A 56461-nucleotide genomic window follows, 5' to 3' on the forward strand; every position below is an offset into this window, starting at 1 on the left:
TAAACCTCCTAAACCCCCTAAACCCCCTAAACCCCTTAATCTCTTACTCTTTTCTTACACCCTTCTTATCCCCTTGTAACCCTCCCTTTACCCGCTTCTAACGCCGGGGACGCAGCTTGCAGGAAAATGATGCATATGACGCAGATCCTGCTTCCTACCGACCTTACGGTCCGCTCGCTATGGCCGGTTCACCAGATCGCCCGCAACGAAGCGGGCCCCGCACCGGTGATCCAGCTCGTGCACCTGCTGGAGCCGCCCACCGGCATCGGCGACCTGCTCTCAGCCCGCCGCAACAAGCCCTGGGAGGCCGTGCCGCCGGCCTTTACCGAAGCACTCGAGCTGCTCCGCACGCGCTACGAAGGCCGCATCGCCGGGCTGCACTTCCGCTTCCTCTACGGCTCCACCGGGCGCTACCTCCGCCGCTTCGTCGAAGGCGCCGGGATCGACGCCGTTTATGCGCTGGGGGATTACCGTTATGAGCGCCCCCTGCCCGCCTCGCTTCCCTTTGAAGACCTGTTGCCGAAATGCGGCGTACCGGTGCATTATGTGTCGCTCCGCGAGGGCGCGCTGGCCGACTACCAGATCCTTTCTTCCCTGCTTTACACGCCCGAAGGGCAGGCACCCGCAACGATGGCCAGCACCCGTTAAACAGAATCCTATGCTGTTAAAAGAAAACATCCCGGTGGGCTATATCATCGGCAAGATCCGCAAGGAGCTGCTGGCCGTAACGCTGTATGCGGCGGTGGTGGCCGCGGTGCACGAGTACGTGGGCTGGGCCCGCGTGGAGCTGCCGCTGGCCGTGCCCATGATCATGGGTACCATCATCTCCATGCTGCTCGCCTTCCGCTCCAACCAGGCCTACGACCGCTGGTGGGAGGCGCGCACGGTATGGGGCTCCATCGTCAACGACAGCCGCACGCTGGCCCGCCAGGTGAACACGTTGAGCAAGGAGGTGTACCAGGGCGACGAGTTCTTCTTTTTCAAGCAGCGCTTCATCAAGCGCCAGATCGCCTGGTGCTGCAGCCTGAGCCGCAGCCTACGCCAGCAGCCTGCTGCCGAAGGGCTCGAGCGCTACCTGGTAAAGCGCGACCTCGAGCACATCGGGCAGTTCACTAACGTGCCGATGGCCTTGCTGGAGCTTCATGGCCACGACCTGCAGCAGGCCCTCGACAACGGCTGGATCAATACCTTTCAGCAGGTGGAGGTCGACCGCACGCTCACGCGCCTCTGCGATGCGATGGGGCGCTGCGAGCGCATCAAGAACACGGTGTTCCCGGCTACGTACAGCCTCTACATCCATTTCTCGCTCGTGTTCTTTTTTACGCTGTTGCCCTTTTCACTGATTGATGTGTTCGGCACGCTGCTGTTCATCCCCGCCATGGTGGCCATTGCTACCGCGTTCTTCCTGGTGGAGAAGATGGCCATTCACCTGCAGGATCCTTTCGAGAGCAAGCCCACCGACACGCCCATGACGGCCATCTGCGCCACCATCGAGCGCGACCTGCGGCAGGTGATCAACGAAAGCTATCCCACGGAGCTGGTTCCGCAGAAGAAGAAGCACTTCTATATCCTCTAGTTTGCATGCATAACCGACCCCCGGCAAACGAGAACGGACGCAGCGATGCGTCCGTTCGATTTTTGTGCAGTAGCAGGAAAACCGCGCAAGCGTGGTCGGCGGGGCTTACGCCCTTTCATACGGCGGCACGACGCTAATTTTTTGGTGGGAAAGATCTTGTTATCCTGAGCTTGTCGAAGGACGTTGCGTCGTCGCGCCGTTGCGTCGTAGCGTGAAAAAAGGCCGCTTGCGGCCTTTCACTAAGAGGCAATGCGGTGCGTTCTTTACGACACAACTACGAATGCCTCCGGGTATTGCTGCTCGGCCTGGCTGCGCACCTTCTGGTACACGCGGTAGGAAGCTGTTTCGAAGAGAATCCCGAACAGCGCCAACAGGCAGAAGAGGACCGGTGCATAGTTGTCGTGCCAGCCAAACAGGACCGACTGGTACACGAAGGCCGTTCCGGAGAAGTGCGCCGGGCTCACGCCAAGCAGCAGGAGCTTTTTCTTCGGGGTCGTTCGACGCCTGTAGAAATACAGGTTGCTGATGCCCGCTGCCAGGTAGGCCACCACGAGCCCGATCATGAGCCAAGCCATCGGCACCCATTGCGTCAGCTGCCAGCAGGCGGCGCAGAGCGCAAACACGAAGGTGATCTTCGGCCAGCTGAAGAACGCACGGATCTCGCTCCACCACATCCGGCGCGCCGCCTTGTGGAGCCGCTCTGATTTCTCCTGCACCACCTTGGCAAACCCGAAGATGCCGAAGCGCTTGTACACGCGGTCGAGCGCGGCTTCGAAGGGGAGCGCCGGGTCTTTGGCCCATTCCTCCTCGATGCTGCTGGCAAGGTGGTCTACGAGCTCCACCTGCAGGTCGTACCAATGCACGAATTTCTTTTCGGTAAAGCGGAAGAGCTCCGCGATCTGTGCCTGTGTCAGTTCCATGAGATTGCGGTTTAGGTCAGCCGATGCCCGGCTTCAGGTTGAGAAGGGATTGCATCTGCCCGATAAAGGCCTGCAGCTCGGCCACCTTGTTGGCGACTTCCTTTTTCCCCGACGGGGTGAGGCTGTAGTACTTGCGCGGGCGGTTGCCGCTGGCCTCCACCGTTACGGTAAGCAGCCCTTCGGCCTCGAGCTTATGCAGCGCCGGGTAGAGCGCGCCCTCCGTAAGCTGGAGCGTGCCGGAGCTCGCCTCCTTCACCTTGCGGGTGATCTCGTAGCCATACATGCGGCCCTCCTCCTGGAGCAACTTCAGGATGATGGTCGTAAGTGAGCCTTTGAAGAGCTGGGCATTCGGCTTCATGACGCGAATATATACCTAAGAAACCGATGCATCTAACTCCTGGGTAAAAATTTTTGCCTCAGCTACAGGGCAGCAGCACGAAGAAAGTCGCGCCGGCACCGGGTTCCGACTGCGCCCAGATAGCGCCCTGGTGGTTGGTCACCACCTTTTTGCACAACGCTAGCCCGATACCCGTGCCGCTGTATTCGTTGCGGGCATGCAGCCGCTGGAAGATGTGAAAGATCTGCGCGGCGTATTGCGGCTCAAAGCCAATGCCGTTGTCGCGCACCGTGAGCACGCAATAGCTGCGCCCGGGATCGACATAGGCATGCCCGGCGAGCTCGTCGTCGGTAGCGTCGCGCGCGGAGACGTGCACCTCCGGCACCCGGCCCGGGTGGGTGAACTTCAGCGCATTGGTGAGCAGGTTGAAGAACAGCTGGTGCATCTGCACGGGCACTGCCGGAATGGTGGGCAGGTGGTCTACGGTGATGCGGGCGCCCTTTTCCTGTACGAGTACCTCGAGGTCGACGAGCGCGTGCCGCACGATCGTATCAAGGTCGGTGGGCTCGAAGTGATCCTGGCGGTTCAGCTGGGTAAAATGGAGCAGCTCCTTGAGCAGCGTCGTCATGCGCAGCGCCGTGTTGCTTACTTTCTCGGCATGCCGCCGCGCAACCGGTGTGAGCTGCTCTTTTTCCTGCAGCAGCAGTTCCGAGAAGAGCCGGATCTTGCGCAGCGGTTCCTGGAGGTCATGGCTCGTGATGTACACGAACTGCTCGAGCTCGCTGTTGCTTTTTTGCAGCTCGAAGGTACGCTCGTTGGCAAGGCGCTCGAGCTCCTCGGCAAAGGCCTTGTGCTCGTGGATGTCGGTATTGGTGCCCACCCACATCAGCACTTGTCCGCCGGCGTCTTTGCGGGGCACACCGCGCGCGAGGTGCCAGCGGTACTGCCCGTCGTGGCGGCGGATCCGCTGCTCGAACTCGAAGTCAGTGCCTTCGTCGATCGCTTTTTGCCATACGTGGCGGTTGGCGGCTGCGTCGTCGGGATGGATGCACTGCAGCCAGCCCCAGCCCCGCAGCGCTTCTCCGCGGAGGCCCGTGTACTGCACCCAGTGCTGGTTGAAGAAATCCAGCTCGCCGGCGGCATCGGCGGTCCAGAGCTTCTGGGGGATCGCTTCGGCCATGAACCGGAAAAGGGCTTCTCTTTCCATCAGGTCGGCCTCACGGCGCTTTTTTTCGGTGATGTCGTTCGCCAGCAGCAGGTGTTGCGCGCGTCCCTCGTTGTTGCGGACCGCGGAAAGCTGGAGCTCGAGGCAACGTTCGCCAACGAGGAGCGTCCGGGTGTCGGGGCCGCTGCGGAGCGTGCGCACCGACACGCCGGGGATCAGGTCCTTCAGGTGCCAGGAAGCGGTCTCCTGCACATCGAAGAGCGCGCGTCCCTTGCGGTTGATCGACAGTACGCGGTCCTCGTCGTCGAGGAGCAGCGCGCCGATGGGGGCGCTCTCGAGAAAGTTGCCGAAATCGTCGATGCGCAGCGCGGCGGCGGTAAGCGCGGTGGCTGCGGGCGGCACCTTATTGATGCGGCTGAAGTGGCGGCGTTGCCGGGTGCGCAGCGCAGCATTGCGTAGCACCGTAGCGGGGTCGAAGTGTGCGTTCCAGGCAATGCAGAGCACGTTCTTGCCCACGAACGGAGCGAACTGGAGCTCGGTGCGTACGCGTTGGTAGTTGGCGGGATGCGCCAGCAGCACGATCGAAAGGTAGCGGTCGGCGGCGGCGGCTTCCTGTACGAGGCGCACCGGGTGCCCGGTGTCGGGACCAATGAGCAGCACGTCGGCCGGAGCGAGCTGCGGGCCGAGGTCGCCGGGCGTCGCGGCTTCCAGTATAAATACAGGCTCTGCGAGCTGGGCTCCGAGCGCTCCCTCCCCGTTGCCGAAGCCGGTGGTCAGGATATGAAAAGCGGTTTGGGTGCCGGTCATGGTCAATCGGAAAGAATGGGCTGGTCGAGCAGGGCGCGGCCGAGCCAGGTATACAGAAGATCGGTAGTGGGTGCCATCACGTGCGCCGCACGGGCGTCGCGGAGCAGCTGGCCGAGGCGGCCGTGCTCGCGGTAGCCGATGCCGCCCGCCAGCGTCATGGCCTCGTTGGCCACGTCCACGGCGCAGTGCGCCACTTCAGCCTTGGCCGCCAGGATCGCAGTGAGCGCGTCGGCGGAGCCGCTGTCGCCGAGGCGGGCAGCGTGATAGATAAGCTGGCGGGTCCGCTCCACGTTGGCCCAGAGCCCGCCGAGGCGGTGCTGCAGCAGCGACACCTGCGCGAGCTGCGTGCCGTTGTGGGCATAGGTGCGGCGCGCGAGGGTTTCGCGCGCCTCCTGCAGGGCCGCCTCGGCGATGCCGAGGTAGGTGCCGGCCATGGCCATCAGGAAGTAGGGCGCCACTACGTTGAAGACATACCAAAGCTGGTCGCCCTTTTCGCCCAGGATGTGGCGGGCGCCTACCTGGATGTCGCGCAGCTCCACCGAGCGGGAGGAGTTGCCGCGCATGCCGAGCCCGTTCCAGGGCTCGCCCCAGCGGATACCGGGTGCCTGCGCGTCGATCACGACGCAGGAGAACTGGTCAGGACCCGCGTCTTCGCTTGCGCCGATCGTCGACACCACGTAGGAGTCGGCATGCCCGCCGTTGGTGACGAAGGTCTTGGCGCCGTTCACGACGAAGTCATCGGCCGACCGGGGGAGGAGGATCGTTTGCGGAAAATAGAAGTGGGCTCCGGTGCCGGGCTCGCTGAGGGCGAGCGTGGTGATATGGCTCCCCTGGGCGATGGGCTCGAGGTACTGTGCCGCCTGCCAGCCCGTGGCTTTGGCGGCGATAACGGCCGTGCCCACGCAGTGCATCCCGAAGCAGAGCCCGGCGGAGGAGTAGGCTTTGCCGAGCTCCTCGGAGATGCGCACGAGGGCAAACAGTCCGCCGCCGAGTCCGCCGTAGGCGGCCGGCACCATGAGTCCGGTGAGCTTGCTTTCCTTCAGCGCGGCCATCGTGCGCACCACCCAGGTCGCGTTCCGGTCGGCTTCGGTGCCTTCTTCGCGGGCCACCTCGCGGGCGATCGTTGTGGCGATCCCGATCCATTTTTCCAGGTCATTCATAGGCGTAAGTTGAGCGCAGCGGCGCAAAGCATTCAAAAATGATACGAGGGTAGGATGCGCCTCAGGCGGCCTTCCGGCAAAGCGCGGCCATTTCTTCCGCGATCCGTACCAGCGCCGTAAAGTCGTCGGGCTTTACCCGGTAGGCATGTGCTCCCTCACGCAGGCACTCTTCTATGTAAAGCGGGTTGCCGGAAGTGCTGAGGATCACTTTGGGGATATCGGCGAAACGGGCTTCATGAAGCTTCCGGATGACCTGTGCCCCATTGAGCTCAGGCATATTGTAGTCGAGCAGGATCACGCAGGGAAGGCCAGAGGCACTTGCGGCGAGCAGGTAGTCGAGCGCCTGCCGGCCATCGGGTACGATGCAGAGCCGGAGACCCGGATCGGCTTGCGCGAAAGCGACGGCGATCAGCTCCTGGTCGTCTGGGTCGTCTTCGGCGATAAGTATCGTATGGGTACAGGGCTGCATGGCTCCGGTAAAGATACGCCCCGGATCATTCCCTTCCGAAGCCGTTTTCGGCGCCAGGACAAGCCCGGCAATGAGGGCGCATCAACTCTAGCACGGCATCAGGTATACCGTATTCCTACGGGAGAGCATAGGTGGTGTGCGGGGCGCAGGAGCCGTCTTTTTGCACACCTGTGGATAAAATCGATTCCTGCTCCCGGGTGATTGTGGCACAGGAAGTACGGCTACGGGCCGCCACAGGCTGAGTCGGGGAATACACAGCTTCCCTGCCGCTCACCCTAAGTCCCTGCGTTCGTTTCAATTGGACCCGATTTTGTTTCGATAGGATGAAAGGAGCCGGCAGGTACGCATCCATACCTGCCGTATAGCATGGAGCACCGGGTATCGAGTCCGGTCTTTGATGCCCCTACACGCCAACGTTTCTTCCCGCGCCGATCGGACAAAGCAACGCACCGCTGCGACGGCCCCGGGCCGCCCAGCTCAGTTTTTTCATTTAAAGCAAGGAGTGATCATGATACGTGAAGCAGCTATTCAGATCTGGGGCGGCATGGAATGCACCATCAACCGCGTCGGCAACCAATACTTCGATCAATCGGAATACGCGGGCCATTACGAGCGCGGTGCTGCAGACATCGACCTGATTCATTCGCTGGGCATCCGCACCCTGCGCTACCCGGTGCTCTGGGAGCGGCAGCAGCCGCAGCGCGGCGGCACGCTTTCGTTTGGGGTCGCCCGGCAATGCCTTGGGCGGATGCAGGAGCTCGGCATCGAGCCCATCGTGGGCCTCGTGCACCACGGCAGCGGCCCTGCCTGGGTCAACTTCTTCGACGGCTCCTTCGAGGAGGGGCTGGCGCCATACGCCCGGCAGGTGGCCGAAGCTTTCCCCTGGGTAAATCACTACACCCCTGTGAACGAGCCGCTCACGACCGCGCGCTTCTGCGGCCTCTATGGCCACTGGTATCCGCATGGGCGCGACGAGCGCACCTTCTTTCGCGTGCTGCTGAGCGAATGCAAGGCCACCGTACTGGCCATGCGCGCCATCCGCGAAGTAAACCCCGCCGCAAAGCTGGTGCAGACCGAAGACCTCGGCAAATGCCACAGCACTCCCTTGCTTGCCTACCAGGCCGAAATGGAGAACGAGCGCCGCTGGCTTTCCTACGAGCTCCTGTGCGGCAAGCTGACGAAGGACAAGCTGTACTACAACATCATCCTCCGCAGCGGTATCCCCGAGACCGAGCTGCAGTGGTTCCTCGACAATCCCTGTACCCCCGATATTGCCGGCTTCAATTACTACCTGACCTCGGAGCGCTTTCTCGACGAAGATTGCGACAAGTATCCGCGTGAATATCATGGCGGCAACGGCCATCACCGCTATGCCGATATCCATACCGTGCACGTGCCGATGCAGGGGCGTGCCTGCGGGCCGTCCCAGCTGCTGAAAGAGGCCTGGGAGCGGCTCCGGCTGCCCCTCGCCATCACGGAGTGTCACCTGCACAGCACCCGCGAAGACCAGATCCGCTGGTTTCATTCGATGTGGGAAACGGTGCAGCAGGTGCGAAGCGAAGGTGTAGATATACGGGCCATCACTGCCTGGGGCATCTTCGGGCTGTTTGGATGGAACAAGCTCGTGACCGAGCCCTGGGGCACCTACGAGCCCGGCGTGTTCAACCTCAGCAGCGGCACCCCGCGCCCCACGGCCCTCGCGCACCTGCTGCGCAGCCTGACCAGCCAAGCCGCCTGCGACCACCCGGTGCTGGCCGGTGAAGGCTGGTGGGAACGCCACGACCGCCTCCTGTATGGCGCCCGCAAGGTGGTGCGCATGCGCCGCCGCACGCAGCGCTCCTGCCGCCCGCTGCTGGTGCTCGGCAAGACCGGTACGCTGGGCAGCGCCTTCGGGAAGCTTTGTGCTGCCCGCCACATCCACTGCATCCTCCTGGGTCGCGAAGACATCGACCTTACGCAACCCGGCCCGATCGGGAAGGTGCTCGACGAGCTGAATCCCTGGGCCGTGGTGAACGCCGCGGGCTATGTGAACGTGGACGGCGCAGAGTCGGATGAGGAACGGTGCCTGCAGGTGAACGCCGAAGGGCCGGCCCTCCTGGCCGCGGCTTGCGCAGAGCGCGGCATCCGCTTCCTGTCGTATTCCTCGGATCTCGTGTTCGACGGGCGCAAGCGCACACCTTATACCGAGGCCGACACCGTGCGCCCGCTCAACGCATACGGGCGAAGCAAGGCCCTGTCGGAGGAGCGGATCCTCGCGGCCGACCCGGCAGCGCTGGTGCTGCGCACGAGCTCCTTCTTCGGCCCCTGGGATGCGTACAACTTCGTGCACGCTACCCTGCGTGATCTCGAGGCCGGCAAGCTGGTGCAGGCTGCGTCGGACGTCGTGGTATCGCCTACCTACGTGCCCGACCTCGTACACACCTCGCTCGACCTGTTGCTCGACCATGACAGCGGCATCTACCACGTTACCAACGACGGGCAGGTGTCCTGGGCCGACCTCGCAAGGCAGGTAGCGCTGCTCGCCGGTTACGACGAGGCGCTGGTGGAGGGCGTTCGTGTGAATACCCTGCACCTGCCTGCGCGGAGGCCGCTTTTCAGCGCACTCCAAAGCAGCCGGGGCCTCGCCCTGCCTTCGTGGACCGATGCGCTGGAACGCTGCCTCGAGGCCATGGGTCTGCCTTACCAATCGTCGAAGATTGCCGTATAAACGGCAAGTCATTTCTGGTTAATGGTCACCCTGTAGAGGCGTGAAGCGTGAGGCGTGAGCAGAGACTTCACTGCAGTAGTGGATGTTCTTATGACGCCTGGCGCCTGACGTCTTACGATGGAAATCAGGAATCGATTCAGTGACGCCACTACTTTAGCGTAACGTTTGCTTGGTGCCGGTCCTACCCCCTGGGCGGTACCTTTTTTAGCGTTTGCCCAACAGTGCCGACTTCATAGCGCCCTGGTCCGTTGCTACATTTGAAGCCACCCTTAATCATTGGCACATGCGCTTACTTGCATTCCTTTCAGGACTACTGTTTTTCGTTCTGGCGGGCCACGCCCAATCCACCGACTACCCCTATCCTGTGCGTTACGTAACTGTTTCCGGGAGCGGAGCGCCCCTGCGCATGGCCTATATGGACGTGCAGCCGGAGGGCAAAAGCAATGGCCGTTGTGTACTGCTGCTCCACGGCAAGAATTTCAACGGGGTTTATTGGGAAGGGCCGGCGGCCTTCCTGCGTGGGCAGGGCTTCCGCGTGATCGTGCCCGACCAGGTTGGGTGGGGGCTGTCGGACAAGCCGGTGGCGCACTACAGCTTTCATGGCCTTGCTGACAACACGCGCCGCCTGCTCGATACGCTCGGCGTGGGGCAGGTGATCGTGCTCGGGCACTCGATGGGCGGCATGCTGGCGACGCGCTTCGCGCTGATGTACCCGGACCGGGTGGAGCGCCTCATCCTCGAGAATCCCATCGGCCTGGAAGACTACCGCACCTTCGTTCCCTATGTGCCGTTTGAGCGGCAGCTGGCACAGGAGCTGAAGGCTGATTACGCTTCGGTCCGGAAATACCAGCAAACCTATTACCCGAACTGGAAGCCGGAATATGAGCGCTACGTGGCCGCGCAATGGCAGGCGTTGCAATTACCTGACTTTCGTACCGCTTCCTATGCGAGTGCGCTAGCCTCGGCGATGATCTATGAGCAGCCGGTGTACTATGAGCTTCATCGGGTGCAGGCACCGACGCTGTTGGTGATCGGGCAGGAGGACCGCACCATCGTGGGCAAGGCCTTGCTCGATCCGGCAACGGCGGCGCGGCACGGGCAGTATCCAAAGCTCGGGCGCTGGCTGCAGGGGCAGATCAAAGGATCGAGGCTCGTTGAATTGGTGGGCGTCGGACACATCCCGCACATTCAGGCATCGGAGACCTTCCGAAATACAGTGCTCGACTTCCTGCAACAATGAAGCACAACCGTAAAACATGGGTTGCGCGCCACCTTGCGGGGCACAGAGTTTGAAGCGGTGCCGTTATGAAAGGCAATACGGAAGGCCGCGCCGGCGGGCGCAGGGATGGATTCGTTCAGGTGCGCGGCGCGCGCGAGCACAACCTCAAGAATATCTCGGTCGACATTCCGCGCAATGCGCTGGTGGTGTTTACCGGCGTGTCGGGCTCCGGTAAGTCCTCGCTCGCCTTCGGCACCCTGTACGCGGAGGCACAGCGCCGCTACCTCGAGTCGGTGTCGCCGTATGCGCGGCGCCTATTTCACCAGATGCCCGTGCCGGTGGTGGACGAGGTAGAAGGCCTCCCGCCCGCGGTTGCCCTGCAGCAGCAACGGGGCGCGCCCACTACACGCTCGTCGGTAGGCTCGGTGACGACGCTCTCCAACCTGCTGCGGATGCTTTATTCGCGCGCCGGCGACTACCCGAAGGGACAGGCCCTGCTGTATGCCGAATCCTTCTCGCCCAACACGCCCGAGGGCGCTTGCCCCGAATGCCATGGCCTCGGTCGTATTTATACGGCCACCGAAGCGTCGATGGTACCCGACCCCTCGCTGTCGATCCGGGAGCGCGCCATCGCCGCCTGGCCACCCGCCTGGCATGGACAGAACCTGCGCGACATCCTGACCACCATGGGCTACGATGTGGACACGCCCTGGAAGGATCTCCCGCGCAAGGACCGCGACTGGATCCTGTTTACCGATGAAACGCCAACGGTGCCCGTGTATGCCGGCTTCACGCATGCCGAGATCCAGCGGGCCCTGAAGCGAAAGGAGCCGCCGAGCTATATGGGCACCTTCTCCGGCGCGCGCCGCTACGTGCTCCAAACCTTCGCCACCACGCAAAGCGCGCTCATGAAAAAGCGTGTGTCGCAATACATGATCTCGAGCGAGTGCCCCACCTGCGGCGGGCGACGCCTGCGGCCGGAGTCGCTATCGGTGACGTTTGCCGGTCACAACATCGCCGACCTGTCGCGGCTCCCGCTGAAGCGGCTCCAGGAGATCTTTGCCCCTTACGCCGACGGCTCGGCGCCCGCTATCGCCCGCCTCGCAAAAGACCACCAGGAGAAAGCCATGGTGGCACAACGGATCGCCGAAGACCTCGTTGCCCGCCTCTCGGTACTGCTCGACCTCGGCCTCGGCTACCTTTCGCTGGAGCGGAGCACGCCCACGCTCTCGCCGGGCGAGCTGCAGCGCCTGCGCCTGGCCACGCAGGTGCGCTCCAACCTGTTCGGGGTGGTGTATGTGCTCGACGAGCCTTCTGCCGGACTGCACCCTGCCGATACCGAGGCACTACTGCGCGCGCTCGACCGCCTGAAGGCTTCGGGCAACAGCATCTTCGTGGTGGAGCACGAGCTCGAGGTGATCCGCCATGCCGACTGGATCGTGGACGTGGGGCCCGGCGCCGGCGAGAAGGGGGGCGCCATCCTGTACAGCGGTGAGCCCGGCGGGCTGCGCTCCGTGAAGGCGTCGCGCACCGCGCACTACCTGTTCGAAGAAGCGCCTTTCCCGGAGACGGACTACCGTAGTCCTACGGGATGGCTGAAGCTGCGCGGCATCACCCGTAATAATCTCGACAAACTTGACGTGGATATTCCACTCGGAGTGATGACCAGCGTGACGGGTATTTCCGGCTCCGGCAAATCGAGCCTCGTAAGCCAGGTGCTCGTGGAGCTCGTGGCGGAAAGTCTCGGTCATGAAGTGGCGCCCGAGGAGGAGGAGGGCGACCCGCTGCAGCGCGAGGCCGCGGCTCCCGTGGGCGGGCACATCGTGGCCGGCATGGAAGGCATCCGCCGCCTCGTGCGCGTAGACCAGAAGCCGATCGGCCGGACGCCGCGCTCCAACCTCGCCACCTATACCGGGCTCTTCGATCATGTGCGCAAGCTCTTTGCCGCTACCAAGACCGCGAAGGCCCGCCGGTACGATGCCGGCCGCTTTTCGTTCAACGTGGGCAAGGGGCGCTGCGCCAATTGCGAGGGCGAAGGCTTCGTGATGGTGGAGCTCCTCTTCCTGCCCAGCGTGTATGCGCCCTGCCCCGTGTGCAGCGGTACGCGCTACAACGAAAAGACGCTCGAGATCACCTATAAGGACAAGAACATCGCCGACGTGCTCGGTATGACCGTGGACGAGGCCTATGCCTTCTTCGAGGAGGAGGACGCCGTATGCCGCTCGCTGAAGGTGCTGCACGAGGTGGGCCTCGGCTACCTGCGGCTCGGGCAGCCGGCAACGGAGCTCTCGGGCGGCGAGGCGCAGCGCATCAAGCTGGCTACGGAGCTGCAGCGCGTCGGTAAGGGCAATACCCTTTATATTCTCGATGAGCCTACCACGGGCCTGCATCCTTCCGACGTCGAGAAGCTGATGGCGCAGCTCGAGCGCCTCGTGGATGCGGGCAATACGGTGATCGTGGTGGAGCACGACATGGACGTGGTGGCGGGCTCCGACTGGATCATCGATATCGGGCCCGGGGCGGGCGAAGAAGGGGGGCGGATCGTGGCACAGGGCACGCCGCGCGAAGTGGCCAAAGCGAAGGGGAGCCGCACGGCTCCGTACCTGGCCCAGCGCCTTCGCGGCAGTGCCTTTAAATAGACGGCGGGTTCTCAGGCGCAGCGCGTCACGAGGTGTCCGGCTACGCGGCTCATGAAGGTATAGTCGTCCGGCTTCGTAATGAACTCAACGCCGCGGCTGTTGAAGTGTACGCGGTCGTCGGGCTTCTCGCTCGACGAATACATGACCACGGTGATGCCGGAGAAGCGCTTGTCGGCGCGGATCCGCTCGAAGGTCTGGCTGCCGTCGAGGTAGGGCATATTCATGTCGAGGATGATGAGGCAGGGAAGCGCGGCGCCGGTAGCGGAGGCGGAGTCGAGGTAGCGGAGCGCCTCGACGCCATTGGTGGCGAGCACCACGTTCACGCCGGGTTCGGCCTGCAGCAGCAGCTCCATGAGCAGCTCGCGGTCATCGGCATCGTCATCGACGTACATGATGGTCTTATGCTTCGGTTCCATGGTGTTTCTCCGGTAAAGGGTTTGGTGAGGCGATGATGGTATCGCTGGTTACGGCTATGGGCAGGAGGATCGTGACCGTGGTGCCTTCGTTCACCGCGCTTTCGATGCTGATGCTGCCCTGGTGGTTCTCGATCACCTTGCGGCACAGCGAGAGCCCGACGCCGCGCCCGCTCTGCGGATGCAGCCGCTTGAAGAGCGCGAAGGCCTGGTCGGTGTATTCGGGCGCAAAGCCGACGCCTTCGTCGTGCACGCGCAGCTTCAGGAACTCCATGTATTGATAGCGGTCTTTCAGGTTGCGGTAGCGGTTCTGCGTCACCGTATTTACGGTAATGTGCACGCGGGCTTCCTGCGGGTCTTTGCGGAAACGCAGGGCATTCGACAGCAACTCGGAAAACAACAGGTGCATCTGCTTCCAGTCGGCCTGCAGCACCGGCAGGTCTTCGAGGGTCACCGACAGCCGCACGTCCGGGTATTGGGGCGCCAGTTCCTGCTGCACCACCAGGAGCAGTTTGCCGAGGTCGACCCGGACGAAGTGATTGCGCGCATCGGTGAGCCACACGTATTGCTGGAGGCCCGATACCACCGTGCGGAGGTCGCCGGAGATGCGCATCAGTTTATCGACTACGGGTAGTGTGCCCTGGGCGCTTTCGCGCAGCATGTTCAGGAACACCGAAAGCTTGCGCAGCGGCTCCTGCAGGTCGTGCGTTACCACGCGGTTGAACTGGCGGAGCTCTTCGTTCTGCATCTCCACGAGCCCGATCTGCTCGTCGAGCTGCGCGGCATGCGTGCGCAGTTCTTCCTGGGTGCGCTGGAGCTCGGTGTTTTCGCGGAGCGCCGTTTCGGCGGCCTTCTTCGCGGCAATGAGCTCGTCTTCGAATTTCTTGCGGTGGTACAGGGCGATCCCGACGTAGCAGTAGCGGATCCTGCCCCCGTCGTCCTGCCGCTCCACGTTGACCAGCACGGGAAGCTCCGTGCCGTCGGTACCTTTCAGGGTGATGTAGATCTCTTCGGCATGGTGCTGCATGCGGAGCAGCGGAAAGAAGTGCGTCTGGAAAAAGATCCGCGTGGCCAGCGTGAAGAGGATGTCGACCTTCCTGCCCACGAGCGCCTCCCGCTCGTACTGCAGCTTACGGGCGAGCGTGTCGTTCACATCGAGCAACAGGCCGTCCTCGTCGCAGCAGAAATACAGGCAGGGCGCCCTGTCGAGGTAGGCGTCCATCAGGCGGCGGTGGTTAAGTAGTCCTCAATGAGGGCGATCGTTTCTTCCGGCTCGCTCATATGGGGGCAGTGGCCGGTGGCCTTCATCACGCGCACGGTGCTCCAGGGCAGGTGCGTGGCCAGGTAGTCGCCTACCTCCAGCGGTGCGATGATGTCGTCGGAGCATTGCAGCACGAGTGCCGGCACCCGGTTCTTCTGGAGGTCGCGGCGGTTGTCGGAAAAGAAGGTGGTCTCTGCAAACTGGCGGGCGATCACCGGGTCGGTGGAGCAGAACGAGTCGGCCAGCTCCTGCCCGAGCTGCGGGCGGTCGGGGTGGCCCATGATGTTCGGGGCGAGGAAGTTGGCCCAGCCGATGTAGTTCTTCTCCATCGTGTCGAGCAGGCCTTCGATATCGGCACGCTCGAAGCCGCCTTTGTAGCTTCCGTCGTTGATATAGCAGGGAGAGGGGCCCACCATGATGAGGTGGGAGAACCAGCCGGGCTCTTCGTTGGCTGCCAGCAGGCCCACCATGGCCGACACGGAATGGCCTACGAACACCACGTCGCGCAGCCCGAGCTCGGTACAGATGTCGAGTACATCCTGCGCATAGCCATGCAGCGAGGCGTAGCGCTCCTGGTTATAGGCCGAGCGATCCGACTTACCGGAGCCCACGTAATCGAACAGGACGATCTTATAATCTTTTTCGAAGGCGGGGGTGATGTAGCGCCACATGTTCTGGTCGCAACCAAAGCCGTGTGCGAAAAGCATCGGCTGCGTTCCATTTCCAAAAACGCGAACGTTGTTGCGGGCGGCAATTGTTTGACTCATGGTAGGGTGAACTTCCAGTGAAATTAAACAAAATTGTGCCACAGCGCTATTAGAATTGGAGGCCGGATTTTAACCCGGAAGCGCTGAAACGGCCGACCGCTCGCCGTCGGCCATAGCCTCCGGCGCGGCGCGAGGGGGCGCCGGCCCCGCACTCCGCGCGGGCACGGCTTGCTGATCAGCTTGCTCGATCAATCAAGCCGTCTCCGGGTTGTTTGCAGGTGGTGCTTGCCGGTCGGGGAGGAAAATGCGGAAGGTGGCGCCTTCGCCGGGCCGGCCCTCCGCCTCGATGCGGCCCCCGTGGTTCTCCACCACACGCCGTACGATCGAAAGCCCGATGCCGGTGCCGGAGTAGCCCTCGTGCCGCTTGAGGCGATGGAACAGCTGGAACATCTGGCCGGCGTCCTTTTGCTCGAACCCGATGCCGTTGTCGCTGATCGTGATCAAGTGACAGTCGCCGGGAAGTGGCAGGCCGGCCTCGGTGCACGGGAGACGCCCGGCGCTGATGCGGATGACCGGGGGTATGCCAGGGCGGGTGTACTTGAGCGAATTGGCGAGCAGGTTCTGCAGCAGCTGCTGCAGCTGGCGGCGGTTGCCCTGCAGTTGTGGCAGCGGGGTGGCCAACAGTTCGGCGCGGCTTTCTTCGATGGCCAGTGCCAGGTCTTCCCGCACGTCCTGGAGCAGCTCGTTGAGGTCTACGTGCTCCCGCAGCCCTTCGCCGGGGCGCGCCTGCGAGTAGGCGAGCAGGTCGTCTACGAGCTGACCCATGCGTTGTGCGGCCAGTTCCATGCGGGTGAAATAACCGGTCTCTTTTTCGCTCATCCGGCTGTCGAGCGTCTCCCGCAGGCGGTTGGCGAAGGTGCGTACCTTGCGGATCGGCTCCTTCAGGTCGTGGGAAGCGGCGTGCGCGAATTCCTCGAGCTGCGCATTGGATTGCTCGAGGGCCTTCGACTGCTCGAGCAGCTCCAGCTGGCTGCGCTTCTGCTCGGTGATGTCGCGGATGAAGGCGATAAAGGCCACCTCGCCTTCGAAGCTGGTTTCGGCGATGGTGAGTGCCACATGAAACTCCTGACCTCCCTTTTTCAGCGCGGTGATCTCGATGGTGGTGCCCATTACATGGGGCTCACCGGTGGCCAGGTAGCGATCCATGCCCCGCTGGTGGGCTTCGCGGTAGCGCTCCGGAACGATGCTGTCGTTGAGCGAGCGGTGCAACACCTCGGCGGCGGTCCAGCCGAACACGTCCACGGCCTTCTGGTTCCAGTACAGCACCGTGCTTTTCCGGTCGATGATGACGATCGCGTCGGGCGCGCCCTCGAGGATGCGGGTGAGGTCGCCCTCGCGGCGCCGCAGCTCGCTGTTGAGCCGGCGCAGCTCCGCTTCCTGTTCCAGCCGGGCGGTCATATCCCGAAAGATGCCGGTGGTATAGAGCACGTTTCCCGCTTCGCGCCTGACCGAGATGGCGCCTTCCACGGTTATGGACCTGCCGCTGCGGGTACGCATCCGGAAGCTGTGGCTCCTGGGTGCGCGCCCGCCCTCGATGACGAGTTGCCGGTAGCTGCGGTACGCGTCCAGGTCGTCGGGATGAACAAAGGTGAAGATCAGATGCCCGACAATCTCCTCCAGGTGGTACCCGAGGGTATTGCTCCAGGCCCGGTTGGCATAGAGGATCGTGCCGTCCGTGCGCACAATGTGGATCAGGTCGTGGGCGTTTTCGAAAATGCCCCGGAGCCATTCGTCTTCGTATGGTAGCGGCGTTATCTGGGCCATGGGTGTTGTGCAAGATACACCCGGGAAGCCCTGATAAATTAAACAGTAAGGTCTTTTCATGCTTCCGGCGTACTTTGTCGCATGTCCTCCGATGTGCGGATCTCCAAATTCCTGAGCCTCGTGCTGCGCCACGACCCGGCCCGTATCGGCATCACCCTGGATGCTGGCGGCTGGACGCCCGTGGACGAGCTCCTCCGGTGCCTGACCGCCGCCGGCATGCCCCTCACCCGCGCCTCGCTCGACGCGCTGGTGGCCACCAACCCGAAGCAGCGCTTTGCCTATAACGACGACCGCACCTGCATCCGCGCATCCCAGGGGCATTCCGTGCCGGTGGCCCTCGGTTACGAGCCGCTGCCCCCGCCGGAGGTGCTGTACCATGGCACCGCCAACCGCTTCCTGGAAGCGATTCTCCGCGAGGGACTGAACCCCGGTGCCCGGCACGGCGTGCACCTGAGCGCCGACGTCGCCACCGCGCGCAGCGTGGGCGGCCGGCACGGAACGCCGGTGGTGCTGGAAGTGGCCGCCGCAGCCATGGCTGCCGATGGATTCTCCTTCACCCGTTCCGAGAACGGCGTGTGGATCACGGATGCCGTACCTCCGCAATACCTGAAGGTGATTTGACCTGAGCAATTGTTTAACTCAAATGCCCTTCGGAAGCTTTAAAGGGGCGGCCGCAAGCGGCCTTAGCACGCGACGGCGCAACGGCGCGACGGCGCGACGAAGAAAAGCAACATTTTTTTCTCTCTCGTTGTGCCGTTGTGCCGTCATGTCGTCGTGCAAAGGGGCGGAAGCCCCGCTGACCGTGCTTGCACGGACAACTAAGCGAGTGTCCAAAAATCGAACAGCCGCTCACAGCTTTTGGAGCGCCTTGCGCATCCGCCACTCGTGGTACCTGCGGTAAATAAGCAGGGCAAGGTAGGAGGAGACGATGCCGATCATCATGCCGGCGGTGACGTCGGTGAGAAAGTGCTGTGCGAGGTAGATGCGCGAGAAGCCAACGGCCAGTGCCACGAAGGGCATCGCGATCACCCAGATGCGCTGGCGCAGCAGCGCGGCCAGCAGCAGCGCGCAGGTAAAGGCCGTGCTGGTATGCCCCGACGGGAAGCTGTACTTCCTATGAAGCTCCACGCCTTCTACCTTGTGAATCGCGATTTGCTTGGCTTCGAGGCTGAAGGGGCGCAGCTCTTCGGGGTAGATCCAGTTCTTCATGCCTTGCGAAAACAGCGTACACAGCAGGATGCCCGCGATGATGGCCACGAGGTAGTCGCGCCGGAAAAAATAGGTGAGCAGGAGGATCGGGATGTAGATGAGGCCGTCGCCGAGGTAGGTGACGTAAGGCATCAGGCGGTCGAGGGCAGGGGTGTTGAGCCCGTTGAGCAGCACGAACGATTGTTCCTTGCCGTAAGCGAGCAGCAGGCCCACGGCCGCCAGCACCAGCAGAAAGGTTACCGCCACGGCCAGCCGGTATTGCTGGTAAAGGCTAGGGGTGGAGCGCATGGCCGCGAAGGTATAGAACAGTTGAACAGGGAACAAGGAAGGCTGAAATGGGCTATTGGTCTATTGGTTTATTGGTAATGGGTCGTTCAATGCAGTTGCTTTCATTATGGGTTAGCGCATCTGCGTCGTAGCTACTGATCGTACATATGACCGTTGAAAAAAAAGAAGGGTTTGTCGTCATTAAGCTATCCGCGCCAATCGTATCAAATCGGTCTTATCTGCGTTTCTTCTCTTCCTTGCCATTCCGGCGGCTAATGCCCCAAAAAAAAGTGGGAGATCTTCCTTCGCCGTTCCCTGTTCCTTATTCCCTGTTCATTTGTTTCACTTCGATTTTCCCCTCCTTCAATATTCGTTATTACTTGTTCTTCCGTTCCTTTTAGGGTCAATCTTCTTCCTTCGATATTCCTTATTCCTTGTTCATTATTCGCTATTCAAAACGAAGAAAGGGACCAGAAATGGTCCCTTTGTCCTCGTGTATGCAACTGAAAAAACGGTGATTACTGCTGTTGCTGCTGCTGGAGCAGCTGGTCGTAGGCAGCGTTGGAATTCGTGCTCTGTAAGGTGGTCGGGTCTACCTTGGTAGCGGTGAAGAACTGCACCTTGGCTTTCGTCTTCGACTTGCTCTTCTTCGACTCTACTTTCACCTTCACCTCGGCGGTCTGGGCGCTGGCGATTGCATTCGGATCGGCGGCCACGGCTACGGGGAAGATGGCGGTCGGGTCGGCGGCGCTATAGGCGCCGAGGGCGATGTTGAGGGTGTTGGTCTCGGGAGCGAAGTAAAGCGTGCCCTCGGGAATGGCCTTACCGCTGGCCGACTTCTGCGACACGATGCGGTAGGTGGCCGGGCGCTTCACCAGGTAGGCCTTGAAGGTGCCCTGGGGCATGCCGGAGATCCAGATGGTGCCCTTGCTGGTGGAGTCGAGCGTTACCGTAACGGGGTCGGAAGCGGCGCCGGAAGTGCTGTTCAGCTGGTAAGTGCCAACGGCCGGGAAGATCTTGTGCATCGTCAGGGCTTCGGGCATCGGCTGCAGCTTATACTTCGCAGCGATCGAGTCGACGGTGCTGGCGCCGCGGGGCAGGGCAGGAGCCTGGGCGGTGGCGGTAGCGGACACTTGTGCGGAGGCTGCAGGTGCGGCAACGGCGGCCTGAGCGGCTGCGGAATCGGAGGCGGGCGCCGGTACTACGGGTTCCTGGGCGCTGGCGAAGTTGAAGGCGAGAACGGCTGCGGTTAAAAAAAAGGTGCTTTTCATTGGTTAGCGGTGTTTAAGTGTGTTTGGAAAGGGTGTTTGACCCCCATTTACGGAAAACCATGCCAAAATGTTAAGAGTTTGGTGGTTGACGTTTGTGATTTCAGGTTGCAGGAGCGCGCAGCGCCGGCTGTTGCCCGCTGTGTAAACGAGTGTTAAACCAACGCGCCCACTTCAAACTTCAGGCGACAATCTTCGAACGGCTTCCGGTTCTCCCGTATCTTCGCTTACTAAAATTTTTGGTAAATCCAATGAAGAAGGCCGGAACGACGCCGGTGCCGGAACCCGAGCTGATCGAGGTGTTCGGTGCCAAGGAGCACAACCTGAAAAATATCGACATCGCCATCCCGAAGAACCAGCTCGTGGTCATCACCGGCATTTCGGGGTCGGGCAAGTCCTCGCTCGCCTTCGACACCATCTACTCCGAGGGACAGCGCCGCTACATGGAGACCTTCGGCGCCTATGCCCGCCAGTTCATTGGCGAGATGGAGCGCCCCGACGTCGACAAGATCACGGGCCTCTCCCCGGTGATCTCCATCGAGCAGAAAACGACCAACAAGAACCCGCGCTCCACGGTAGGCACCGTTACGGAGATCTACGACTTCCTGCGCCTGCTCTATGCCCGCGCGGGCGAGGCGTATTCCTACAACACCGGCAAGAAGATGGTGAAGTGGAGCGAGGACGAGATCGTCAACAACATCTTTTCGAAATACGGCGGCGCAAAGATCACGCTGCTTGCCCCGCTCGTGCGCGGCCGCAAGGGCCACTACCGCGAGCTCTTTGAGGAGATGCGCAAGAAAGGCTTCCTGAAGGTCCGCGTCGACGGCGAGATCATGGACATCGCGCCCAAGATGCAGCTCGATCGCTACAAGATCCACGACATTGAGCTCGTGGTCGACCGCCTCAAGGTGGAGCAAGACCTGCGCACCCGCATCTCGCAAAGCGTGCAGCAAACCCTCAAGCTCGGTAAGGACCTCATGTTCCTTGCTTGGGAGACCCCCTCCGGCTCCCCCAGGGGGGGAGGGAAGGCTCCGAAGGAAGGGGTCGTTACCTATAGCCGCCAGCTGATGTGCCCCGATACCGGCATCTCTTACGAGGAGCCCTCGCCCAACTCGTTTTCCTTCAACTCGCCCTACGGCGCCTGCCCCGTGTGCAAGGGCCTCGGCCAGGTGTATACGGTGAGCCTCGAAGCGGTGATGCCCGATCCTTCCCTCAGCATCAACGAGGGCGGTATCGCGCCCCTTGGCGGCGAGCGCGAGGCCTATGCCTTCCGACAGGTGCAGACGCTCGCGCGTAAAAACAAGATCTCGCTCGACAAGCCCGTAAAGGAGCTGCCCGAAAAATCGCTCAACCTCCTGCTCTATGGCAAGGCCGAGGCCGACGTGGCCGAGGAGTTGCAGTTCAACGACGAGGCCATCTCCGAGAACGTGTACGACGGCGACTACGAGGGCGTGGTGAACCAGGTAAAGCGCTGGTTCGCAACCTCCACATCCGAGGCCATCCAGCGCTGGGCCGAGGGCTTCATGGAGCTCACCACTTGCGGCACCTGCGCGGGCACCCGTCTCAAAAAGGAAAGCCTCTGGTTCAAGGTCGATGAAAAGAACATCTCCGAGCTGAGCGAGGTCGACCTCGTGGCCCTCATGACCTGGTTCACCGGTATCGAGGAGCGCCTTTCGGGCCAGCAGCGGGTCATCGCCTCCGAGCTGGTGAAGGAGATCCGCGAGCGCCTGCAGTTCCTCCTCGACGTAGGCCTGACCTACCTCACGCTCAACCGCGCCACCCGCACGCTCTCCGGCGGCGAATCGCAGCGGATCCGCCTCGCCACCCAGATCGGCTCGCAGCTCCAGGGCATCACCTATATCCTTGATGAGCCCTCCATCGGGCTGCACCAGCGCGACAACCACCGCCTCATCACCGCCCTGCAGAACCTCCGCGACATCGGCAACTCGGTGCTCGTGGTGGAGCACGACAAAGACATCATGCTCGCCGCCGACCACCTCATCGACGTAGGCCCTAAGGCCGGCTACCACGGCGGCCGCATCATGGCGCAGGGCACGCCCCAAGAAGTGCTGGCGGCCGACACGCTCACCGCGCAGTTCCTTAACGGCAAGCGCGGCATCGAGGTGCCGAAGGAGCGCCGCAAGGGCAACGGCAAGGAGCTCGTGCTCAAAGGCGTCACCGGCCACAACCTGCACAACGTGAGCGTGACCTTCCCGCTCGGCAAGCTCATTCTCGTGACGGGCGTTTCGGGCTCTGGCAAGTCCACGCTCATCACCGATACTTTATACCCGATCCTGTCGAAGCATTGCTATAATTCGCGGATGACGCCGATGCCGCACAAGGCCATCGAGGGCCTCGAGCAGATCGACAAGGTGATCGAGATCGACCAGAGCCCCATCGGTCGCACCCCCCGCTCCAACCCGGCCACGTACTGCGGCTTCTTTACCGAGATCCGCCAGTTGTTTGCCTCGCTGCCCGAGGCCAAGATCCGCGGCTACAACGCGGGCCGCTTCTCGTTCAACGTCAAGAGCGGCCGCTGCGAGGTGTGCGAGGGCGGCGGCATGCGCGTGATCGAGATGAACTTCCTGCCCGACGTGTACGTACACTGCGAGAAGTGCGGCGGCAAGCGCTACAGCCGCGAAACCCTCGAGATCCGCTACAAGGGCAAGTCGATCTCCGACGTACTGAACCTGACGGTGGAAGAGGCCGTGGAGTTCTTCCAGGCGGTACCGTATTTATACCGGAAGATCAAGGTGCTGCAGGATGTGGGCCTCGGTTATATCACCCTTGGCCAAAGCGCCGTGACCCTTTCGGGCGGCGAGGCCCAGCGCGTGAAGCTGGCCACCGAGCTCGCCAAGAAAGACACCGGCAAGACCTTCTATATCCTCGACGAGCCCACCACGGGCCTGCACTTCGAAGACATCCACCACCTGCTCGAGGTCGTCAACAAGCTCGTGGACCGCGGAAATACGGTCCTTATCATCGAGCACAACCTCGACGTGGTGAAGGTGGCCGATCATATCATCGACCTTGGTCCCGAAGGGGGCTCCGGCGGCGGCAAGATCCTCTACGAGGGCACGCCTGAAGGCCTCCTGAAGGTGAAGGCAAGCCACACGGGGCGCTTCCTGAAGGAGGAACTCAAATGATCTCAGATCGGGGATCTCGGATCTGAGATCTTTACGCAACTTGTTTAAAGACTGCAGCAGTGCAGTCTTTTTTCTTTCAATGGGTGTTGAGTAGTTTTCGGAGAATTGCACCAAAACGAGATCTCAGATCCTACATCCGAGATCTGACATCGGGTGCGTTATCTTCAGCAATAAAGCGACTGCCATGGTGTACCGCGTAACGCTAGAATCGAAGAAGAACAGCCGGGTGGTACTGCTCCTCGTAGTGCTGCTCACGGTAGCGGGTATCGTGGGCCTGGCCATCATTTCCGACCTCTATTTTATCGGCTTCTTCTGGGGCGTCGCGATGCTGCTGTTCGGTACCTGGCTGCTGAAGCGAACGGCCCGTGCAACGAGCGAGTGGTCGCTCGATGAAAGGGGCCTCCTGCTTCGCTGGAACACGCAGCCCGCTTTCTTCCCGGAAGCCGACCTTGACCTGCGCTGGGATTCGGTGGCGGACCTGCGTCCGCTCTGGACCCGCCGCAACGACGCGCATACCCCGAATGCCTACGAGGGTTTTGAGCTCCATCTTGCTTCGGGGGCGGTGCACCGCTTCTATCACCCCCGCTCCGCGCCTCCCGGCGACTTTCCCGCGCTCCTCGGGGCCCTCGCTGCGAAACTCGGGATCCCAGATATGTGATCGCGGATCTGCGATCTGCCAGTCCTCGCCAAAAAGAACCTGAAATCTGAAATCCCACATCTGAAATTCGGCCCCTACATCCGGGATCACCGATCCGAGATCCGAGATCAAAAAGCCCCTCCTGAAGAAGAGGGGCGATCACATTAGGTAGACTTAGTTAGGCAAGCGAGAGCGGTGCGTTCGTAGTATTTCGGGTGTAGTAATGATACGGGAGGCGTTTTGCAGGTGCCCGGGTAAGGGAGCAGTGGAGCATTAATAAAATCTTCGGATACAAAAACAGGACAGGGTATAGGGAACGGATCAGGCTTTTAACCTAGGATTTGGATTCTATTAAGCTGGCCACTGCTGCTTACCGGGAATGCGATCAGTAGAAAGAAGGGCAACGCGCCTGGCGCATGGCCATCCTGTCGCCGGAGATGATATCGTTGAAGCGCCATCCCATCCGAAGGATGGTGGAGAAGAAGGCGTCGGTCTGCTTCGGGTTGCCGCGCTGCTCGCCCACTACGGCCACACGCGTTTGCGGGGCGCCGGGAACGAAGTTCTGGCGGAAGTGTACCTGGTTGGCCATCGCCGTTTGCTCGGGCGTCAGGTAGTTGGCAAAGAGGTTGGCGTCGATGTACTCCGTGCTTACGTCGTCGATGTAGTCGGTAAAGGTCTTGCGGTGCATCACCTCCACGCCGAAGAACAGGTTGTCGTTGACATAGTATTTCACGCCCACGCCCACGGGGATCTCGATCTGGGTGAGCTTATACTCCTTGCGGTTCGGGTATTCCTTCATGCCCTGGCCCTCAGTGCGGAGCGGCTTCAGGTCCACCCACTCGAAAGATCCGTCGGGGCGGTAGAATCTGCCCTGGGGGTTGAAGTTGAACACACCCACGCCGGCGATGCCGTAGGGGCGCACCTTGCCGAGGAGCCCGTCGTAGCGCTCGAAGAACACGGTGGGGGAGAATTCGAAGGCGAGGTATGCCTCCTTGATGTTGCTGCGGAAGTGGAGGTTGCGGTCGCGGCGGGCCTGCTCGTCGCCCTTGCCCTCGCGGATCTGGGCGTCGTCGCCTTCCACGCGGCCCATGTTGGCGGCAACCCGAACGGCGAGCCACTCCTTGATATAATACTGGGCAAAAACGCCCTTGGCCATGTTGACGAGCGGGAAGTTCACGTCCTTCACAAAACGCTTGCCCTGGCCTTTGTTGCCACCAAGATCGCCGAGAAAGAAGAGGGGACCGATGCCGGCACCTACTTCGAGGCGGCCATTAGCCATCGTAACTGATTGTGCCTGAACGGCTGGAGCGGAAAAAGAAAGAAACAGGACCAAAAAAAGCACAGTGACGCGCCCAAAGGGTACAGGTCTTCTCATAAGGAACGGTTTAGGATTTGGATATACCAGGTCGGTAGATCGAAAATATTTGTTCCTTATCTACGAGAAAAACTATTCCTAAAGATTTTCTTAAAATTAAGCACTTGTACTAATGCCGGCTAGTAGGATTACGATAGGGGGTTTCGGGTATTTACGGGCGCAGCATGTAAATGTGCGGGATTCCGTCCTCCAGGTAGGGCTCGCTCACCTGCGCAAAGCCGAACGACTCGTAAAAGGCCTTCAGGTACAACTGGGCGCCAATCCGGATGGGCCCTTCACCAAAAAGTGCGGTGCAGCTACGGATACTTTCGGCCATGAGTAGCCGCCCGGCGCCGGTGCCGCGCGCCGCCGGGTTCGTGACCACGCGCCCGATCGAGGCTTCGGTATAGATCGCCCCCGGCGGTACGAGGCGGGTGTAGGCCGCCAGCTGGCCGCCCGGTGCCGTGCCCTCGTTCATTTGCCAACCCATAAGGTGCTGGCAATCAGCATCCTTGTGGTCAGCGTCCTGGAATACGCAGTTCTGCTCCACCACGAACACCTCGTTGCGCAGCCACAGGATCTCGTACAGCTCAAAGGGAGTAAGTTCCGCAAAGGGTTTCAGGCGCCATTCGATCATAAGGCAAAGAAAGGGTTTAGGAGGTTTAGATGGTTTAGATGGTTTAGGAGGTTTAGAAAGGTTCAGAAGGGTTCAGAAGGGTTCGGGGTGGGCCAGTGATTTAAGCGGTAGTCGTCCGGAAATCAGGAGGCGACCATAGGGAGTTATAGGAAAGGGCCGTCCGAAAACGACCCCTTACTAATAAACAAATAGACCAATAGACAAATAAACTGTCTAGCGCGCCGGCACGGGCACCACCGGGAGGCTTTCATGCCCTTCGGCATCTACCGACTGAACGGCGAAGAAATAGTTGTCCTTGGAGTAGGGGAGGCGCAGCGTCGGCTCCGTCGTATAGAATTTTTTCTGCCACAGGGGCCAGTAGGTTTCCCGCACCAGTACGTAATAGCCCGCGGCGCGGCCGGTGGCGGGCGCCTTCCAGGTGAGCAGCGTGCTGTTGGAGAGGCTGCGCACTTCCACCCGCACGTCCTGCGGCGCAGCCGGTGCTGCCGCCAGGTTGGCGAGCGTGGCCAGGTTTACGGCCGTATTCTTCCGGAGGTATTCGAAGTCCATGAACTCGGCCAGGTCGCCATACACCGTGTCGCGCACCTTCCGCAGGTCCTGGTGCTGGTGGAGGAAGTTCTCGTTCATCTCGGTGAGGCGCACCGCCGCAAAGCCGTTCTGCACAAAAGGCGTATGGTCGCCGCCGCGGAGAAAGCGGTCGTTACGGTACACGAGCACTACCTCCAGGTTGTCGACGTAGCGCTCCCCCGTCTCCTTTACATAACGGGCCAGCTGACGCGGGCGGCCGTCATTCTCGAGGCCGTAGTTGCGAATGTTGCTGAAGGTGCGCCCGGTGTCGGCCACCGAGAAGGCCTCGCTGAACACCCGCAGGCGCGTATTGTCGATGATATTGGTCTCCGAGCTGTTGTTGGAGCCCATGATGTCGTTGTTGAGGAGCGCGTCGATGTTCAGCCCCTGCGCTTTCGCTTTATTGGCCATGAAGGTGGCGCCGAGCAGGCTCTGCTCTTCGCCGCTCACCGCCACGAAGATGATGGTGGCCGGGAAGGAGCGCCGGCTCAGGAGGCGGGCGCACTCCATCACGGCGGCCACGCCGGAGCCGTCGTCGTTGGCGCCGGGCGCGTCGGCCGTGCGGTTCATCACATCGGTGACGCGGCTGTCGAGGTGGCCGGTGATCACGTACACCCGGGTGTCGGCCGGATCGGTGCCCTTCAGCACGGCTACGGCGTTGCCCAGGCTGATGGGCGTGTCTACGCGGCGGCCGTCGGGGCGCAGCGTCGTGCTGTCGAGGTATACGCTCATGCGGCCACCGGAGCCGGCGGCGAAGCGACGGAACTGCTGCAACACCCACTCGCGCGCCGCGCCGATGCCGCGGCGCTTGTCGGTAGTGCTGCTAAGCGTATGGCGCGTTCCGAACGAGACGAGCGCATTTACGTAGGAGCGGAGCGTGTCGGAGGAGACGCCACGGACGAGGCCTTCGATGGCCGGGTCGCGACGCACGATCGTTTGCGCCTGGGCGCCGGTGCCGGCTGCCAGCAGGAGCAGGAAGAGGATGCGGATCAGGGTATTCATGTGCATAAGGATTAAGCCGGGCGTGAATGTACGGTGCGGCCGCCTTTTTTTCGGCCCCGGCACCGTTCGCTGCCGGCTCACCGGTGTAACCTGCGGGCCGCGGCGCGCGTCCAAGCGTTCAAACCAACTACCGATGATGCGTCTTTTTCCCCTCCTGCTCCTGTTGCTCACAGGCGGCAGCCTCCGGGCCCAGGCCCCGGCCACCGACCTGCACCGTACTGTTGCCGCGCTCGACAGCACCTTCTTTGCCGCCTATAACCGCTGCGATATCGCCACGCAGGACTCCTTTTATTCCGACCGCATCGAGTTCTTTCACGACCAGGCCGGCCTCGATACGTCGAAGGCAAGCCTGTTGGCGAAAACCCGCAAGTACATCTGCAATAAGGTGCGGCGCGAGCTGATCCCCGGGAGTATCGAGGTGTCGCCCATCCCGGGCTATGGCGCCGTGGAGCTGGGCATGCACCAGTTCCGGAACAGCGCCGAGCCCGACGCAAAGCCGCGCCCGAGCCGCTTCATGATTGTCTGGAAGCAGGAAGGCGACCGTTGGCGGATTACGAAGGTCATCAGCCTGCATGGATAAACTCAAAAGTCAAAATTCAAAAGTAAAAATGGCTTGCGGACGGATCCCTCACTACCGGGTGCAACCTGGCACTTAAAGGGTCTTTTTGACTTTTGACTTTTGAATTTCGACTTGTTGCGCAGTCATTCAGTTGAAGGCAAAGCGCCGCCTATCTTCGCAGGGCAACCATCTCCTCATGAACACATGGATTTCGCCGAAGCGTGCGGCTTATTTCATCCTTTGCATCCTCGTTGGCAGCATCATCTTTCACGTGTTCGTGCTCGCAGGCTTTATTCCGGCCGGGATTGTATGGGGCGGGCGAGCTGAAGACCTCCACCGCCTGCAGCAGCTCGAATCGGTATCCATCGCCCTCAACGCGCTGATGGCGCTGGCTGTGCTTGGCTATACCGGTACGCTGGGATTTCGCTTTCGCGCACGGGTGCTGCGTCCCTGTTTCTGGGCCATGTTTGTTCTTTTTGCGCTCAACACCGTAGGCAATCTGCTCGCGAAAAGCTCCACCGAGACCACGATCTTCACACCTATCACTGCCCTGCTGGCACTGCTCTGCCTGCGGGTGCTCCTGGGTGGCTTCGCCGAAGAAACCAAAATTCAAAATTCAAAAGTCAAAAATCCTTCCCGTGCGCACCTCAGTGCCGGCCCGGCAAATGGTGGCGTAGGACGCTTTTGAATTTTTACTTTTGAATTTTGACTTGCGTAAGCCGCCAACGACAAAATGTGCGTGAACGTGAGCGGCGACAACCTTATGTGCCGCTTCGACCCGGCGCTGGGGCCGGAAGTGGCGGAACGCCCGGGGTACCTCCCGATGCTGATGAAAGGCAAGCAACTGCGTGGCTACTGCTATGTGGAGCCGCATGGCTTCCGCTCGGCGAAGGACTTTGCCGCCTGGATGACGCTCTGTCTTGATTTCAACGCGCGGGCCAGGTCTTCGAAGAAGAAGACAAAAGCCTGATCCCGTCGCGCTTGCCCCGGCTGCCGTAGGATCGTGCTGCCTACTTTCCGCAAGGGTGGGCCTGCTCCGTTACCTTCGCCGCATGCGCCATCGATCTTCTTGTTGTTCCCTTTCGCTTTTCCTGCTGTTCCTCTTTCTGAGTCCCCGTCTTTTCGCACAGCAGCCGCTTTCCGAGGAAGGGTTTGTTTCCATCAACGGGATCGAGCACTGGGTGACCCTTTCCGGCGATCCGGCAAAGCCGGCGATTTTCTTCCTGCACGGCGGGCCCGGCAGCACCTTCAGCCCGTACGCGAAGAACGTCTACCCCGGGTGGGAGAAGGACTTCCTGCTCGTGCAATGGGACCAGCGCGGCGCCGGGCGGACATTCGGCCGCACCGCCCCGGAGGAGCTGAGTCCCGTATATCTACGTACGCATCGCCTCACCCTCGAACAGATGGCCGCCGATGGCATTGCGCTGACAGAGTACCTGCTGAAGCGGCTGGGCAAGAAAAAGCTGATCCTGTTCGGGACTTCCTGGGGGTCCGTGCTGGGTGTGACGATGGCCGCTGCCCGTCCTGATCTTTATTATGCATGGGTGGGCCACTCCCAGGTGCTGCGCCTCGACACCGACGGGGAGATTTATGAGCAACTGCTGCAGCGCGCGCAGCGCAACGGCGATACCAGCACGGTGCGCCAGCTTGCCGAGCTGGGCCGCCCTCCCTATGCGCGGGCACGAACCGTAGGCGCACTCTGGCGCATCCTCAAAAAGTATGAGCGGGCCAGCTCCGAGCCGGCGCCCGCGCATTGGTTCACGGAAGCTGCGGGCTACGCGCAACCGAAAGACCGGCAGCACCGGGAAGACGGCGACGACTACTCCTTCGTGAACCTGGTGGGCGACAGCGTGCTGGGCGTGCCCGCGATGCGCAGCGGCATCGACTTTACGAACACGCACCTGGGGATCCCGGTATATCTGATCCAGGGCGAGGAAGACATCATGACCCCGAAGGAGCGCACCCGCGCCTGGTTCGACGGGCTGCGTGCGCCTGCCAAAGAATTCATCCTGCTGCCCAGGTCGGCGCACGGCTTCAACGAGCGGGTGGTGGCCGCGCAGTACCGCGTCTTCCGGTCGATCAAGACCGAAGACTGACCCGGCACGGCGCCTGCCGTTGCTCCCCCCTTTGTCGTTTCGACGCGCTTCGCGCTCCGCCGCAGAGCGCGTACCTTAGCCCCCGCCGAAACACAGTACCCATGCGGACCATCGCGATCATTCTGCTCCTGCTACTTTCGTCCGCAGTTGTTCGGGCGCAGGAGGCCCTTACCATCAGCCGGCTCACCGGCGACTTCTACGTGTATGCCACCTATAGCACGTACCAGGGCAAGCGAATCTCCGCCAACGGCATGTACCTGCTTACTTCTGAGGGCGCGGTGTTGTTCGATACGCCCTGGGACACGACGCAGTTTCAGCCCCTGCTCGACAGCATCCGGGCCCGCCACGGGCAGCGCGTGCGGTTCTGCATCGCCACGCACTTCCACGCCGACCGTACCGGCGGGCTGGAGTATTACCGCAGCAGGGGTGTGGCTACCTATACCACGCGGATGACCGATTCGCTGAGCGCGCGGCGCGGGATGAAGCGCGCGGAGCACCTCCTGCACGGCGACAGTAGTTTTACGGTGGGTAGCTACCGCTTCCGGGTTATCTACCCGGGTCCCGGTCATGCGCCCGACAACATCGTTATCTGGTTCCCGCGCGAGCGGGTGCTTTACGGCGGCTGTCTCATCAAAAGCGTCGCTGATTCCGATCTCGGCAACCTGGGCGACGCGAGCCGCAGCCGGTACGCCGGCACGGTGCGTGCCGTACTGGCGGCCTGCCCGTCGGCCCGCTACGTCGTTACCGGGCACAACAGCTGGCAGGACCCGCGCTCTCTCCGCCACACCCTCCGCCTGGCGGAGCGTCTGCGGCGGCAGGCTGGGCGGGAGAAACAGCGAGGTGCCGCAGGCGCCGGCGGCAGGCAACGCCCGAAATCCTAACTTAGCCCAGCCACAACGACCAGCCCGCCATGAACTACTGGAAACACAGTCTACTCTCACGCAAGAAATTCGGCGGGCTCCCCGACGACTATTTTGCCATACACCGCTTCCTCGACAGCAGCAAGCTGTATTTCTACGACATGCGTCACCGCGCCCTGCTCCACCACACCTTCGGCATCGCGCTGTGCACCCGGCGTTTCGGCGAGACCCTCGTCAATGCCGACGGGCGCACCGTGCTCGTACGCGACGTGGCCGCCGAGCACTGCCGCGAAGACCTGATGGGCATCGTGCCCACACTCAACAACTGGTTCCGGAACGTAGACGCGCGGCTTGCGGAAAGCCTGCCGCCCATCGACGTGGCTGACCCGGGGCTGCAGGAATTCCTGCTCGAGCCCTTCCTGATGTCGGGCCTGAAGGCATCGCTCGTGATCACGCACAGCAACTTCGGCGTGCACCTGGCCCGGGAGCTGTTCGGCAGCACCGCGGCCCTGGAACTGGCGCAGCAGCTCGACGGCACCGGCGTGAACGAGCTGCTGCCGCTCATCCGGCTGCAGGAGCGCTGGCAGTATACCCCCGACCTGAAACAATTAAAAGACATCGAGCATGAGCAGGCCTGAGGAACTGCCGGAGCTGCCGGCCGATCATACGCCCGGGACGCAGCCCGAGCTGGAGGCCGACGACCCGAACGAGTACTGGAATCAGCGGCTTGCGGCATTGGAAGCCGAGATCCGCGACCCGCTGTCGGCGCTCCTGCGGAAGGAGCACCGGTTGCGCTTTGCCTGGGAGGCGGGAAACGATGAGGGTGGCATCTACTTTCCCGACGGCGCCCTGTTTGACACACCGTATTACTGGGCGCTGATCCAATACCTGCAGGCACGCCTGTGTATCTCCAATGCCGGTGAGTTCGAGGCAACCGGCCGGGGCATTCTCTTTCTCGACAGCGGATTCGTGCGTGCGAAGTACAGCTCGGAGCTGCGGCACTTCATCGATTACAACGAGGAAACGCAAGAGAGCATTTACAGTGAGCCCGAAAAGGAGGACGAGGACCTGGTCTTGTTCGCCATAGCACCGCTGTAACTCCGCCTCACCGGGCAGTTGCCACCTTCCAACCTCCAAAACCTCTAAAACCTCCAAAACCTCCAAAACCTCTAAAGCCTTCCCCCCCATGAGCCTCTTCCAGAAACTATTCGGTGGCCTGCTCGGCCGCGATAAGACCCCAAAGAACGAATCGATCGAAGACCTGCGCGCCCGCTGGGAGCAGGAAGCCGCTGAGCGCACTGCTGCCGTTGAAGCATCGGTCCGCGGCTGGCTGGTGGATACGCTGCGCCGGCAGCACCGCATCTCCTTCGCCTGGGAAAGCGGTGGCGATGAAGGCTTCATCAACTTCCCTGGCTTCAACAAGGAGGAGGAGGATCGGTACTGCGAGCTCGAAGAGTATCTTATGAACAAGCTGGACATTCCCAGCGCCGGCGAGTTCCAGATGACGGGTCGCGGCACCCTCTTCCTCACCGATGGCGTCGTGCGGGCGAAGTACAGCTCCGAGTACCGCGAAGTGGTGGACTTCGACGAGGTGAAGGACGAAGAGGTTTACGGTGAGCCCGAGGTGGTGGAAGACGACCGTATCCTGTTCGCCGAGTAGTCTCCTTTTCAAACGAGAAAATCATTACGGCCAGTCATACGGCTCTGTCGCTTGCGGCGGCACGGAACCACAGCAACATGGTAGCGCTGCTGCGATAAGTGGTCAGCGGGGGCAGCGGATCGGTCGTCGTTCCCTGCGAAAGCTTTCTGTGGCGATCCCCGGCAGGTTGCGTATATTCAAAGAAGCACGTTTGCCCCACCTTAAAAAATCAGTTTGAACAGAAGCCGGTTCTTACCGGGTCTCCTCACGGCGGTTCCCGCAACCGCATGGGCCGGCTTCAAATCCCTGCCCGGCGACCGAAAAGGGTTCCGGGTGGCGGCCGGCGAAGGCCGGTTGCACGGGCACCTCAGGCTCAAAGGCGTCAACGCCAACATCCTCGACCTGAGGGTCTCCGGAAAGGATGCCAACGGCGCCCTCGCCATCTTCGAGCAGACGGGACTCACCCCGGGCAAGGGCACGCCGCTCCATGTGCACCACCACCAGGGTGAGATCTTCAATGTGGTCGAGGGCGAATAGCACTTCCTGGTAGGTGGGTAGAAGTTCCGCCTCACCGCGGGCGATACGATCTTTCTGCCGCGCAAGGTGCCGCATGGCTGGACGCAGGTAAGCCCGAAAGCAAAGATGAACGTCATTGTACAGCCGGCCGGGAAGCTCGAGGAGTTCTTTGTAACGATGGCGTCACTGCCGGGCGAACCCACAAAAGGGCAGGTAGCCCGGATCTTTGCCGAAAACGGGATGGAGGTGGTAGGCCCGGCGCTGCTGATCGACTAGCACACGGTCACCTTATTCATTTAGGCACCTTCCCGGGCCTTTTTTCCGTGGCGGCAGGCAGCGCCCTTGCTCTCCCGGTCGCTCCATTTTATCCGCCTGCAGTCCCCGCCAGCCCTGCCGCATGGTTTTTGCACTACCGCCCCCGGTGCCTATGTTGCCGAACCCCGCCTTATGTCCATGCAGGAGAATTACCACTTACTCGTAGAGTCGATCCAGGACTATGCGATCTACATGCTCGACCCGCTCGGGCACGTGCTCACCTGGAACGTCGGCGCCCAGCGCTCGAAGGGGTACCAGGAGGCCGAGGTGATCGGGACGCATTTCTCGCGCTTTTTCACCGAGGAGGACAGGGCCACGGGGAAGCCGGGAGCCGAGCTGCGGGCAGCCCTCGAGCAAGGGCGTTACGAAGAGGAGGGTTGGCGCACCCGCAAGGACGGCTCGCGGTTCTGGGCCAACGTTATCCTGACGCCCCTGTATTCGCCGGCCCGGGAACACATCGGCTATGCCAAGATCACCCGCGACCTGACCGAGAAGCGGCGGAGCGAGGAGCTGTACCAGCTGCTGGTGAGCCAGGTGAAGGAATACGCGCTCTTCATGCTCGACGAAGGGGGACACATCCTCACCTGGAACGAGGGCGCCGGGCGCATCAAGGGTTATACGGCACCCGAGATCATCGGGAAGCACTTTTCGATCTTTTATACGCCCGAGGACCTTGCAGCCGGCAAGCCCGCCATGGAGCTCGACGTGGCCGTCAAGGCCGGCAAATACGAGGAGGAAGGCTGGCGCCTGCGCAAGGACGGCTCCCGCTTCTGGGCCAACGTGGTGATCTCGCCCATCTACAAAGACGGGCACATCGGCTTCGCCAAAGTAACCCGCGACCTCACGAAGCGCAGGGAGCTCGACCGCGTGACGCAGGCCAACCGGATCCTCGAGGCGTCGAACAAAGAGCTCGAGCGCTTTGCCGCCATCGCCAGCCACGACCTCAAGGAGCCGCTGCGCAAGATCCGGATGAATGCCGAGCGCGTACTCGGCGACGTGCAGCACCCGCTGTCGGAGCAACAGCAGGTGGCGCTTTCCAAGATCTACGGCGCCTGCGGCCGCATGGCCACCCTCATCGATGATGTGCTCCAGTTCTCCACGCTCTCGCAGGCCGATCATTTTGAGCCCTATTCCCTGCAGGGGGTACTCGCCGACGTGGAGGTGCTGCTGGAGCAGACCATCTCGGAAAAAGGAGCCGTCATCGAGTGCACCGGTCTTCCCGTCCTGCTGATGGTGCCGGCGCAGATGCGGCAGCTGTTCCAGAACCTGGTCTCCAATGCCCTCAAGTTCTCGCGGAAGGAGGAGCGCCCGCTGCTCACGATCACGCAGCGGATCGTGAAGGGCGCAGATGTTTCCGAAAGCGGCCTGTGGCCGGCCGAAGAGTACCTGGAGCTCCGTTTTCGCGACAACGGCATCGGCTTTCCGCAAGAGGCGGCGGAGAAGATCTTCAACCTGTTCGACCGGCTTCACAACAAGGATGCGTACGAGGGCACGGGGCTGGGGCTGGCTATCTGCCGGAAGATCGTGGAGAACCATGGCGGGGTCATCAGCGCGCGGTCGGCGCCGGGGCAGGGCGCCGAGTTCCGGATCCTGCTGCCGGCGTGAGCAGGTGAACGAGGCAAGGGCTAACGTTACCGGTGATGCTGGAAGCGGCTTCCCCGTGCGTTCAATTCAGGATGGAAAATTTTTCATCACCCGAAATTCATTTTTCAGTCCCGCTACTATAAGGCAGCGTTACCACGAAGCAGGCGCCGCGGCCGGCCTCGGCGAACGCGTCGATATGGCCGCCGTGGTTTTCGGCGATCCGCTTGCAGATCGAAAGGCCGATACCGTTGCCTTCGTACGCCTCGCTGCCATGAAGGCGGATGAACAATTCGAAAATATTCTGCGACTGCTCCTGTCCGAACCCGATGCCGTTGTCGCACACCTGCAGCTGCAGATACTGGTCGCGGTGCACGATGGCGTTGCGAAGCCCGGGCCCCAGCCCTTCCTTCGCAACGATCGTTCCTGACATAGTAATCGTCGGCGTCACGCCATCCGTGCGCGCGAACTTCAGCGCATTGCCCAGCAGATTGATCAGCAGCTGCTCGAACTGTGCGGCGATGACTGGTGCCGGGGGCAGGGGCGTGCGCTGTATGTGGACCTTTTTTTCCTGGATCGACTCCGCGAAGAAATTGAGCACCTCGTCGAGAATACGATCGAGGTCTTTTTTTTCGGACGGCAGCTCCTCCTTGACCTGGGAGAGTTCGAGAATATTTTCGAGCAGTGCCACGGTTCGCTTGCAGCCGGCCAGTATTTTGTTGATCAGCGCCTCCTGTTGCGGCGTTTCGGCCCGCAGCATGTGGCAGAACACGGAGATCTTCCGCACGGGCTCCTTGAGGTCGTGGCTGGCTACAAAGGCAAAGCGCTCAAGTTGCTTGTTGGAGGCGGCGAGCAGGCGGCTTGTCTTTTGCTCCTGCTCGTAGGCCCGTCGCTCGGTGAGGTCCTGGATCATCACTACGTAGCCGTCGCCATCGCCGTTGTGCAGCGGGGTGATGATGTAGTTGGCCCAGAATTGGCTGCCGTCCTTCCGCACCTTCCACGACTCCTCCTCGTAGCGGCCGGAACTTGCTTGTTCCAGGTGCCGGAGCACGTCGGTTTCCAGGGCGTTGTCTTCGCGCGGCACGTACAGCAGGGAGAGTGACCTGCCGAGCGCTTCCGCTTCGGTGAAGCCCATGATGCTCTCCGCAGCCTTGCTCCACTGCGCAATTTTTCCGTTCGGGTCGAGCAGGAAGATGGCAAAGCCCGTTACCTCGTTCATTAGAAAGCGGTTGAGCTCGTTGGTCTGCTTGTACCGGCTGATGTCCGATGTGATCTTGGCGAACCCGATGTGGGTGCCATGGTCGTCGAAGATGGGGTGAAGGATGACGTGGGCCCAGAAGCGGGAGCCGTCTTTGCGCAGGCGCCACCATTCTTCTTCGTATTTGCCGGTTTCAAGGGCTTTCCGGATCTCGCGCTCGGGACGTCCATCGGCAAGGTCCTCGGGCCGGAAGAGCATCCGGAAATGCCGGCCCATCACTTCTTCTTCTTCAAAGCCTTTAAGCCGGCGCGCCCCTTCGTTCCAGGAGTTGATGTTGCCTTCGGTGTCCATCATGAAGATGGCGTGCTCGCGGATCGCGTCGAGCAGGAGCTGGTGCTCTTTTTCATTAATGAACGAGTCCATGCCCTGCTTCCACAATAATCCGACCAAGCGCCGTTACGAAATAACTACTGTTTTGAGGGAAATCCTGCAGGCGATCAAAGCGCCGGATCAGAACAGATGCGGCCACTGGGCTCTGGAGCGGTGTGCCTGGTACCGAAGCGGCTTCAGTATCCGTATTTCTCCTGCCAGCGGCTCTTCAGGTACTTGCGCAACTCTTCTTCGCGTGGGGTTTTCCCGGGCATGTAGAACGCCGTTCCTTTGATCTCCTCCGGCAGAAATTCCTGGTCGGCAAAATTCCCTTCGAAGTCGTGTGCATACTTATAGCCCTTGCCATAGCCCATGCGCTTCATGAGCCCGGTGGGCGCGTTGCGCACATGCAGCGGCACTGGTAGGTCGCCTTTTTCCTGCACGGTCCAGATGGCGTCCTCGATGGCCATGTAGGAAGCGTTGCTCTTGTGCGAGGAGGCGAGGTAGGTGCAGCATTGCGCGAGGATGATCCGCGACTCCGGGTAGCCGATCTTGTTGACGGCGTCGAAGCAGGCGTTGGCGAGCACGAGTGCCGTGGGGTTGGCGTTGCCGATGTCTTCGGAGGCGAAGATCACCATGCGGCGGGCGATGAACTTCACGTCCTCGCCTCCTTCCACCATGCGGGCGAGCCAGTAGATGGCGCCGTTGGGATCGGAACCGCGCATGCTCTTGATGAAGGCCGAGATGATGTCGTAGTGCTGCTCGCCGCTCTTATCGTAGAGGGCGATGCGTTGCTGCGCCACCTCCATCACCGCCGCGTCCGTGATCACAATAGGCGTATCGGCCGAAAGCGCGTCCACCACGAGCTCGAAGAGGTTGAGCAGCTTGCGCGCGTCGCCGCCCGAGATGGTGAGCAAGGCCTCGGTTTCCTGCAGGTCGATGCTCCTTCCCTTCAGCCATTCGTCGCGCTCCATCGCCTGCCGCAGCAGGGTCACGAGGTCATCGGGCGCGATGGACTTCAGCACGTACACCTGGCAGCGGCTCAGGAGGGCCGAGTTGACTTCGAAGGAGGGGTTCTCGGTGGTGGCGCCGATGAGGGTGATGGTGCCTTTCTCCACGGCGCCGAGCAGCGCGTCCTGCTGGCTTTTATTGAAGCGGTGGATCTCGTCGATGAAGAGCACCGCGCCGGTAAGCTTCTGTGCCTGGGCGATCACCTCGCGCACTTCCTTTACGCCGGCCGAGATGGCGCTCAGCTGGAAAAAGGGCACGCTGAGGGTATGGGCGATGATGTGGGCGATGGTGGTCTTGCCGGTGCCGGGTGGTCCCCACAGGATCATCGACGGGATGCGGCCGCTTTCAATGGCCTTGCGGAGGATGGAGCCGTCGCCGGTGAGGTGCTGCTGCCCGGCCAGGTCTTCGAGCCGCTCCGGGCGCATGCGTTCTGCTAAGGGTGCCGAGGGATTCATTCCCGAAAGGTACGGGCAGGTAAGGGTTTAGGAGGTTTAGAAGGTTTAGGAGGTTGGCTGGCGCACGCAACTTTCTAAACCGCCTAAACCTTCTAAACCTATTCGTGTGGCCAGGTCTTCAATTCCGAAGCCCGGAAGTCCCACTCGGGTGTTTCGAGCACGGAGCCGAAGCCTGCATCGTACCAGGGGCTCCCGTCGGTGCTGTTTGGGTTTTTCAGGATATGGATCTCCTGGGCGGGCATATAGCTCTGCGCAAGCAGGAAGCGCCGCCCGCCACGCGCGTCCTCCACCACATCCACCACGATCACGGCGTGGCCGGGCGAGCCGCCGCGGATGAACACGTCGCCGATCGCGAGCTCCGCCACCGGCTTTTGCTGCAGCTGCCGGGACAGGGTGAGCGTGCCGGCGTACATATAGACGGCGTCGAGGTATTTGCGGAAGTCGGCATAAGCGGTCGAAGGGGCCGCACTCTTTGTCCAATAGGCGCTGTTGCCCCGCACGCCAATGCGGTAGCCCTGCCGCCATTTGTCGTAAGCAGCCGAAAATCCGTCGGAGAAGCTGAAGGCGATGCGGTCGTATTGTCCCTGCGCATACAGCCACTCGGCGCGCAGGCGCATCACGGCATCGGCACATTGCTGCAGGTCGCGCGTACCCACATCGAGGTCCACCACCGCCGCGTGCACGTGGCGGCCTTTGATGGCGCCGTTATAATAGTGCACGGGGCTGCCTGCCGGCTTCAGCTTCAGTGACCGCAGGTAGGCGCCGAAGGAGCCTGGTGCGGCAGCGCTGCGCGTAAAGCCGGCCGGTGCCGCAAACCGGGTTTCTACGGTGCTGCCGCCGGGTGTGGGGTCATCCTTTGCCGACCGCTCGTCGGTGACGGCAGCACTCATTGCGGGTGCGGCGCTTCCTGAACCGGAGCAGGAGGTCATCAGCACAACGGTGGTCAGCAGGGCTGTTCGGGCAGGCAGCATACGTAAGTGGTTTGCACCGGTGATGCAGCCGCCGCTTTATTCCATAAAAAAAGCGGCGCCGGGCCGCTTTTAATGTGCTTAGTAAACGTAACGCCGCAGGAAGCGCGTTGCCGAGTCCATCGAGCGCCGGATGGTCGAGTCATGCATGAGGTGGAGCTCGTTGGGATAAAACAGGTAGGAGGCCGGAACGCCCTGGGTGCCCAGCTGCGTATGCAGCGCATCGGATTGCCGGTGATGCACCATCGAGTCGAGCCCGCCGTGCACGAGGAAGGTGGGCGGGTTGTGCGGGCCCACGAAGGTTTTGGCGCTCGACTGCTGGTAAAGCACCGGGTTGGTAGCCGGCGAGCCGCCCAGCAGGAACTGCAGGCCGAACTGGAGTTGCGGGGGCTGGTAGTTGTAGAGATCCACCATATCGCTGGGGCCTGCCCAGGCAAGAACGGCCTTCACGGCCACCGGTGTTGCCCGCTTGTAGCTGTGCAGCAACGCGAGCTGTCCGCCCGCACTGTACCCGAGCAGCGCAAACCGGTCCGAGATGTGCCACTGGCTGCGGCGCGCGTAGATGTAGTTGATGGCGGCCTGCACATCGCTTTCCTGCGTCGGGAAGACGTTGGCGGGCGGCTGGGCCAGGCGGTAGTTGATGTTGGCGATGGCCCAATGCGGCAGCAGTTGGCGGATCTGCGGGATGTATGGGTTGAATTCCGACTTGTCGCCCGTGCTCCAGGCCCCGCCGTGGATCATGATCAGCACCGGAGTGCTGCTGTCGGCGCCGCTGGTAGGACGGCCTTCGTTGGTGAAGCGGCCGGCGGGCAGGTATACGTCCATCGACTGGGTTGGATCGGAGCCGTATTTTTCATTCTTCAGGCTGTCGGCCGCCAGGGGAGGCGTGGTCCAGGGGTCCTTCGAATCGCGTTTTGTACAGGCAGTGCCCAATAAAATAGCCGCTGCCGCGGCCAGGAATAATTGCTTCATAGCGTTAGATGGTAGCCTAAAATTAGGGGAAAACGAGGAGGTTTTGGGGGTTCCGGAGGTTTTGGTGGTTTTGGAGGTTTCGACGAGGCAAAGCCTGACAGGATGCCCTCCGAAGTTTCGGAGCAAAGCGCCGGTATTTCAGGTGTTCTCGGAAAAAAGTACTCCTACACGGTTAAACGCCAACCTCCAAACCCCTCCAAAACCAAAAGACCCCGCGCCAGCAGGGTCTTTGCTATTGGTTGTGCTTTTCCAGGAACTCCTCCAGCTTATCGAACGACTTCTTCAGGTTGTTGCCCTGCCAGCCGTGGCGCTCATTGGGATACACCACAAGCTCGTGCGACACCCCGGCGCCCTTCAGCGTGTCGGCCAGTACCCGCGACTGCGAGATGTCCACAACGTTATCCTTGGCGCCGTGGAAGATGAGCGTGGGCGGTACCCCGGGGCGCACGAACGACACGGGGCTTGCATTGCGGTAAACGTCGGGCTGCGTCGAAGGCTTGCTGCCGGTGATCATCTGCAGCGCAATCGGAACGAGCGGGTGCCAGGGCTGGTCGTGCATCCGCTGCAGGTCGGTGGGGCCGAAAAAGTCGACCACGGCGGCGAACTTGGGCGATGGTTGCTTGTAAGCCTGCAGCAGCGCCAGGTGCGCGCCGGCAGAAGCGCCCAGGATCACGAGCTTGTCCGGGTTGATCCCGTACTCCGCCGACTTGCCGGTGATCTGGGCCACCGCGTTGCGGATATCATCCTCCTGCTGGGGCAGCAGGGTAGGGCCACCTACGAGGCGGTAATTGAGGTTGAAGAAGGCGTAGTCGGGAAGGCGCTTCCGGAACGCCTCGATATAGGCCGCGAAGTCGCGTTTGTTGCCGCCGGTCCAGCCGCCGCCGTGCACGAGGATCATGGCCTTCGTAGTGGCCGTGCTGCGGCCCGCGGGCAGGTACACGTCCATACGCTGCAGGGAATCGGTGCCGTAGGCTACGTCGGGAAGAGTGTAAGCGGCCATATGGTTGAGGGCGGGACGGGTGCTTTTGCCGTCCTGGCAGGATTGGAACAGGATCATGGATATCAGGAGGGTAAACAGGGTTCTCATGGGCGTACGTTTCGTACCCCGATAGCGGTCAAAATACATGCCCTGAAGCCCTAGCATTCCGTTAAAGAGGATGTCAGAACTCCGATCGCGGATGTGTGATCTGTTCCTGTTCGAGCATTCCTCCTGGTGACGGGCCTCTTAACATCCGCGGCGGGAGATCTCAGATCCGCGATCCCAGATCTGAGATCTGTTCCTGCTACTACTTTTATCACATTTCCAGTGCCTGCGGCGGCCGGTACATTCGGGCCTCAATGATAACTGCTATGAAGAAGATTCTGGGTGCGGCCAGCCTGCTGCTGGCGCTCACGGCCTGCAAAAAGAACAGCTCCGACGACACGAGCCGGACCGATGGAAACAACAACAGTGGGAGCTTCTCGCCACCCACCACAAGCTACTGGAAGATAAAGAACGCCGATCACATGGCGAGCGCCGACGGCGTGCAGGTGAACCTGTCCGGAAGCAGCATGGGGCTGGCGAAGCGCTTCGACGCGCTGGGCTACAACTATTGCCACCTGCATGCGTTCTTCAGCGGCAACCCCGAGTCCCAGGTTCGCGCCGCGGTTCCGGAGGGCGGCTACAAGGCCTATCCCATCACCCGTACCAACTACACGGGCCCCGACAGTATCCACGTTGAATTTTCCGTCGACGACATGAACAGCGCCAGCCAGGGCAACTACTTTTTCCGCGCAACCGGCGGGCGGGTCTATGTATCGAAACACAATGGCAAGCTGCGCTATACCTCCGACGGCACGCTGCAGGCCGAGGGCGTCAAGTATCCCAACATGCAGGCGTATAGCTACACATCCAACACGAGCTTCAGCCTGGTGCAACCCTAACGGGGATCGCAGATCTCGGATCTCGGATGTGTGATCTGTTCCGGATGGAAAACTCTTTCTGCCTTCGATCTTGCAAAAAAGTGAAGGTGGCGATCGTAATGCCTGCAGCACAGAGGCAGATCAAAGATCTGAGATCCGAGATCCGAGATTAAAAAAGCCCCGCAGAGCGGGGCTTAATTCGTTATTCACTATTCCGTGTTCGTTATTCATTATTCCGCAGGTCCAGTTTGATCTGCAGCTCGGTGAACTGTTTGTCGTCGATGGACGAGGGTGCGTCGAGCATGACGTCGCGCCCCGAATTGTTCTTGGGGAAGGCGATGAAGTCGCGGATGCTTTCGGAGCCGCCGAGGAGGGCGCAGAGGCGGTCGAAGCCGAAGGCGATGCCGCCGTGCGGGGGCGCGCCGTACTCGAAGGCGCCGAGCAGGAAGCCGAACTTGTGCTTCGCCTCTTCGGCGCTCATGCCGAGGGCCGCGAACATCTTCTCCTGCAGCTGGCGCTGGAAGATGCGGATGGAGCCGCCGCCGATCTCGTTGCCATTGAGCACCATGTCGTAGGCGTTGGCCTTGATCGCCGCATACGGATGCTCCAGGTATTTCTCCGGGTTGGCGATCGACGGCTCGTTGGCGATCATCGTCGCGATGTGGTCGGGCTTCGGTGCCGTGAAGGGATGGTGCCGCGCTACCCAGCGGTTGCCCTCCTCATCGTATTCGAACAGCGGGAAGTCGAGCACCCACAGGAGCTTGAACTCGTCCTTCTTCCGCATGCCGAGACGCTCGCCGAGCTCGAGGCGGAGCTCGGAGATCGCCTTGCGCGTACGCTCTTCGGCGCCGGCCAGTATGAGTACGAGGTCGCCGGCCTTTGCGCCGGCCGCATCGGCAATCGCCTTGAGGCGCTCCTCGGGGTAGAACTTGTCGACCGAGCTCTTATAAGTACCGTCTGCATTGCACTTGATGAACACGAGGCCCTTCATTCCGATCTGCGGGCGCTTCACCCATTCGGTGAGCTCGTCGGTCTGCTTGCGCGTGTATTCGGCAGCACCGGGCACCGCGATGGCAAGCACCGTTTCGGCCTCGTCGAATACCTTGAAGTCAGCACCGTTGACCAGCTCGCCGGTGGCTTCGATGGTGCCGTTGCGGGTGAACACGGATTTAAGGTTCGCGAGCTTCATCCCGAAGCGGATGTCGGGCTTGTCGTTGCCGTAGGTCCACATGGCTTCTTCCCAGGTGGTGCGCTCCACGACCTCACGGTAATCGATGCCTTTGACTTCTTTGAAGATGTATTTCACGAGGCCCTCGAACATATTCAGTATGTCTTCCTGCTCCACGAAGGCCATCTCGCAGTCGATCTGCGTGAACTCGGGCTGCCGGTCGGCGCGCAGGTCCTCGTCGCGGAAGCACTTCACGATCTGGTAGTAGCGGTCGTAGCCGCTCACCATCAGGAGCTGCTTGAAGGTCTGCGGCGATTGCGGCAGCGCATAGAACTGGCCCGGGTTCATCCGCGAGGGTACCACGAAATCGCGGGCGCCTTCGGGCGTGCTCTTGATGAGAAAGGGCGTCTCGATGTCCATAAAGCCCTGGCCGTGCAGGTAGTCGCGCGTGGCGCGGTTCACGGCGTAGCGGAGCTCGATGTTCTTCTTCACCGCGTTGCGGCGCAGGTCGAGGTAGCGGTACTTCATGCGCAGGTCGTCGCCGCCGTCGGTGTCGTCCTGGATGGTGAAAGGCGGCACGGCGCTGCGGTTCAGGATCGTGAAGGCCGTGATCGTGAGCTCGATATCGCCGGTCGGAATATTCGGGTTCTTGTTGGTGCGCTCGGTAACGGTGCCGGTGGCCTGCAGCACGAACTCGCGGCCGAGCGGGTCGGCGTCGAGCTGCGGGGCGAGCTCCTCGTTAAAGTACAATTGCGTGATGCCGTAACGGTCGCGGAGGTCTACGAAGGTGATGGCGCCGAACTTACGGACACTTTGCACCCAGCCGGAGAGGGTCACCGTGCTGCCGGTATGTTGCAGGCGAAGCTCGCCACAGGTATGAGAACGAAACATAGGCCGCAAAGATAGGGCGGCCCCCTGTCCCCCCAAGGGGGCACTTAGGTCGAACCTTTAATACAGATGCCGTCATTCCAAAAGCAGGAATGTGCTAATGAGTTAATGTGCTAACATGCTGATGAAAAAGGCCCGGTTCGACTAGCAAACCGGGCCTTTTGCCTGAGCATTCTGCTTTGAGGAAAACAGGTGATCGTAAAGTTTGCCGGGCCTAAGTGCCCCCTTGGGGGGACAGGGGGCCGATCACATGCGGCACAAAGCGGCTCTTGTTGTCCGTCACGAGGCTCTCGGCTTCGCGGATGCCCATGCCGGCGGGTTCCTGCCCGATCACCCAGGAGCCGATCACGGGGTAGTGCCCGTCGAATTCGGGCAGCTCGAAGAGCTCCTGGAAGATGTAGCCCTCCTTGCCGTAGTGGCCCTCGGTATGCTGCAGCAGCTGGCCTTCGCGTACGATGTTGATGTTGGCCCCCTCGCGGCCGAGGATCGGCTTCTTCACGAAGTTTCTCAGCTTGCCGGGCTCGAAGTAGGCCGGCAGCAGCAGCGGGTGATCCGGGTACAGCTCCCACAGCACGGCCAGGATAGCCTTGTTCGACAGGATCATCTTCCAGGCCGGCTCGATCCAGAAAGCGCGGTGTACGTCCTGCCCGATATTGCGGCCGAAGTCTTCGGTAACCAGCCACTCCCACGGGTACAGTTTGAACAGGTTGCGGATCGGCCCGCCTTCCATATCCACGAACTGCTGCCCGTCCCAGCCGATGTCGTCGATGAACACCAGCTTCGTTTCATGCCCCGCCTGGATGGCGCAGTCGCGGAGGTACTCGGTATTCGTGAGGTCCTCGAGCGTTTCCTTGAGGCAGGTGAAGTGCACGGGGCCCGGCCGCAGGTAGGCTTTCAGGTATTTCCAGTAGTCGATCAGCTTCTCGTGGATGCTGTTGAACTGGTCCTTTGTATCGTCTTTATCCTTGAGCCAGAACCACTGCACGATGCCTGCCTCGTAGAGACTGGTGGGCGTGTCGGCGTTGAACTCGAGCAGCTTTACCTGCCCGTTCCGGAAGCACAGGTCGAAGCGGCCGTAGATGGCGGGATGGTCCTCGTTCCAGGAGTGCTCGAGATAAGGCACGATCCACTCGGGGATCGCAAACTCTTTATAGCGCCGCTCGTCGATGACGTGCTGCACCGCGTCGAGGCACATCGTCCAGAGCTCGCCGGTGGCCCGCTCGAGTTGCAGCACTTCCTCCATCGAAAAAGAGTAGTAGACGCTTTCGTCCCAGTAGGGTACTTCGGTACTATGAAAGCCGAAGCCCAGTTTCTCGACCTCCGCCTGCCAGCCGTTGCGGGGCTCCGTTATGATGCGTTGCATGGTTGATTTTTTAAGTGGTGATGCTACCTGGCGGAGCCATTCCTTGTCTTCCGAGCCAGTCGGGCAGTTGTCATCCTGAGCCGGTCGAGGGATGGTTGACGACCGGAAGCTTCGGGTCAGGAAGACACGGTGTAGCCGCCGCGTCCGAACCCGCCGCGCACGATACCGTTCTTGACGCCGTTGTTGCCGACGTTCGAGTTTTCGTGCAGGGCGCCGGAGTAATACCCTGCGCGCCGGTAGCCGGAGCCGTAAAAGCCGCCGTACGGACGAAACGCATAATACCAGAGCAGTGCGCTTCCGGGGTTGCCGCCGTAATGGGCGCGGGTATAGGGCGCGGTGCTGTCGCTCCGCAGGTAGGTGCGGGTGCCGTTGGCGCTTTCCCACTCCTTCTTCGGCTCCTTGCAGGAGGCGAGGGCGGCCGTGATGAGCACGAGCTCGATGGCTTTCGACTTTTTCATAGGTGTTATTTCACGGTGATGTAGATCTCGTAATCGCGTTCCACCGAAACGGTCTTGGTGTCGCCGTCCTCGTTCTCGGCCTCGGTGGTCATGGTGCCGAGCGCGGGCAGCGTGTCGCGGTACACCAGGGTGCGGTACACCGTGTCGCGTACCCATACCTTGTGGGTCGTTACCAGCACTTTCCGGGACGCGTCGAGATCCTCGACCTGGATGCCGGTCTCCACCGAGCCTTTGTGATTCACGATGCTGGTCAGGTCTTCGCTTTTTTCGGAGCAGGCGGCGACTCCGAGCAGGAGGCCCAGGGCAGCCGTAGCGGTCAGAAACTTTATCATAGTCATTAAAGTGATGAAATTAGAACAAATACGGGCACTGCGCTGCGGCCGCTTGTAGCCGCTTCCGGTCCTTAAGGTGACGGTCGGGAACGAGCTTGCGCAAAGCACAGTCGGCCAGCGGCGCAGATCCTTAAAGGCGCGTATGGCAACCTTTCTCCGTCGATCAGAACGGCAGGAGGTCGAGGGTGCAGAGCGCCTGTAGCGGGGCGGCCAGCTCCGGTGCAAAGGGCATCGGGATGGCGCCGGTAAGCGGCAGGAGCGTTGCCGCCTGCAGGAGCCAGGCGACCAGGATGACCAGCACTGCAAGCAGGTACCAGTTCTTTTTCATGAGCTGAGGTTTGTGTGTATCCGAACCGGATACGGGTTGCTCTTTTTGCGAGCGGTGATGGGGTGGGAGCGCATACATTCCGCGGGAACCGCGGCAGACAGTCAGGGAAGTGCCGGTGGTTTCACGCGCTGGCGGTAGCGGGCAAATAAGGCATCCAGAATATGTGTCATTTTGTTGGGAGCGATGCTCCGGTTGGTTTGATCCATCAAAGATATAAGCACCCCCTCCAGCCCGCAAACGCAATCCGGGAGCAGTGGTGTTTTCCCTTTCACGACCGGTAAAGTACCTGTGATGACTGGCAATATCGGCGGTTCGGCGCGAAAATAGGCGGTTAAGTGGCTTTGCGGGCCTTCGATCAGCATCACTGCTGCAGATCGGACGGCGGGTGCTCATCGAGCTCGATGCCGATCTTCCGCATCAGGATCGATGCGTTGAGGCTGCGGCACACCCCAGTCTTCAATCGGTAGTCGAAATACAGCTCTTCCCCTTCCACCTGCACGTCGAAGTGGTAATTGATCACGCCGCCGGGGTAGGTGCCGGCAAGCGCGGCAAGCGCCGTGTCGTGGGTGGCGATCACTGCCACGGCGCCCTGCCGCAGCAGCTGGCGGATGAGGGCTTCCGAGCCCGTATGGCGGTCCTGCGAGTTGGTGCCCCGGAGGATCTCGTCGAGCAGTATAAATACGGGCTCCTTCCGGTTGGCCGCGTCGATCACCGATTTGATCTTCTTCAGCTCTGCGTAGAAGGTGGAGGTGCTTTCGGCCAGGTTATCGGCGATGCGCATGCTGCTCATGAGGCGGTGGTGGGAGAGTTCCAGCATCGTAGCGCATACCGGCCCGCCCAGGTGCGCCAGCACGCTGTTGACGCCGAGGCTGCGGAGGAAGGTGCTCTTGCCCGCCATGTTGGAGCCCGTCACTAATGCCACCCTGCCGGTGCCTTCGATGGGCAGGTCGTTGGTCACCCGGCGGTCCGGGGGCAGCAGCGGGTGGCCGAGGCCGGCAGACCTCCAGTAGAAATGCGGCCCGCGGAAGGAAGGGAGGCACCATCCTGGCTGGTTGAAGCGAAGGGTGGCGAGCGTATTCCAGACCTCGGCTTCCGCTACCAGCGCAAACCACTCCGCTACGAGGCGGCCGTTGCGGCGGCGCCACTCGTTGAGTGCCATTTGCTGCCGTACGTCCCAGAGCAGGAAGGGGTTGAGCAGGAGCAGTCCCATGATGTTGAGGCGCAGGTCGAAGCGGTCGAGAATGCCTTTCAGGGTGCCGATCTCCCGCGCGGCGCTCGCCCCGTCGCTCATCGCCCGGCTCTTCCACTCGTTCCAGAGCGAAGCTGCCGAAGCACGCTGCTCGATGCTTTCCAGCAGGCTGCGCAGCGTCTCGATCTCCGGTACGATGCCGCCGAGTTGCCGGTAGGTGTCCACCGTGCGGCGGCCCAGGAGCAGCGAGGCTGCAAGCGAAACGCCATACAGCAGCGAGAACAGCGGCACGGGCAGGTATCCGGTAGCGGCAGCGAGGGCCGCGGTGATCATCAATACGCTGTGTCCCGTAACGAAGGGACGCCAGCCACTTCCTACGAAGTGGGTTGCATCCTGGCTGCTCCAGGTCAATGCCTTGCGCTCGGTTTCCGTGCGCAGCGTGGAGCGGCGTGCCCGCGCATAGAACTCCTGCCGCCAGGCGCGGTCCGGCGCCAGTTCCTGCACGAGCGCCTGCCGGCCCCCGATCACGGCCGACGATCGTGCGGCCAGAAGGTCGTCTGCGAGCCGGGCCTGCCCGGGCTCGGTGCCGCAGCGCTGGATCCATTGGTACAGGGAGGCGGGGCCAAACAGGTCGAGGTCGCGTGCGTAGGGATGCTCGTGGGGCTCGAAGGCGGCGCCGTCGAAGCGCGCTCCGAATTGGTACGCCAGGCAGCGGAGCTCCTCCTCGTTGATGCCGATCAGCACCCTCAGGTGCCGGATCCTTGCCGCGTTGTTCACATCCAGTACCACGAGGCGGAGCAGGAGCGCGATACCGGCAATGGCCGGTACGAGTCCCCAGGCGCCGGCTTCCCCGAACAGTAGAAGTACGGACGCGGCCGTTGCCAGGAAGGCGAGCAGGCGCAGCCACCCGAGGCGGTTGCGTTTCCGGAGGGCGCGTGCCAGGTCGGCCTGGTGCCCGGCCAGCGCATGGGTATAGGCGGCCTCGGGAGCGGGCGGGGGAGTCGTGTTCATCAACGGTTATTTGCTGAGGAGGCGGGTGAAGCGGCGTACGTCGGCCTCCGGGGTAAGGGGTGCGTCGTGGAGCAGGTGATTGACGAATTGCTGCGCGAAATAGGGCGCCAGCGACGTGCCTTTGGAGCCGGTGCCGTTGAGGATGCCGATCTGCGGGTGCACGGGATGCAGCCCCACGAAGGGGCGCCGCTCCACGGTGGCGGGGCGCACGGCTGCATGGTGGTGCAGCACCCTGAACGGGTGCTGCAGGGTGGCTTCCAGTAGTTGTACGGTACGCAGGCGGAAGGCCTCGGTCGGCCCTTCGTTCAATCCCTCCCAGGCATAGTTGGAGCCTGCCCAGAAGGTGCCTTGCACGGGGAGCGGCGCGAGCAGGAAGCCTTTCTTGTAGATATGCGTATTCGGAAGGTCCGGGCATTCGATGAGGAGCGCTTCGCCTTTGTTGAGCGCGTAGGGCAGGAGGCGGAACCAGGGGTTGGCCGTGCCGGCGGGACCTTCACAGAACAATATCTTTTGCGCCCGCAGGGCTCCATACCGCACGCCTTCTTGTTCGAGTTGTAAGTCGTCTGCCACGAAGTCTTCCTCCAGCAGCGCGTTCTTGTCGCTTAGCCACTGGCGCCAGTCGGCAAGCAGCGCCGGGAGGTTGGTGACGAAGGCCGGGCGGATCTCGCCGCAGCCGAAGTCATAGCGGATGTGCCGGTTGAAGTGGTTCTGGTCGGGGTAGGCGTCCATATAGGTGTGGCCTTCCTGAACCCGCTCCACGAATACCTCCCGGGCCCCGGGCGTCGGAAAAAAGTCGATGATGTTTTTCCGCACGAGGTACTGCTTGTTGAAGTGGGCGCCGATCTCCGCATAGGTCTTCTCGGCGTGCGGCAGCAGCTCGTCGGCCTTCCAGGTTGTGTGGTAGCGGCGGCCGGTAACGGGATTGATGATGCCGGCCGCCACCTTGGAAGCGGTGGGCTCGGCCCCGTTGTCGATCACCACGAAGCTCTTGCCGGCCCGGTGCAGGAACCAGGAAAGCAGGGTGCCTGCAATGCCCTGGCCTACGATGAGGAAGTCCACGTTCATGCGCCAAATTTAGTGGCCGGTGCCCGTTTCATCCGATGTGAATCGGGGCGTGATACGAAAACCGTTCGTCATGCGTTGTTGGTTCCGACACAAGGGCCGACGACGGCCCGTTTTCACGCAAAGGCGCAAAGTGCGCCAAGCACGCAAAATCAATAAAGAGGGCCGCCCCAGTATTGAGGCGGCCCTTTCGTTATTTGCGCTCTTTGCGTACTTGGCGTCTTCGCGTGAAACCCTTACTCGACCGTGAGCTGCTGTCCTTCGCTGTGCGCGTTGAACTCAGGTGCGTACAAGCACTGGATCGTGGTGAGGCCGGCGCTGAACTGCCCTTTGTGCGTCACGAAGAGCGGGTACTCGAACACATAGGTGCCCTTGGGCAGCCAGTGAAAGAAGAAGTTGGTGCTGGCGTCGCGGGTGCTCTCGTAGTAGCCGAGGCCGTCCTGCCATTTGTAGCTGCTCAGCACGTTCACGGGCTCCAGCGCCGAGGCGCGCAGGTCCTTCAGGTGCACGAACTCCAGGTCGCGGTCTACGCGGATCACGAGGCGCACGGTCACCTTGTCGCCCACATGCAGCGTTTCGGAGCCTACCGCCCGCAGCTCGGGCCCGCGGTCCGTGTTCACCTTACGGAAGAGGCGGCGCTCCACCTGCAGCGGCGTGGCGGCGCGCGTCACTTTGCTGATCTCTTCGAAATACTGCCAATGCACGGCGCCCCACGAGGGACGTGCAGACACGGCATTGGCGGCCCGCACATCTACGGAGATGTTGCCCATGGCCGGCTTCACCTGGGCGCCGTCCACGCTGCGGCGGAAGTAGCCGGTACCGGCTTCGGCCGACGTGTCGGTGCTCGCGCGCAGCGGGCCGGCCTGGATCGTGACCGAAGGCACGTCCGACAGCCACTCCGTGCCCTGCAGGAGCAGCGCATAGCAGGCATCGGCCGTGGCCGTGGTGCTGCGCCAGCTGTTGGTCTGCTTGTGGCGCAGCAGCCAGCTACGGAGGTCGTCGAGTGTGCGGGCGTCGGCACCTACCTCCTGGAAGGCGGCGATCAGCGTTGCCTGCGTTTCGATGGGCGCTTCGTACCAGTAAGGGCTTTGTCCGTAGCTGTTGTCCTTCCAGTACATCCCGAGCTCTTCGCTTCGGATCGCCGTTTCGTTCAGCGACCCGATGATGGTGCGGGCGGCCGCCGGCACCCCATAGCGCTGCAGGGCAATGGCGGCATGCCCCTGGCTGATCTTCGGCAGCTTCTGCCAGTAGCGGGCAGCCTGCTTGAGGTAGTAGGCGTGCGCCGCCTCACTGCCCTTGAAGAGCGGGCGCGTCTTGAAGAAGGAGCGGAGGTAGAGGTACTGCGCAATGTGGCGGCTTACCGGCTGCTCCGCCAGCTTTGCCTTCGAGCGCTGCAGCGCGGCGTAGTCGTCGCGCACCCGGCGATCCACGTAATTGAGCGCGCGGTCGCGGATGCCGGTGAGCTCATCGGAGCTGATGCCCAGTTGCTGCAGGCGGCCGATGCCTGCGAGGATGTATTGTGTGATGTAGCGGTCGTCGGGGCCGCGGGAGAACCAGGGGAAGGCGCCGGTGGCGTTCTGTGCGGCCGCAAGCTGCTCGAGGGCCTTGCGCTGACCGGCGGCGAGGCGGGTGAGGTCGAAGAGGAGGGCGATGCTGCGGCGCTGCTGCGTCTCGTTCTGCGCCTCGAGCACCCAAGGCGTTTCTTCCAGGAGGGCCGACTTCAGCTCCTCGTTCTTCTGCAGGTTGGAGAGCAATGCGGCCGTGTCGCGGCTCTGCCAGCGGGAGAGCGCTGCGCGGATCTTCGGCGCCTTTTGCAGGATGTGCGCGGCGAGTGTGTTGGCGTAATAGCGGTTCCAGAGCTGCTCGGCACATTCGTAGGGGTACTCCACGAGGTAGGGCAGGGCCTGCACCACCGTCCAGGCGGGGTTGGCGGTGTATTCCACCGTGAATCCCTTGTGCTGCAGCGTCTCGCTGTTGCCGGAGGCCAGGAGCTTGTCGAAGCGGAAGGTCTTGCTGCCGCTGCCGCGCATCGAAACGGGCAGCGACTCGGTGACGAGCACCTTGCTCGAAAGCACGGGCAGCGTCGACTCCTCGGCATCGGAGAAGTTGCCGGCCCGTGCCGTAATGCGCCAGGTGAGCGCGCTCGTGTATAAATACGGGATCTCGATCGGGAAGGCCACCGAGCTGCTGGCGCCGGCGGCTACCGTGAAATACTGGTTCGGGAATACGTTCTGCATCCAGCCGTCCACGGGCGTGCCGGTGGCGGCGTCGATCAGCTCGAGCTGTACCTGCCCGGTGAGCTCCTTGTCGGTGAGGTTGGCGATCTTGGTGGTGAACTCGAAGTGGTCGCCCTGGCGCACGAAGCGCGGGGCGTTCGTCTGCACCATCAGGTCCTTCTGCGTCTCGAGCTCCTCCACGCCAAGGCCGAACGCGAGGTCTTTGGTATGCGCCAGCGTCTGTAGCTTCCAGCGGGTGAGCGATTCGGGCAGTGTAAAGGTAAGCGACAGGCCACCGGCGGAGTCGGTTTGCAATTGCGGGTAGAAGAAGGCGGTCTCGTTGAAGTTGCGGCGGGGTTGTACCGTCGGCGTCGTCCCTTGGGCGGGAGGTACGGGTTCCTTGCGGACCTCTTCGTCCTTCAAAATCTTCGGTGGTGTAAACTTCGTCATTTCAACCTTTTCCGCCGTGTTGTAGCGAACGGCTGCTGCCGTAGTTGTATTATAGCCGTAACTGTCCATCGCTGCCGAGCCCATGGCAGCTTGTGCAGCAGGGGGGCGGGCCATACGCATCACACGGCCTGAATGGATCGAGAGGAATGCACCCGTACCCAGGATATCGAAGATCAGCCCGTCATAGGTTTTGTTGAACTCCCGCTCGGCCAGCTCGGGGCCACGCTCGAACGATTCTTCCGCGCGGAAGTTGGAGCCTGCGTCCCAACGGGTTTCAGAATAAGAGTCCGGGTACAGGCCCGGCACGCTCCATCGGTGCTTCTGGAACTGGTCGAGCGAGGCATCATAGAGCGAGGCCAGCACTTCGGCGCCCACGGGTCTTCCGTCGGCGCGGGTGATCGTGAGCTTCCACTCTTCCTTCGCGCCGGGCAGGGTCTTGTTGCGGTAGGTGGCGTACACTACCCGCAGCTCCTTGTTGGTCCAGGGTACAGTCACCCGCTGGGTGTGCTCATAAAGCCGGTTGTCGCGCACAAACAGGAAGTGCAGCGTGAAGCCGCCGCGGTCAGTCTCCGCGATCGGGAAGGGGAAGCTGCGCACGCCGGCCGGGAGCTCCTGCGTCGTGACGCGGCTGCTGTCGCCGCGGAGCTCGTTGCGGAACAGGTGGATGTCGGTAGCCGAGCCGAGCTGCACGGAGCCCTGCTGGCCCGGCTCCAACGCGGTGTCGGGGCCTGCGGCCCACAGGTATTCGGGCCGGGTGAGCGTGCCGGGGCGATACAGCTCCACGAAGGTGGTGGCGGTTACCGGGCGGCCGGCGGAATCCGCGCTTCGGACCTCGATCTCGTAGAAACCCGGTTGCAGGCGCTTGCCGCCGAGCGACATGCCGGTGGATGCAAGGCCCATCCTGTCGGTGCCGATGGTATCTGTACCCTGCCACACGATGCTGTCGCGTGTCCAGGTGCGGAAGTCCGATTCGCCCGCATATTCATCGAGGGGGAAGAGGCGCAGGAACGCTTCCTTCGACAGCACGAACTGGTCGGGGCGCTCCCAGTAGCGGGCGCGTACGAGGCGGGGCTCGGGGCGTAGCTTCCGGATGCTGACGGAGGCGCGCACCCGCTGCGGCGTGCCGTTGATGTTGGTGGCCTGCACCGGCACCCGCGCAAAAGAGTCTGCGTGCTCGCGCTCCTTGCCCTCGAAAGAGAGGAGCAGCGAGCGGTAGGAGGCGGCCAGGGTCTGCTCGCCGCTGCGCGTCTCGCCGTTGATGTCGGTGACGTCGGCATAAACGGTATAGTCGAACACGGGGTTGGAGGCGGAGTCGAGCGTGCCGTCGGGGAGCGCGGTGAAGTTGATCCTGAAGCGGCCGGCCGCATCGGTCGTGGTTTCGCCATGCGTGATCTCCTGCTCGGTGCCTTGCGGCATCCAGCGCCACCACCAGGACCACACCCTGCGCGGCGCGCGCACCACGCGGTACGTGACGCGCGCGTCGCCGATCGTATTGCCTGCGTAGGCCTGGGCGGTTCCTTCGGCGCGGACTGAATCGCCCACGCGGTAGCTGCCCCGCTGTTCGGCAAACTCCACGTAGAATTTCGGGCGCTTGTATTCCTCTACCGAGAACGAGGTCTCGCCGCCTTCGGTGCCGATGCTGAACCTGCCGGTGAGCCCGGTGGCAGGCAGCGTAAAGCGTCCGTGAAAGGAGCCGTAGTCGTTGGTCGTTAGTCGCACCGAATCCTTGACCTGCCCGTTGGCATCCCGCAGAAATACGGTGCTGCTGCTGCTCGCCCCCACGCGCACGCCGTTGAGCCGGCGCACCACCAGTCCTTTGAAGAAGACGGTCTGCCCGGGGCGGTAGATCGCCCGGTCGGTAAAGAACGAAACTTCCGTGCGCTCCTTTTGCGGCTCCGGCTTGCCCGGGTCAAATTCATAGTAGCCGTCGTTGCCATCCACAAGAAACAGGCTGTCGCGCCCGTGCAGTACTTTGAAGTAAAGCTGGCGCTGCCTGTTGCCGGTACGCAGCTGCACCTGCCCGCGGTTGTCGGCGGTAAGTACCGGTCCGTTGCGGTACTCGTACTCCTGCCGGCGGTTGTTGTATTCGTGGTACACGGTGCGTACAACGGCGCCGGGGAGCGGACGGCCGGTAACGCGGTGCAGCACGTAGAGCGCTTCGCCCCGACGCACGTGGCTGATGTTGGAGACGAGCACGTCGACGCCGCTGGCCAGGGTGGTGGCAGCCCGGAAGGTCGGCTCGGTGCTGGCGAGCAGCAGGTAGCGGCCTACCGCCAGCGCGGGCGCCGGCACCTCTACCCGGTGGGTTTGTGCGTCGCCGGTTGCCGGAAGCTCCTGCTCCCAGGTAGCTGCCGCGGGTCGCCGCAACAGCGCGGCCCAGCTCGCGGCGTCGTTGAGAGAAAGGCTCGAGGTGTCTTTGAGGGCGATGGCGCGGAGATAGAGCTTCGGAACGCTGCGGTAATTGACCAGCACCCGGAAGGGCGCACCGGGCACATTCACTTTTTCCGCTTCCATGCTGAACGACGGGCGGCGCAGCTGCTGGAGGAGGTTGTAGCTCATTACCCAGGCAGCGCTCTTCACCGCGCTGTCGCGCACCACGGGCTCGAGCAGCGCGATCGCCTTGTTGCGCTCCCAGCGCCCGGAGCTGTCTTTCAGCGGGTCGTAACTTCCGGCCTTTTCTTCGTGATGCTGTGCGAGGAGGTAGGCGGCGCCATGGCTTTCCCGGCCGGGTCGCTGCGCCATCAGTTGGCGGAGGGTTGCTACGTAGAGCGCTTCCTTGTCGGGATGCACGGAATGCTCGTAGGCATAGGCGATCCGGTCCAGGTCGACGTCGGCGAGCGCCGCGGCATCACCGCGCTGCAAGTGAAAGGTGATGAGGTCCTGGAACAGCCGCAGCGCGCGCCACTGCAGCGAGGCGCTGTCGGTGGTGGCGAAGCGCGCGCGGGCAAATTCGGACGCCGGCGCCAGCGCTTCGGGTTGCGCGATGGCAAAGGGACGCTCGGGGCGCGCCAGGTCGGCTTCGCCGCTTTTAAAGTAGTCGAGGGCTTCGTGGGCCAGCAGGTCGTAGAGGGTAGGCCGCAGCGCGCGGCTGTTGCCGGTGCGGATGAGGGGGGCGTAGGCGGTCAGCGCCGTGCGCTGCAGCAGGGCGCGCTCGCTCAGCGAAGCTTCATATAAGCCGGTGATGCGCTCGTGCAGGTCGCGCAGCGTCCAGGTCGTGATATCCTTTTCATTGGTGATGCCGGTAGCGGTGCGGTTCCGGATCTGCCAGTGGTGGTGGCTTGTATAAGTACGGTAGGTGCGGGCGAGCAGGCTGTTGACGAGTGCCAGGGCCGTGCCGCGCAGCCCCTTCCGCTCGGCCTCCAGCTCGCGGATGCCGAGGGCCGCTCCCTGTTCACGGGTGCCTTCCCGGAGCCCGGTACGGTATACGAGTGCGCGAATGAGCTGGGCTTCGTTGTTCTGGGCACGGGCGCTTTTGTAAACGCTGTTGACCACTTCGAGTGCCGACCGCGGCTTGCCGGCGATGGCCGAGAGCGAGTCGGCCTTCTCCCACTGGCGGTCGTACCATTGTTTCGTTTGTGCGTCGACGTGGGCGGAACCGAGCAGCAGCAGGCTTGTCAAAAGGATAAGGGACCGTAATTGCATGGCGAAAAGATATGAAGGAAGGATGCTTTCACACAACATTTTGCACAATCCGTACAGCTGATCCGGGGCTTTAACGATTCTTTATCGCAACTCCCGAAACGGTTCCGCTTTCTTTGGCATCTGACGAGAAAGGAGATCACTATATGAAAGCAATTTTTACCCTACTGTTCGCAACGATCTTTACTTCGGCTTTTGCTTACAACGAAGGCCGCCTCAGCATCACGTTGGCCAATGGCCGCGACCTGCAGGTGCAGATAGACAACCGCAATTATACCCTGTACGACAACAGCGTCGACATCGAAGGCATTGCCCCGGGGCAGCACACCCTGCGCGTGCTGCGCTATGGCCGCCGCGGTGGTGGCCGCAACAACCGCCCGGTGGTGGTGCTGCAAACCACCATCTACGTGCGTCCCAACATGCACCTCGACGTCATGGTGAACCGCTTCGGGCGGATGTATACCGACGAGCGCCCCGCGGGCACCCGCTGGGAGCAGGACGACCAGTGGAACGGCGGTAACGGCAATGGCGGTTGGAACCCCGGCGGCGGCGATCCCTACGGCTATCGCCAGGCGATGACCGACACCGAATTCAGCGGCCTGCTGGCACAGGTAAAGAAGGAGTG

49 protein-coding genes (1 of these 49 only partly in view) are annotated in these 56461 nt (G+C 62.0%); 21 read left to right on the plus strand and 28 right to left on the minus strand.

Features of this window, described 5'->3' with window-relative positions; all coding sequences use genetic code 11:
* Positions 1-135: 135 nt before the first annotated feature.
* Together ABD937_RS22110 and ABD937_RS22115 are read left to right on the plus strand one after the other, a co-directional pair.
* A complete protein-coding gene (locus ABD937_RS22110) occupies positions 136-648 on the plus strand; it encodes a hypothetical protein (protein WP_345258175.1) in 513 nt (170 codons plus the stop codon).
* A gap of 10 nt (positions 649-658) precedes the next feature.
* Positions 659-1576, plus strand: coding sequence for a bestrophin family protein (locus ABD937_RS22115; protein WP_345258176.1), 918 nt, complete (start codon positions 659-661; stop codon positions 1574-1576).
* Between the two features lie 263 nt (positions 1577-1839).
* Here the strand turns inward: ABD937_RS22115 and ABD937_RS22120 are convergent, their stop codons facing one another.
* The 5 genes from ABD937_RS22120 to ABD937_RS22140 form a co-directional block, all read right to left on the minus strand.
* The gene (locus tag ABD937_RS22120; RefSeq protein ID WP_345258178.1) at positions 1840-2496 is read right to left on the minus strand and encodes a hypothetical protein; all 657 of its coding nucleotides are present in this window, start codon (positions 2494-2496) and stop codon (positions 1840-1842) included.
* A gap of 16 nt (positions 2497-2512) precedes the next feature.
* Positions 2513-2854, minus strand: coding sequence for a PadR family transcriptional regulator (locus ABD937_RS22125; protein WP_345258179.1), 342 nt, complete (start codon positions 2852-2854; stop codon positions 2513-2515).
* Positions 2855-2912: 58 nt separating this feature from the next.
* Positions 2913-4805, minus strand: a complete 1893-nt coding sequence (locus ABD937_RS22130) for a sensor histidine kinase (RefSeq protein ID WP_345258180.1) — start codon at positions 4803-4805, stop codon at positions 2913-2915.
* 2 nt (positions 4806-4807) lie between these two features.
* Positions 4808-5965, minus strand: a complete 1158-nt coding sequence (locus ABD937_RS22135; protein WP_345258181.1) for an acyl-CoA dehydrogenase family protein — start codon at positions 5963-5965, stop codon at positions 4808-4810.
* Positions 5966-6026: 61 nt separating this feature from the next.
* Entirely contained in the window at positions 6027-6434 is a 408-nt protein-coding gene (locus tag ABD937_RS22140; protein WP_345258183.1) for a response regulator, read from the minus strand.
* A 508-nt stretch (positions 6435-6942) separates the two neighbouring features.
* Between ABD937_RS22140 and ABD937_RS22145 the strand changes: the two genes are divergently transcribed.
* The 3 genes from ABD937_RS22145 (at position 6943) to uvrA (ABD937_RS22155) (ending at position 12999) form a co-directional block, all read left to right on the plus strand.
* Positions 6943-9141 (plus strand): family 1 glycosylhydrolase, encoded by a 2199-nt coding sequence (locus tag ABD937_RS22145; RefSeq protein ID WP_345258184.1) that lies wholly within the window; start codon positions 6943-6945, stop codon positions 9139-9141.
* A 283-nt stretch (positions 9142-9424) separates the two neighbouring features.
* Positions 9425-10381, plus strand: a complete 957-nt coding sequence (locus ABD937_RS22150; protein ID WP_345258185.1) for an alpha/beta fold hydrolase — start codon at positions 9425-9427, stop codon at positions 10379-10381.
* Between the two features lie 65 nt (positions 10382-10446).
* Positions 10447-12999, plus strand: a complete 2553-nt coding sequence (gene uvrA, locus ABD937_RS22155) for an excinuclease ABC subunit UvrA (protein WP_345258186.1) — start codon at positions 10447-10449, stop codon at positions 12997-12999.
* Positions 13000-13010: 11 nt separating this feature from the next.
* On the opposite strand, the gene ABD937_RS22160 is transcribed toward uvrA (ABD937_RS22155), so the two are convergent.
* The 4 genes from ABD937_RS22160 to ABD937_RS22175 form a co-directional block, all read right to left on the minus strand.
* Positions 13011-13415 carry a response regulator gene (locus tag ABD937_RS22160; RefSeq protein ID WP_345258187.1) on the minus strand — a complete coding sequence of 135 codons (405 nt, stop codon included), beginning with the start codon at positions 13413-13415 and terminating at the stop codon, positions 13011-13013.
* Entirely contained in the window at positions 13399-14634 is a 1236-nt protein-coding gene (locus ABD937_RS22165; protein WP_345258188.1) for a sensor histidine kinase, read from the minus strand. Before ABD937_RS22165 ends, ABD937_RS22160 begins: the two co-directional genes overlap by 17 nt.
* Complete coding sequence (locus ABD937_RS22170) at positions 14634-15440, minus strand: alpha/beta fold hydrolase (protein ID WP_345258189.1); 807 nt, start codon at positions 15438-15440, stop codon at positions 14634-14636. The genes ABD937_RS22165 and ABD937_RS22170 overlap by 1 nt, the downstream gene beginning before the upstream one ends.
* Before the next feature lie 192 nt (positions 15441-15632).
* On the minus strand, positions 15633-17204 hold the full coding sequence (locus ABD937_RS22175; RefSeq protein WP_345258191.1) for a sensor histidine kinase: 1572 nt from the start codon (positions 17202-17204) through the stop codon (positions 15633-15635).
* Between the two features lie 81 nt (positions 17205-17285).
* Here ABD937_RS22175 and ABD937_RS22180 point away from each other — a divergent pair, with 81 nt between their 5' ends.
* Positions 17286-17825 carry an RNA 2'-phosphotransferase gene (locus ABD937_RS22180; protein WP_345258192.1) on the plus strand — a complete coding sequence of 180 codons (540 nt, stop codon included), beginning with the start codon at positions 17286-17288 and terminating at the stop codon, positions 17823-17825.
* A gap of 228 nt (positions 17826-18053) precedes the next feature.
* On the opposite strand, the gene ABD937_RS22185 is transcribed toward ABD937_RS22180, so the two are convergent.
* Positions 18054-18701, minus strand: coding sequence for a phosphatase PAP2 family protein (locus ABD937_RS22185; protein WP_425185817.1), 648 nt, complete (start codon positions 18699-18701; stop codon positions 18054-18056).
* A gap of 497 nt (positions 18702-19198) precedes the next feature.
* Positions 19199-19951, minus strand: a complete 753-nt coding sequence (locus tag ABD937_RS22190; protein ID WP_345258194.1) for a hypothetical protein — start codon at positions 19949-19951, stop codon at positions 19199-19201.
* Between the two features lie 248 nt (positions 19952-20199).
* On the opposite strand from ABD937_RS22190, the gene uvrA (ABD937_RS22195) reads away from it, so the two are divergent.
* Positions 20200-23094, plus strand: coding sequence for an excinuclease ABC subunit UvrA (gene uvrA / locus ABD937_RS22195; protein ID WP_345258195.1), 2895 nt, complete (start codon positions 20200-20202; stop codon positions 23092-23094).
* Positions 23095-23278: 184 nt separating this feature from the next.
* Positions 23279-23752 (plus strand): hypothetical protein, encoded by a 474-nt coding sequence (locus ABD937_RS22200; RefSeq protein WP_345258196.1) that lies wholly within the window; start codon positions 23279-23281, stop codon positions 23750-23752.
* Positions 23753-24116: 364 nt separating this feature from the next.
* Here the strand turns inward: ABD937_RS22200 and ABD937_RS22205 are convergent, their stop codons facing one another.
* The 3 genes from ABD937_RS22205 to ABD937_RS22215 all read right to left on the minus strand — a co-directional run bounded on the left by ABD937_RS22205 (position 24117) and on the right by ABD937_RS22215 (position 27291).
* Positions 24117-25106, minus strand: coding sequence for an outer membrane beta-barrel protein (locus ABD937_RS22205; RefSeq protein ID WP_345258197.1), 990 nt, complete (start codon positions 25104-25106; stop codon positions 24117-24119).
* A gap of 151 nt (positions 25107-25257) precedes the next feature.
* The gene (locus ABD937_RS22210) at positions 25258-25722 is read right to left on the minus strand and encodes a GNAT family N-acetyltransferase (RefSeq protein WP_345258198.1); all 465 of its coding nucleotides are present in this window, start codon (positions 25720-25722) and stop codon (positions 25258-25260) included.
* Positions 25723-25935: 213 nt separating this feature from the next.
* On the minus strand, positions 25936-27291 hold the full coding sequence (locus tag ABD937_RS22215; RefSeq protein WP_345258199.1) for a M20/M25/M40 family metallo-hydrolase: 1356 nt from the start codon (positions 27289-27291) through the stop codon (positions 25936-25938).
* A gap of 133 nt (positions 27292-27424) precedes the next feature.
* On the opposite strand from ABD937_RS22215, the gene ABD937_RS22220 reads away from it, so the two are divergent.
* From ABD937_RS22220 to ABD937_RS22270, 11 genes are all read left to right on the plus strand, one after another.
* Positions 27425-27871: a nuclear transport factor 2 family protein gene (locus ABD937_RS22220; protein ID WP_345258201.1), complete on the plus strand. Its 447-nt coding sequence runs from the start codon at positions 27425-27427 to the stop codon at positions 27869-27871.
* A gap of 175 nt (positions 27872-28046) precedes the next feature.
* Entirely contained in the window at positions 28047-28538 is a 492-nt protein-coding gene (locus tag ABD937_RS22225) for a hypothetical protein (protein WP_345258202.1), read from the plus strand.
* A gap of 45 nt (positions 28539-28583) precedes the next feature.
* Positions 28584-28820 (plus strand): TfoX/Sxy family protein, encoded by a 237-nt coding sequence (locus tag ABD937_RS22230; RefSeq protein ID WP_345258203.1) that lies wholly within the window; start codon positions 28584-28586, stop codon positions 28818-28820.
* Positions 28821-28902: 82 nt separating this feature from the next.
* Positions 28903-29946, plus strand: coding sequence for an alpha/beta fold hydrolase (locus ABD937_RS22235; RefSeq protein WP_345258204.1), 1044 nt, complete (start codon positions 28903-28905; stop codon positions 29944-29946).
* 101 nt (positions 29947-30047) lie between these two features.
* Entirely contained in the window at positions 30048-30827 is a 780-nt protein-coding gene (gene bla / locus ABD937_RS22240) for a subclass B1 metallo-beta-lactamase (RefSeq protein WP_345258205.1), read from the plus strand.
* A 29-nt stretch (positions 30828-30856) separates the two neighbouring features.
* Complete coding sequence (locus tag ABD937_RS22245; RefSeq protein WP_345258206.1) at positions 30857-31444, plus strand: DUF6915 family protein; 588 nt, start codon at positions 30857-30859, stop codon at positions 31442-31444.
* On the plus strand, positions 31431-31904 hold the full coding sequence (locus ABD937_RS22250) for a hypothetical protein (RefSeq protein ID WP_345258207.1): 474 nt from the start codon (positions 31431-31433) through the stop codon (positions 31902-31904). Before ABD937_RS22245 ends, ABD937_RS22250 begins: the two co-directional genes overlap by 14 nt.
* Positions 31905-31992: 88 nt before the next feature.
* The gene (locus ABD937_RS22255; protein ID WP_345258208.1) at positions 31993-32466 is read left to right on the plus strand and encodes a hypothetical protein; all 474 of its coding nucleotides are present in this window, start codon (positions 31993-31995) and stop codon (positions 32464-32466) included.
* Between the two features lie 213 nt (positions 32467-32679).
* Positions 32680-32982, plus strand: coding sequence for a cupin domain-containing protein (locus ABD937_RS22260; RefSeq protein ID WP_345258209.1), 303 nt, complete (start codon positions 32680-32682; stop codon positions 32980-32982).
* 105 nt (positions 32983-33087) lie between these two features.
* Positions 33088-33237, plus strand: a complete 150-nt coding sequence (locus ABD937_RS22265) for a hypothetical protein (RefSeq protein WP_345258210.1) — start codon at positions 33088-33090, stop codon at positions 33235-33237.
* A 171-nt stretch (positions 33238-33408) separates the two neighbouring features.
* On the plus strand, positions 33409-34881 hold the full coding sequence (locus ABD937_RS22270; protein WP_345258211.1) for a sensor histidine kinase: 1473 nt from the start codon (positions 33409-33411) through the stop codon (positions 34879-34881).
* A gap of 97 nt (positions 34882-34978) precedes the next feature.
* On the opposite strand, the gene ABD937_RS22275 is transcribed toward ABD937_RS22270, so the two are convergent.
* The 5 genes from ABD937_RS22275 to ABD937_RS22295 form a co-directional block, all read right to left on the minus strand.
* Positions 34979-36505, minus strand: coding sequence for a sensor histidine kinase (locus ABD937_RS22275; RefSeq protein WP_345258212.1), 1527 nt, complete (start codon positions 36503-36505; stop codon positions 34979-34981).
* Between the two features lie 116 nt (positions 36506-36621).
* Positions 36622-37890 carry a replication-associated recombination protein A gene (locus ABD937_RS22280; protein WP_345258213.1) on the minus strand — a complete coding sequence of 423 codons (1269 nt, stop codon included), beginning with the start codon at positions 37888-37890 and terminating at the stop codon, positions 36622-36624.
* 98 nt (positions 37891-37988) lie between these two features.
* Positions 37989-38861, minus strand: a complete 873-nt coding sequence (locus tag ABD937_RS22285; RefSeq protein ID WP_345258215.1) for a DUF4846 domain-containing protein — start codon at positions 38859-38861, stop codon at positions 37989-37991.
* 78 nt (positions 38862-38939) lie between these two features.
* The gene (locus ABD937_RS22290) at positions 38940-39830 is read right to left on the minus strand and encodes a prolyl oligopeptidase family serine peptidase (RefSeq protein ID WP_345258216.1); all 891 of its coding nucleotides are present in this window, start codon (positions 39828-39830) and stop codon (positions 38940-38942) included.
* Between the two features lie 232 nt (positions 39831-40062).
* On the minus strand, positions 40063-40917 hold the full coding sequence (locus tag ABD937_RS22295; protein WP_345258217.1) for a prolyl oligopeptidase family serine peptidase: 855 nt from the start codon (positions 40915-40917) through the stop codon (positions 40063-40065).
* Between the two features lie 263 nt (positions 40918-41180).
* Between ABD937_RS22295 and ABD937_RS22300 the strand changes: the two genes are divergently transcribed.
* Positions 41181-41753, plus strand: coding sequence for a hypothetical protein (locus ABD937_RS22300; protein ID WP_345258219.1), 573 nt, complete (start codon positions 41181-41183; stop codon positions 41751-41753).
* A gap of 202 nt (positions 41754-41955) precedes the next feature.
* On the opposite strand, the gene aspS is transcribed toward ABD937_RS22300, so the two are convergent.
* The 9 genes from aspS to ABD937_RS22345 all read right to left on the minus strand — a co-directional run bounded on the left by aspS (position 41956) and on the right by ABD937_RS22345 (position 55839).
* Complete coding sequence (aspS, locus tag ABD937_RS22305) at positions 41956-43791, minus strand: aspartate--tRNA ligase (RefSeq protein ID WP_345258220.1); 1836 nt, start codon at positions 43789-43791, stop codon at positions 41956-41958.
* 211 nt (positions 43792-44002) lie between these two features.
* Entirely contained in the window at positions 44003-45151 is a 1149-nt protein-coding gene (locus tag ABD937_RS22310) for a glutathionylspermidine synthase family protein (RefSeq protein ID WP_345258222.1), read from the minus strand.
* Positions 45152-45267: 116 nt separating this feature from the next.
* Positions 45268-45609: a hypothetical protein gene (locus ABD937_RS22315; protein ID WP_345258223.1), complete on the minus strand. Its 342-nt coding sequence runs from the start codon at positions 45607-45609 to the stop codon at positions 45268-45270.
* Positions 45610-45614: 5 nt separating this feature from the next.
* On the minus strand, positions 45615-45941 hold the full coding sequence (locus tag ABD937_RS22320) for a hypothetical protein (RefSeq protein ID WP_345258224.1): 327 nt from the start codon (positions 45939-45941) through the stop codon (positions 45615-45617).
* A 163-nt stretch (positions 45942-46104) separates the two neighbouring features.
* Complete coding sequence (locus tag ABD937_RS22325; RefSeq protein ID WP_345258226.1) at positions 46105-46269, minus strand: hypothetical protein; 165 nt, start codon at positions 46267-46269, stop codon at positions 46105-46107.
* A 101-nt stretch (positions 46270-46370) separates the two neighbouring features.
* Positions 46371-46631, minus strand: coding sequence for a hypothetical protein (locus ABD937_RS22330; RefSeq protein ID WP_345258227.1), 261 nt, complete (start codon positions 46629-46631; stop codon positions 46371-46373).
* Positions 46631-48469 carry a MutS-related protein gene (locus ABD937_RS22335; protein ID WP_345258228.1) on the minus strand — a complete coding sequence of 613 codons (1839 nt, stop codon included), beginning with the start codon at positions 48467-48469 and terminating at the stop codon, positions 46631-46633. Before ABD937_RS22335 ends, ABD937_RS22330 begins: the two co-directional genes overlap by 1 nt.
* A gap of 6 nt (positions 48470-48475) precedes the next feature.
* A complete protein-coding gene (locus ABD937_RS22340) occupies positions 48476-49534 on the minus strand; it encodes an NAD(P)/FAD-dependent oxidoreductase (RefSeq protein WP_345258229.1) in 1059 nt (352 codons plus the stop codon).
* Between the two features lie 233 nt (positions 49535-49767).
* Positions 49768-55839: an alpha-2-macroglobulin family protein gene (locus ABD937_RS22345; protein ID WP_345258231.1), complete on the minus strand. Its 6072-nt coding sequence runs from the start codon at positions 55837-55839 to the stop codon at positions 49768-49770.
* 143 nt (positions 55840-55982) lie between these two features.
* Here ABD937_RS22345 and ABD937_RS22350 point away from each other — a divergent pair, with 143 nt between their 5' ends.
* Positions 55983-56461, plus strand: the 5' portion of a protein-coding gene (locus tag ABD937_RS22350; protein ID WP_345258232.1) for a proline and serine-rich protein 1 family protein. It continues 235 nt past the right edge of the window; the window shows 479 of its 714 coding nt (coding positions 1-479); it begins with the start codon at positions 55983-55985; the stop codon falls past the right edge of the window.

Origin of the sequence: Flaviaestuariibacter amylovorans (assembly GCF_039541815.1) — a bacterium.
In the GTDB taxonomy this organism is placed as follows: domain Bacteria; phylum Bacteroidota; class Bacteroidia; order Chitinophagales; family Chitinophagaceae; genus Flavisolibacter; species Flavisolibacter amylovorans.

What these genes read in the sequence shown, in the direction of transcription:
- ABD937_RS22110 (WP_345258175.1), top strand. Translation starts at nt 136, where the DNA reads ATGACGCAGATCCTGCTTCCTACCGACCTTACGGTCCGCTCGCTATGG.
- ABD937_RS22115 (WP_345258176.1), top strand. Translation starts at nt 659, where the DNA reads ATGCTGTTAAAAGAAAACATCCCGGTGGGCTATATCATCGGCAAGATC.
- ABD937_RS22120 (WP_345258178.1), bottom strand. Translation starts at nt 2,496, where the DNA reads ATGGAACTGACACAGGCACAGATCGCGGAGCTCTTCCGCTTTACCGAA.
- ABD937_RS22125 (WP_345258179.1), bottom strand. Translation starts at nt 2,854, where the DNA reads ATGAAGCCGAATGCCCAGCTCTTCAAAGGCTCACTTACGACCATCATC.
- ABD937_RS22130 (WP_345258180.1), bottom strand. Translation starts at nt 4,805, where the DNA reads ATGACCGGCACCCAAACCGCTTTTCATATCCTGACCACCGGCTTCGGC.
- ABD937_RS22135 (WP_345258181.1), bottom strand. Translation starts at nt 5,965, where the DNA reads ATGAATGACCTGGAAAAATGGATCGGGATCGCCACAACGATCGCCCGC.
- ABD937_RS22140 (WP_345258183.1), bottom strand. Translation starts at nt 6,434, where the DNA reads ATGCAGCCCTGTACCCATACGATACTTATCGCCGAAGACGACCCAGAC.
- ABD937_RS22145 (WP_345258184.1), top strand. Translation starts at nt 6,943, where the DNA reads ATGATACGTGAAGCAGCTATTCAGATCTGGGGCGGCATGGAATGCACC.
- ABD937_RS22150 (WP_345258185.1), top strand. Translation starts at nt 9,425, where the DNA reads ATGCGCTTACTTGCATTCCTTTCAGGACTACTGTTTTTCGTTCTGGCG.
- uvrA (WP_345258186.1), top strand. Translation starts at nt 10,447, where the DNA reads ATGAAAGGCAATACGGAAGGCCGCGCCGGCGGGCGCAGGGATGGATTC.
- ABD937_RS22160 (WP_345258187.1), bottom strand. Translation starts at nt 13,415, where the DNA reads ATGGAACCGAAGCATAAGACCATCATGTACGTCGATGACGATGCCGAT.
- ABD937_RS22165 (WP_345258188.1), bottom strand. Translation starts at nt 14,634, where the DNA reads ATGGACGCCTACCTCGACAGGGCGCCCTGCCTGTATTTCTGCTGCGAC.
- ABD937_RS22170 (WP_345258189.1), bottom strand. Translation starts at nt 15,440, where the DNA reads ATGAGTCAAACAATTGCCGCCCGCAACAACGTTCGCGTTTTTGGAAAT.
- ABD937_RS22175 (WP_345258191.1), bottom strand. Translation starts at nt 17,204, where the DNA reads ATGGCCCAGATAACGCCGCTACCATACGAAGACGAATGGCTCCGGGGC.
- ABD937_RS22180 (WP_345258192.1), top strand. Translation starts at nt 17,286, where the DNA reads ATGTCCTCCGATGTGCGGATCTCCAAATTCCTGAGCCTCGTGCTGCGC.
- ABD937_RS22185 (WP_425185817.1), bottom strand. Translation starts at nt 18,701, where the DNA reads ATGCGCTCCACCCCTAGCCTTTACCAGCAATACCGGCTGGCCGTGGCG.
- ABD937_RS22190 (WP_345258194.1), bottom strand. Translation starts at nt 19,951, where the DNA reads ATGAAAAGCACCTTTTTTTTAACCGCAGCCGTTCTCGCCTTCAACTTC.
- uvrA (WP_345258195.1), top strand. Translation starts at nt 20,200, where the DNA reads ATGAAGAAGGCCGGAACGACGCCGGTGCCGGAACCCGAGCTGATCGAG.
- ABD937_RS22200 (WP_345258196.1), top strand. Translation starts at nt 23,279, where the DNA reads ATGGTGTACCGCGTAACGCTAGAATCGAAGAAGAACAGCCGGGTGGTA.
- ABD937_RS22205 (WP_345258197.1), bottom strand. Translation starts at nt 25,106, where the DNA reads ATGAGAAGACCTGTACCCTTTGGGCGCGTCACTGTGCTTTTTTTGGTC.
- ABD937_RS22210 (WP_345258198.1), bottom strand. Translation starts at nt 25,722, where the DNA reads ATGATCGAATGGCGCCTGAAACCCTTTGCGGAACTTACTCCCTTTGAG.
- ABD937_RS22215 (WP_345258199.1), bottom strand. Translation starts at nt 27,291, where the DNA reads ATGAATACCCTGATCCGCATCCTCTTCCTGCTCCTGCTGGCAGCCGGC.
- ABD937_RS22220 (WP_345258201.1), top strand. Translation starts at nt 27,425, where the DNA reads ATGATGCGTCTTTTTCCCCTCCTGCTCCTGTTGCTCACAGGCGGCAGC.
- ABD937_RS22225 (WP_345258202.1), top strand. Translation starts at nt 28,047, where the DNA reads ATGAACACATGGATTTCGCCGAAGCGTGCGGCTTATTTCATCCTTTGC.
- ABD937_RS22230 (WP_345258203.1), top strand. Translation starts at nt 28,584, where the DNA reads ATGTGCGTGAACGTGAGCGGCGACAACCTTATGTGCCGCTTCGACCCG.
- ABD937_RS22235 (WP_345258204.1), top strand. Translation starts at nt 28,903, where the DNA reads ATGCGCCATCGATCTTCTTGTTGTTCCCTTTCGCTTTTCCTGCTGTTC.
- bla (WP_345258205.1), top strand. Translation starts at nt 30,048, where the DNA reads ATGCGGACCATCGCGATCATTCTGCTCCTGCTACTTTCGTCCGCAGTT.
- ABD937_RS22245 (WP_345258206.1), top strand. Translation starts at nt 30,857, where the DNA reads ATGAACTACTGGAAACACAGTCTACTCTCACGCAAGAAATTCGGCGGG.
- ABD937_RS22250 (WP_345258207.1), top strand. Translation starts at nt 31,431, where the DNA reads ATGAGCAGGCCTGAGGAACTGCCGGAGCTGCCGGCCGATCATACGCCC.
- ABD937_RS22255 (WP_345258208.1), top strand. Translation starts at nt 31,993, where the DNA reads ATGAGCCTCTTCCAGAAACTATTCGGTGGCCTGCTCGGCCGCGATAAG.
- ABD937_RS22265 (WP_345258210.1), top strand. Translation starts at nt 33,088, where the DNA reads ATGAACGTCATTGTACAGCCGGCCGGGAAGCTCGAGGAGTTCTTTGTA.
- ABD937_RS22270 (WP_345258211.1), top strand. Translation starts at nt 33,409, where the DNA reads ATGTCCATGCAGGAGAATTACCACTTACTCGTAGAGTCGATCCAGGAC.
- ABD937_RS22280 (WP_345258213.1), bottom strand. Translation starts at nt 37,890, where the DNA reads ATGAATCCCTCGGCACCCTTAGCAGAACGCATGCGCCCGGAGCGGCTC.
- ABD937_RS22285 (WP_345258215.1), bottom strand. Translation starts at nt 38,861, where the DNA reads ATGCTGCCTGCCCGAACAGCCCTGCTGACCACCGTTGTGCTGATGACC.
- ABD937_RS22290 (WP_345258216.1), bottom strand. Translation starts at nt 39,830, where the DNA reads ATGAAGCAATTATTCCTGGCCGCGGCAGCGGCTATTTTATTGGGCACT.
- ABD937_RS22295 (WP_345258217.1), bottom strand. Translation starts at nt 40,917, where the DNA reads ATGAGAACCCTGTTTACCCTCCTGATATCCATGATCCTGTTCCAATCC.
- ABD937_RS22300 (WP_345258219.1), top strand. Translation starts at nt 41,181, where the DNA reads ATGAAGAAGATTCTGGGTGCGGCCAGCCTGCTGCTGGCGCTCACGGCC.
- aspS (WP_345258220.1), bottom strand. Translation starts at nt 43,791, where the DNA reads ATGTTTCGTTCTCATACCTGTGGCGAGCTTCGCCTGCAACATACCGGC.
- ABD937_RS22310 (WP_345258222.1), bottom strand. Translation starts at nt 45,151, where the DNA reads ATGCAACGCATCATAACGGAGCCCCGCAACGGCTGGCAGGCGGAGGTC.
- ABD937_RS22315 (WP_345258223.1), bottom strand. Translation starts at nt 45,609, where the DNA reads ATGAAAAAGTCGAAAGCCATCGAGCTCGTGCTCATCACGGCCGCCCTC.
- ABD937_RS22320 (WP_345258224.1), bottom strand. Translation starts at nt 45,941, where the DNA reads ATGATAAAGTTTCTGACCGCTACGGCTGCCCTGGGCCTCCTGCTCGGA.
- ABD937_RS22325 (WP_345258226.1), bottom strand. Translation starts at nt 46,269, where the DNA reads ATGAAAAAGAACTGGTACCTGCTTGCAGTGCTGGTCATCCTGGTCGCC.
- ABD937_RS22330 (WP_345258227.1), bottom strand. Translation starts at nt 46,631, where the DNA reads ATGCTGATCGAAGGCCCGCAAAGCCACTTAACCGCCTATTTTCGCGCC.
- ABD937_RS22335 (WP_345258228.1), bottom strand. Translation starts at nt 48,469, where the DNA reads ATGAACACGACTCCCCCGCCCGCTCCCGAGGCCGCCTATACCCATGCG.
- ABD937_RS22340 (WP_345258229.1), bottom strand. Translation starts at nt 49,534, where the DNA reads ATGAACGTGGACTTCCTCATCGTAGGCCAGGGCATTGCAGGCACCCTG.
- ABD937_RS22345 (WP_345258231.1), bottom strand. Translation starts at nt 55,839, where the DNA reads ATGCAATTACGGTCCCTTATCCTTTTGACAAGCCTGCTGCTGCTCGGT.